Source organism: Weissella koreensis KACC 15510 (genome assembly GCF_000219805.1).
Taxonomy (GTDB): Bacteria; Bacillota; Bacilli; order Lactobacillales; family Lactobacillaceae; genus Weissella; species Weissella koreensis.
Window position 1 is genome coordinate 288,358 of record NC_015759.1, and the last position, 57,671, is coordinate 346,028.

Below are 57,671 nucleotides of genomic sequence, written 5' to 3' on the forward strand. Positions count from 1 at the left end.
AACGAGCACGCTTAATTGAACCTTCAATAATTGGCATGTCTATTCTCCTTTGATGATTTATGTCCTACTATATTTACGCGCTAAAAATTAACGACGCAAACCAAGCTTAGCGATTAAGTCACGGTAACGAGATACGTCATTGTTACGTAAGTAACGTAACAAATTACGACGGCGACCGATCTTCTTCATCAATCCACGTTGTGAATGGAAATCATGCTTGTGTTCAGACATATGCCCGTTCAATGAGTTGATGTCAGCAGTTAAAACTGCAACTTGTACTTCAACTGAACCAGTATCACCTTCGTGACGTGCGAACTCCTTCATGATTTCTGTCTTTTTTTCTGCAGAAATTGCCATTGGAATTTTCCACCTTTCATAAATAAAATGTCACCCTATTCTACGTAATCCGACGGTGATCCGGGAAAACGGAGAATAAGGTCGTGTGCTAAATTGCACTTAATTATTGTATCTTATCGTGTCATAAATAGCAAACTTTTCATTAGAAAGAATTAATTATTACTATGTCCAACTTTTAACATAAATAGTTCAAATAACAATTCTGGATCTCGCTGTGTGGTCTTAATTTGTTGCTCCATATGAACTAATTGTAAATATGTTTTCGCCAGTTGTTGATATTGAAATTTTTGAACCGTTTTTCGAGCTAATTTAATTCGATAAGGATGGATCCCCAAAGCCTTAGCTGTCCCTTGTTCACTCATAGTAGAAGCTTTAACTTGTAAAAGTAGTCGGAAGTGACTTGTCATCGCCCCTTGCAATCGCAATGGCTCTTCTCCATTTAAAATTAGTTGATGATATAACAAAACTGCCTGATTAACTTTAAAATTGATGATTAGATCAATCAAATCAAAAACACTATCATTTAATGTTTTAGTTGCCGTTGCCTGAATCATTTTTTCACTAATTTCTTTTTCAGGTATCGCATACAAAGTTACTTTTTGTAGCTCTTGCATAATTTGCGATAAATTTAAATTAGTTATTTGAAATAACCGTTGTAACGCCCCTGCTGTAATCGTAAATCCTTGTCCCTTTAATCTAATATCAACAATTTTTTTAACATCATTTTCAGACAAATTACCAAAAGATAAATGAACGCTTTGTTCTTGTAATAATTTAGTGATCTTTTTTCTGCGATCCAACTTTTCATACGGAGCCATCAAAACCAAAGTGGTTTGTGGCTCAGGATGTTGTAAATAATCTAATAATTCCTCAGGATTATGATCCAGCTTATTTTTAACTTGTTCTCCAGTTAAGATATACGTATTATCAATTATCACGACCCGACGTTCACCAAAAAACGGCATTGATCGGGCATCATCCAACGCATTTGACAAATTTTGTTCTCTAAGATCATAAGTTGCGAAATTCATTGATCGCTCGTCTTCAGGGATCATATTAACAAATATTTGATGTGCTTGATCCATTAAATACTGATCAGTACCTTGCACCAAATACACAGGTGCAATTTTACCTGCGGCAACATCATCTTCAATTGTTTTTAAATTAACTGCCATCTAACTGCGTCCTCCACCAAAACCATTTTCTAAACCATGTATATGATACCATACCATTTTTTTGCGTATTAAACACAATAGTTGGCCCCTGATCTAACTTTTTCATGGTTTCTTCATGCGGATGATGGTAACGATTATTAACACCAGCCGAAATCAACGCATATCTTGGTTTTAATTGACAAATCCAATTTGAATGTGTACTTGTATTGGAACCATGATGTCCCAATTTTAATATCCCATTTAAAGGCAGTTGGTATCGTTCTAATATTTTTAACTCACCCATTTGATCTAAATCACCTGTTAAAATCAGCCCTAGGCTTCCACACTGTTTAAACAACGCTATAGAATCCTCGTTTTTACCGCTACCAGATTTCATAGGATGTAAAACATAAAAAGAATTTAGCAATGTTGCAGGCGCTTTGATCGTTTCAACTGATATATTTGAAGGTGCCACAAATTTTTTAAACGCTTTCGTTTTTTCCATTCCCTGTGGAATAATAATGCGTCTAATTTTAATATCACGTGCTAATTCTAATAAATTACCAATATGATCATAATCTTGATGTGTCAAAACTACTTGATCAACTTGAGTAATTCCATGAGCCCACAAATTAGCTTCTAATTCCTTAGCCTGATAATTTTGCTTTGAATTTTTCCAATTAAACTTACCTCCCACGTCTACTAATGTAGTAGATTTTAAAAATGGTTCTATAATTAAAGTCGCATCCCCCTGACCAACATCAAAAAATATTACTCGGCCACATGGGTTGACGAAAACATAGCCCCAACTAATAAAATAGATTACCAATAAAATTAGAATCCATTTCACTTTATATTCTACTAAAGCGATTATTGTGATCGTTAAAATAATTATCAACCAAATATCATGAATAGCTGGAAAATTTAACATACCTGGTAAGGTATCTCCTAATTTGATCCCTATTTTAAAAATATAAATGATATAGTCACAAAAATTAGCTAACTCCATCTGCTGAAAACAAAAAGCACCAACCCCGATTAAAATTAATGGAATAATAACCCATGTAAATAAAGGCACAGCTAATATATTTACTAATAACGCAACGGGGTGCCATTGATGTGTATAAGTTATAATTATTGGAATAATAAGTACTCCCAAACAAATGCTTTGTTTCCATGCTGGTTTATCCTGGAAAATAATTAACCCCAAAGCTAATAAATAAGACAATTGTCCCCCCATCGTCTGTAATATTCCAGGTTCAAACAGTAAGCCCAAAATAGCTGTGATGCCCCAAGCATCAATTGGAGCTAACTTAATTAGATGTACCTCTGACCACAAATGCAAACTAGCTAATAAGATGGGCCGAATTAAAGAAAGTACACCTCCCGCAAATATCCATACGAAAATAAGACCAAATTGTAGCCCCAGTAAATTAAATTCAAGTGGAACTCTTAAATGACGCCCAACCTTTCGCCATAACTGGTAAAAAAGCATCACTTGAAAACCCGAAATACTAAATAAATGAACTAACCCCAATTTCTGAATCCCAGGGTTATCATCAAAAAAGTTTTTCCGAGTATATCCTAACAGTAATGTTTCGCTGTAATCTCTAAGCGATGATGGTAGTTTTTCAAACCAGCATACTAAATATAAATGTAATTTTTCGATTTGATTAACCAGCCATGATATCCCTGTTAATTTTGTTCTTTGAATCAGTTTTATTTTTGTAAAATTAAAAACATAATTAATATTTCTCTGTTTTAAGTACTGTGCATAATCAAAATCAAATTGATTTCTTTTAGTTTGTGCCTTAAGCAATTTTCCAGAACCTGTTATTGAAATTTTATCCTGATTTTGTGGGGTTAACTTCGAATAATCCAAATCTTTTTGTTGCCAAGCAACGATAATGCTTCGACCATTTAATTCACCGAAACCACGCCAACCATATTTCGTCTGTTGAATTTTATTTGGATGAATTTGAATTTTTACTTGTTTTCCATTCAATTCAAAACTATTTTCCAATTTATACTTTTGCCATCCGCCAATAAAACATATTATAATGCAGATCAAAATTGCTAAAAGCCAATCAAAACAATTTCGATGTTGCCGAATTAAAATAAAAATACACCAAATTTCAGGAATTAATAATGACCAATGCTGCCAAAAAAGCATTCCATGCAAACAAATAATAATTAAGCTCAAATTAAACCAATACCCGGTCTGCTTCAAATGTAAAGTCGTTCTGATAATTTCATGTATGTTTTTTCACCAATTCCTGAAATTTCTTGCAGTTCCTTTAAATTTTTAAATCCTTGTTTTTTATCCCGATAGGCTATAATTTCAGCTGCGCGTTTTGGACCTATGCCCGGTATTTGTTCTAAGTCTGATATACCTGCATGATTCAAATCAATTTTATCCGGCGTTGATGTTGAAGTTTCATTATTATCATTTGCCTTCATCTGATCCATTCCCGGTAAAGGATATTCTGATGGTATAGCTTCTTGACCTTCAGGGACATAAATAACTTGACCATCTTGCACTTTTGCAGCTAGATTAATGCGCCTCTGATCAACCTTTTCATTACATCCCCCTGCACGATCTAAAACTGTTTGAACCAGTGGAGGCTGTTTAAAATAATAAACCCCCGGATGATATACTGCACCTTTAACATCAACAACCCATTGTTTTTCATGATGCGCCCCATTTGAAGGGTTCATCGTTTTTAATTTTACTGAACTATTATCCTCTTTTATCTGAAACAGAGCATTTTTAGAAATATCACGCTGATCATAGAAATAAAGCATTCCTAAAAGGGATATAAGAATAATTACACCAAGTCCAAAATACATTCGATAGCGTTGTATGAAATATCTAATCATAAACTCTCAGCCCCCTATATCCAAAAAGAATCCAACATTTTAAAAATGTGTCATTTACGCTTAAATTTAAAATAAATTATTTAACCCTATAAGACTAACCTTATCCAAATAAAAAGAATTAATATAATTATTTACGTTGATATCAATATCTTTAAATTTTTATCACACAAAAAAAGGCTGGGTAAAATCATCCCAGCCTTTTTGAATAATTGAAAAGTTCAATCATATTAATAATTATCCGAATATTCTCGAACTTCATCCTTAGCCACGCGAATTGATCCGTAAACATTATGAACCGTTAATTTATTATTTTCATCATTACCAATTGTGCTCTTCTCAAGAACATCATCTCCATGATGTTCTTTTTGAGTAATAGCATTATCGTAATCAATGGTTAAATCCCCATTTTCGACTTCCAATTGAGTTTGTAAATTATCATTTAAATTAGAAAGGACGATTGATGAATCGCGAACCCAAATTTTATTTTCTCCCGTAAATTTCGTATTAACGGTCCGAAGCGCTCCTTCATCATTACGCAAATCAATATTATTAAATTCGCCATCTATTAACCGGATTCCACCATCACTATTCGTCACTGTGCTTTGATTAAAGTTAACGTTGTTCAAAATAATTCCAGCATTTTCATTTTGAATTTGAACTTTTTCATCAACCTTTAAGTGATTGATTGTTAAAGCGCCATCACTCATCATAACCTTTAATTCACTTAATGGATAATCTTTTGGCACAGTTAAAGTAATATAAGAATTTTCGTGGTTAAATCCTATCCCCGCAAACTCAAAACGGCCTGAAATAATTGACATTTTATCATTATTTTGATCAACCGTTAATTTTTGTTGATCAGGTAATTTTGTCTCTAATTTAAATTTATTCCCACGTTTAATTTCAACATCTGCGCCTTGAACTTGTAAATTAAGCTTTTTAAAATCATTAATTTGATAATCACTTCTTTTTTGATATTTTACAATTTTAAAACCATGATTATAGTTCACATTATCTAACTTTTGATGATTACCATACCATCCGATAAATCCTACGATAACTCCAATAACCGTAGCAATAAGACCAACAATAAGGACTGTTCGTAATTTTTTATGCATTTTTACGCTCCTTTCCGATTTAATTCAGGACGGCGCTTCAAAGTCATACCTGCAATCCATTTAATAATACGATAACCGATCCAACCGATTCCATAAACAATCCAAATAACTACTGGAATACTGATCACAACTAATCCCAATGCGGCAATTCCTGCTCCAATTAAAATCAAAGCCATCATTAAACCTTGTGACATTACACCAAAACCAGCGGCAATCATAAAGCCACCCGCAATAGCAGCTCCAATTAACAATCCAGCTAAGGCAAATATAATACCAATCACAGTAATGATTACAGCTACAAAAGCAAAAATGAGCACTAATGCCACTGGAATCAAAATTGGTGAAGCCAATACCCCCAACAAGATTAACCAAGCTGCATTCCAAGGGTTTTTCTGTTCTTTTTGATTACGTCGATTTCTGGGACGAGATTCTTCAGTATCTTCGTCATTTTCCATCCACCCCATCGCATAATTTGCATTAATTTGACGCGCTAAATTTTTTGGACTACTAAATTCTTTATAAATTTCATCAATTGTCATACCAGAATCTAGAAATAATTCTTCATAATATCGATACGTATCACTACGTTCTCCATCTGGCATTGGTGCTAGATAACGATCAAAAGTTGCTAAATATTCTTCAATTTCACTATGCATCCGTTCCACCTCCGTTTTCTGTTGATAGTAATAATGTGTCAACAGCGCTACTAAAATCACGCCAAGTTTCTTTAATATTTTGTAAACTTTCTTTACCAGTCTTTGTGATTTGGTAATAACGTCGATTTCGTCCTTCAAAAGGTTCATCATAAGTCGTTAACATTTGATCTTTTTGTAAGCGACGCAAAACTGGATACATTGTTGATTCACTAACATTTAGATATTGCTGTACTTGCTTGGTAATTGCATAGCCATATAGATCTTGTTCATCTAATAAAGCCAAAACTGTTCCATCAAGGATCACAGTAGGTACTTTAATATTCATATCGACTTCCTTTCTTTATTATACTTCATATAGTATGACCTTGATTTAATAGTATACGACATATAGTATATAGTCAACTTATTTTTTAGATATTTTATAGAAATATTTTGATTTATATTGTTACAAAAAAAGCCCAATATTGAAGGTAACAGAGAGATAATTAAATCTTTCCACGTTCAGCATTGAGCTTTTATATTAATTATTAATTTGTGGATCTTCAAAGAAGGTATTGATCATTTCAGTAACCATATCCCACTCTTCTTCAGACTCAATTGGTAACAAAGCATCCTCATTAGCGGTTTGATCTTTATCAGGTGCATAAACATATGCTTGAATTTCAGCTTCACCATCTAAGTTATTCACATCACCATAATATAAAACGATATATGTTTTATTAAAATTAGTACTTTCCGTAAAACGAAAAAGTTCGTGAAACTCAAATTCACCAGAGGCATCTTCAAAAATGAAAACTTGGTTGTCGTCGTTCATTTTTATTCCTCATCCTCATTCTCTTCAAGCCATTGATTCAAACGATCTTCAACCATAGCCCACTCTTCTTCATCTTCAATTTGATCTAAAGTTCCTTCAGCAGTCACTTCTGTATCAGCAATATCAGAACTAAATGCTTGGATATCAACTTCATCCTCATCTTCAGTTCCAGCTGAAATCACATAAATATAACGCTTATTGTACTTTTCAGTTTCATCAAAGGCAAAAAGAATATCAAATAATTCTTCATTACCGTTTTCATCAATTAAAGTAATCACATCTTGTTCTTCGTTCATTATCTTTCCTCCATTTATATAGAAGCTTAAGCTGCTAATCAAAAGTCATTTTAGTCCCACTCACATTTACAAGCGGTCCTTTTCGGTCAAGGTAATTTTGCAAAATTAAAGATGCAGCAAGTTTATCAATAACTTGTTTTCGCTTAACTCGTGATGTATCGGCTTCTTCAATTAACATCCGTTCTGCCTCGACAGTTGTTAAACGTTCATCTTGAAAATCAATTGGTAAATGAAAAGTATCTTCCAATAACTTTCCATATGCTTGAGCTGCTTCTGCCCGTGGCCCTATACTGTTATTCATATTTTTAGGCAATCCCAATAAAAATCCAGTTGGCTTATGCTTTAAAACTAATTCCTTCATCCGCTCAATTCCGAATTCTTCTTCATCTTCATTAATTCGAATAATTTCAAGTCCTTGCGCCGTCCAACCCATTGGATCGGAAACTGCAACTCCAACTGTTTTAGAACCAACATCTAATCCAAATATACTCATTTATTTAAATATTCCTTCACCAAAACTTCAATAATTTCATCCCGTTCATAGCGACGAATTAAATTACGAGCGTCATGATTACGGGGAATATAAGCCGGATCACCCGAAGTGATATATCCCACGATCTGATTAATTGGATTATAACCCTTTTCTTCCAACGCTGAATATACAATCTCCAACGTTTGTTGAATATCTAATTTCTTAGGTTCATTAAATTCAAATACTGTTGTTTTATCATTTACAACCATCGAGGGCCTCCCTTCTAAAAACAATCACTAACCATTAATATCATTTAATGTAATTGTACACTAAATTATTTATTTGTCAGCCAGTTTTCTGCTTCAGTAAACGCATCAGGAATTCCAGCTGGATTCTTACCACCAGCCTGAGCCATGTCAGGACGTCCGCCACCGCCACCACCAATAGATGGGGCAATTGCCTTAATCAAATCACCGGCTTTAATTCCTTGCTTAACTGCATCAGGTGCGACTGCAACTAACAAATTAACTTTCTCTCCAAGATTAGCTGCCAAAATCAAGACATCAGACGGTGTGCTTTGTTTCCAACTATCCGCCGTCTCACGCAACACATCCATAGATTCAACTTCCATTTCAGTTGTAATAATTGTCCATTTACCAATGTTTTTAACTGCACTAAAAGCATTTTCAGCCGCTTGATTAGCTAAACGTTTCTCCAATGAATTAACTTGACGTTGTGCTTCCTTCAAACCATTTTGTAAGGCCGAAATCTTATCATTTAGCTCATTGAAAGTTGGTGCCTTAACTTGAGCTGCAGCTTGTTGCAAAATAGCATCATGTTCTTTCACATAATTCATTACACCTTGACCAGTTACAGCTACAATCCGTCGAATTCCAGCACCTGTTCCAGATTCACTGATAATCTTAAACATACCTAACTCTGCCGTTGAATTTGCATGAGTTCCTCCATCAAATTCAGCATTAAAATCACCAATTGAAACAACTCGGACCAAATCACCATACTTTTCAGTAAATACAGCTACAGCACCTAACTTTTTAGCTGACTCTATATCAGTTTCAACCCAAGAAATAGGCAAATTTTCCAAAATCTTTTGGTTAATTAGATCTTCAATTTCCTGTAACTTTTCATTTGAAACAGCCCCATTATAAGTGAAATCATAACGTAATTCATCAGCCGTTACCAATGATCCAGCCTGAGTTGCATGTTCACCTAGCAAATTACGTAATGCTTGGTCCAACATATGTGTAGCAGTATGATTCTTTGAAACGGCTACATGATAAGCATGATCTACTTGTAACTGATATTTAGCACCAGTTTGCAATGGTCCAGTAACTTCTAAAGTATGCAGATGTTGTCCATTTGGAGCAGTTTGTACGTCTGAAACAGTCGCTACAACTTCACCAGCCATATTAGTGATAGTTCCACGATCAGCAACTTGACCTCCCATTTCAGCATAGAAAGGGGTTAAATCAAAGATTGCTTGAACTTGACCTTGATCAATTGCTTCAACTAAGTGATCGTCTTGAATCAAGTCTTCCAAGACTGCTTGGTCAACTTGTTCTTCTGACCAACCAACATATTTTGAAGTAGTTTTTAAATTAGTCAAAAGTTCATTTTGAACACCCATTGAAGCTTGATTGCTTCGCGCAGCACGTGCTCGATCTTTTTGAGCTTGCATCGCTTGATCAAATCCGTCTCGATCAACTTTCAAACCAGCATCTAGCGCTGATTCTTCTGTTAGTTCGAATGGGAATCCATAAGTATCATACAACTTAAAGGCTACAGCACCGCTTATAATCCCATTATCTGCTTTAGATGATTCAATGACTTCATCCAACAAAGATAATCCATCGGCTAAAGTCTTACCAAAACGTACCTCTTCTGCATCAACAATAGAAGCAATATATTCTGAGTTAGATAATACTTCTGGGTAGTAAGACTTCATAATCTCACCCACAACTGGTACTAATTGACTTAAGAAATTAGTGTTAATCCCTAACTTACGTCCATGTAAAACAGCACGTCTCAACAAACGACGAATAATGTAGCCACGACCCTCATTAGATGGCAAAGCGCCATCTCCAATCGCAAAGGTTACGGCTCTAGCATGGTCAGCAATCACCTTAAACGAAATGTCTTTTTCTGCATCATTTCCATATTTATATTGTGGTGCTAATTTTTCAGTCATTTGAATCAATGGTAAGAACAAATCAGTTTCAAAATTAGTCTCTGCATGTTGGAAAATTGAAACAACTCGTTCAAGTCCCATACCAGTATCAATATTTTTATGTGGCAACTCTGGATAATCGGCATTATTAGTTAAGCCTGGCAAATGATTATATTGCGAAAAGACGATATTCCAAATTTCTAAATAACGTTCATTTTCACCACCAGGATAATTTTCAGCAGGCTCTGCTGCATCAAATTCTGCACCACGGTCATAGAAAATCTCAGTATCCGGACCAGAAGGTCCTTCACCAATGTCCCAGAAATTATCTGGTTCTTCATAAAGATGATCTGATGCAATACCAACTTTTTCAAGCCAAATATTTTTAGCTTCGGTATCATTAGGATAAACTGTTACATATAATTTTTCAGCATCAAAATCAAACCATTCCGGACTAGTTAACAACTCCCATGCCCAAGGAATCACTTCTGGTTTAAAATAATCACCAATAGAAAAATTACCCATCATTTCAAACAATGTATGGTGACGGGCTGTATGTCCAACATTTTCAATATCATTTGTTCGAATAGACTTTTGAGCATTCGTAATTCGGTGGTTATCTGGAATAACTGATCCATCAAAATATTTTTTAAGTGTTGCAACCCCTGAATTAATCCATAGAAGCGTAGGATCATCCTTTGGGATTAACGGTTGTGATGGTTCAATACTGTGTCCTTTACTTTCAAAAAAACGTAAGAACATTGATCGAACTTCTGCTGATGATAATTCTTTCATGTTTACTCTTTCCTCACCTATAATTTAATAATTAATGTCATGTAAACCTAACTAGATTTTAAAAGGCAGACCGCCTCACTACAAACTAAGGACGACTAACACGCGGTACCACCTTAGTTGCAATGAGACAATCTGCCTACATTACCACTCTAATCCTTTTAACGAAGGGATCCGGTTTATTTTCATAAACATTAATTAGGTAGCAACTTCTATCAGACTGTGTTATTTTCACCAAACATAACATCTCTACTTGCTCAAATCTACATAGAATTATTCCTGATTAAATTATATCATATTGTTTCTAGATTGCTCATTGCAAAGTGATTACATTTTTAACCGAGGGACCCGTAAATATAAAATAAACGCCCCCCACTGAACTAAGCAAATCAAAATAGCTAACGCCACATATGAGTCTGTTCCGAAAACCCCGACTAGAGGTGACATTAATCCCCCAATAGCATAGCGAGCCATCCCCAAGAGCGCAGAGGCACTACCTGCTTGAGCTTGTTTGCCACGCATAGCCAAAGCCGTTGCCATTCCTTGCACCCCGCCAATTGCCGATGTGATGATAAAGAAAGCAATTAAAATTAACCATAAATCATTAGCAAAAAATAAACTACCAGCTAATAATAAACCACCAAAAATACCATAAATAATGAATCCACCAAGAATTAAATGTTCCCCATATTTTCGTGCAAAAAAACCTGCAAAGGAAGTGGCAATGGTAATTCCTATCCCATTAATTGCATAAACTACTCCAAACATCGGAATGCTTAGCTGAAAAATATTTTCTAACACAAATGATGAACCCGCAATATATGCAAACAAAGACGCCATCATTAAAGCTTGTATCAATAAGTACAGTGTAAAATTTTTATCATGTATTAATTCTTTATAGTTAACTGTATTACCACCTACTTGACTAATATTTTCTTTTGGTTTTCTAGTTTCAGGCAATCCCCATTTAACCCCAATCCATAAACAAAAGCCCATAACTGCCATAATTACAAAGGTCATCTGCCAATCAGCAGCCATTACAACTAATCCACCTATAATCGGTGCTAAAACTGGAAAAACCCCATTAATCGCTTGATTAATGGCAATATTTTTGGTTAATTCTTTTCCATCAAAACAATCTGTAATAATGGCTAAAGATAAGACAATTCCTACCGATCCAGATAATCCTTGAAAAAATCGTAGAACAATCATAAACCAAATATTATTAATATCGATCATTAATAGTGAAGTAATCCCAAATACTAAAGTTCCTACGAGTAATGGTACTCGACGTCCAATTCGATCAGACCAAGGCCCAATAAATAATTGACCCACTCCTAACCCCACTAACGAGGTAGTAATCGTCATTTGTGCTAATGATGCGGTCGTATGTAAATCTTTTTGCAAAGCTGGTAATCCTGGCAGATAAAAATCCATTGAAAACACAGCAAACGCACTTAAAACTCCCAAAAGGATAATTTGAAATTTATTTAATCTATCTAAACCATGCATGCTCTCTTTTGACCTCTCTTCATCCTTTTTTATCGATCAGTTATTTTCAAACCCAAACATTCAAAATCCAACTTGCAATATTAAAATAAATAATAACTGAGGTTAGGTCACTCAAAGTAGAAATAAATGGTCCTGAAGCTACCGCAGGGTCAATTTTTAAACTTTCCATCAACAAAGGTACAAAAGCTCCAGCTAAATTTGCCACCGTAATCGCCCCAGCCATAGCCAAACCAACGGCTAGACCTAATAAAAAATTAGCCTTCCAAATCCAAACCACTAATAAAATCGTACCGCCGGTAATCAGACCGATCGATAATCCAATTAATAATTCAGTTAAAAACATGATCAAAGTACCCTTTTTTTCTTTTAGGGTAATTCGACGAATTGAAACAGCCAAGGCTTGTGTTCCTGCATTTCCTGCAGTTCCAGTAATTAAACTAATAAAAACGGCTAAGACTGACATTTGTTGCACTAATTGGTCATAGTGATTAATAATAGAGGCTGTCCCAAGTCCCAAAAACACCAAAACAATTAACCATGGTAATCGTTTAAAAATGGATTGAAAAGGTGATTCCTCTAGATCTAAATTATGAACTCCCGCAAAGCGCTCATAATCCTCTGCACTTTCAGCTTCAATAACATCCAAAATATCATCGATCATAATGATCCCCAACATCTTGTTTTGTTCATTAACTACGGGAATCGCCACTAAGTCATAATCTGCCATTAAACGAGCCACAATTTCTTGATCATCACCTGGTTGAACTGTCACCAATGATTGAGTCATAACATCTTGGACTTTTTCGTGATCTGGATGAACAATCAGACTTCGTAAAGAAATTACTCCGATCAATTTTTCTTGCTCAACAACATAAATATAAGAAATTTGTTCTGATTCTTCAGCAAATTGCTTCACTAAGCTTAACGCTTCACCAATCGATGCTTGAGAACTGATGCCAACGTATTCAGGAGTCATCAAAGACCCTGCCGTTTGGTCCGCATATCCTAACAAATTTCGAATTTCTTTTGCATCTGTATCAGATAGCTGCTTCAAATAATGCTCCTGTTGTGCTTCAGGCATTTCATCCAAAACATCCACCGCATTATCGACATACATTTCGTTCAAGACATCCGCAGCATACCGTGGCGTCATTTCTGACAATAATTGATCCTCTTCGACCACTTCTGGTTCGATCAGGTCAAAAACATCTGCCAATTCCATTGGATCAATCCATTCGATTAATTGATGCCGCAATTGAGGTGGTAAAGCTTGATAGATTTGAGCTTGATCATAATTATGCAAATCAAAAAAACACAATTTAAAATCATCTTGTGCTCCATGTTTAAGATCCCTTACAATCCGTTTATAAATTGGGATAATTTCACTTCGTAATTCATCATTAACCATTGATTAATCCCCTCACATTAATTAATCATCAATGAGTTCTGGTAAAAAACCATCCATGACTTTTTTCATATCTTCTGGTACTGGGGCCGTAAAATGGCGATCAATTTGGGCAAAAGGATCAAACCATTGAATCCAATAAGCATGTAACATTTGACGAGTTGCCCCTCGATCTAATGGGCCTCCGTAAATTTCATCTCCTACAAGAGGATGACCAATCGATTTAAAATGAACACGAATTTGATGGGTTCTTCCAGTATGTAATTGAACACGGACTAAGGTTTGATTACCAAATCGCTTTAAGACCCAATATTCTGTTTGAGATGCTCTACCATCTGATCGAACCTCACGTCGTATAAAATCATCATCCATTCGACCAATTGGTGCATCAATCATACCGTAGTCCTGATCCAAGTCACCATCCACCAATGCTAAGTAACGTTTATCAACCGAATGACTTTTTAAATCCTTATCTAATAATCCATGTGCGAAACGATGTTTTGCCAATAAGGCCACACCAGACGTGAATCGATCTAATCTAGTAACCACATGTGGTACTAAGTCGGCCGCATTTTCACGTTGTAAATGTCCTTTAACACGATTAACCATCGTATTCTCACGATCAGCCTTGCCTGGTACAGATGTAACGCCCGCTTCTTTATTTACAACTAAATAATTATCATCTTCAAATAATATTTCAATTGATTGATTTGAAAAAGGCAATAAATCATTACTAACTTCCGGCGGCATAATAACCGTCACCCTTTGATCCATTTTAACTAAGTCCACCGTTTTAACTGGTCGACCATTTAAAAGAATGCGACCGCCACCACGTTTAATAATACTAAACATTCGATGAGAAACTCCGCGTTCAGCCAAAAAATTCTTAATTTTGATACTGCCTTCATCTAATTTAACCCAGCTAAACGTTGCCATTAATCTACTACCTCATCCCCAATAAAACTATTTCTTACTCTACGCCAAAAAGGTGTATGTCTATAACTAGCAAATGAAACTTGTTCATGGGCAACTCTAAATTCAACCCATGCAATTTGGTCAGTTGTTTCGTTTAAATGATCATGACTTAAAATTATTTCATTATCAGCTTTCAACGGTACAACTCGAATTACTTCTTTTGGCCCCACGACCAAAGGAGAACCAAGTGTCCTAAATACCTGATTATTAATTGAAGCAATTTCGGATAATTGAATACTAGCTAAACTAGGATTCATAACAGCTCCACCAATTGCTTTATTATAAGCTGTTGATCCCGTTGGTGTGGCAGCCGTTAAACCATCACCACGAAAACGTTCAAACAATTCACCATCAATTAAAACATCGGCCGCTAAAGTACCCGAAATCTGTTTTAAGGCCGCTTCATTCATTGAAAGAACTCGTTTTTGCGAACCATCTGAATATTGAACAATCGATTCTAATAATGGATATTTAATGGTTTGCGGTTGTAATTGCAGTAAAGAATCAACTAATTCGTCCAATTCAAATTCTTGCCAATCTGCATAAAATCCAAGATGACCCGTATGAACACCCACAAAACGAACTTGATCAATTTGATCTAAATATTTTTGAAATGCTGATAATAAAGTTCCATCGCCCCCGATACTAATCACTACTTCAGGATTAATCTCATCAAATGTAAAACGATGCTTATGTTCTGACAATAAGATTTTAAGATTATCACTTACCTTTTGCGAGCGAGCACTTTTATTCTGATAGATCGAAATTCTCATCGCTTAATGTTTCTCTTTTCGTATGATTTCTTAATGCCTGTTGTGAATCACTAATTTCTTGGTGCATCTCTTGGAACAATTCATCAACCTTGAAAGTTAATTCTGCGACTTCACGTAACTTACCCTCCATATCTTCAGGGTATTCACCTTCATATTTATAATTAATTGCATGTTCAATTGTTGCCCAAACATTCATTTGCATCGTTCGAATCTGAATTTCAACTAAAATTTTACGTTCACCATCAATGGTTTCTAGTGGATACTCCACCACAATATGATATGAGCGATAACCTGAAGGCTTAGAATTAGTGACATAGTCACGTTCTTCCAATACCACCATATCATTTCTATCACGAATTAAATCAACCACCGTATAAATATCATTGGTAAATTGAGTCATGATTCGAATTCCGGCTAGGTCCTGCATATCTTGTTCAAGACGTTCCTCGTCGACATGCCGACGAACTAGTTTTTCTTGGATTGCATCAACACTTTTTACCCGACCTGTCACAAATTCAATCGGTGTTTCTGCGCCCTTAATAATATATTCTTCCCGTAATGCTTTAAATTTAACTTTAAGTTCCGCTACGGCTTGTTCATATGGCCGTAAAAACTTTTCCCAATTATTAATCATCTTCTAACCTTTCTTCGACCATCATGGACACTAAGCCTGACCCTTGCCAGCACTGCATTGCCTACACGTTTTTTCATGGACGCTGGTTTCATTATACTAAAAATTAACGATTTATCCCATCAATTACGACAAAATAACCTCTCATTTACTTTCTTTTTCAAAATCACAATTAATTTAACCTTTATATAAATTAATCCCTAATTCAAATGATCAATCAAATTTCTTTTATAAAATTAAAAATAAAAGTCCTGAATTAATTTTAAAATTCAGGACTTTAAAAAATGAAACAAAACTCATAATTTTAGGTTTAAATAGTTTCAGTTCATTTATATTTAATTGTTATTTAGTCTCATCATGAGCAAAATTAAACTCAGCTTCAAGCTTAAATTCACGACGCAAATCATTGAAAGCTGCATTAATAACTTGATCCATATCGAAATAACGATATTGACCTAAACGACCACCAAAGAGAACTTTAGCTTCGTGTTCACGTGCTTCTTTCGCATATTGTTTATACATGTTAGTATTTTTTTCATCATTAACGGGATAATAGGCTTCTTTACTACGATCCCATGCTTGAGGATATTCGCGTGTAATAACCGTCTTACCTTCATCAGCCAAGCCATCAAAATGACGCCACTCCATAACTCGCGTGTATGGAGTTTCAGCATCTGTATAATTAATAACAGCATTTCCTTGATAGTTATCACTATCAAGTGTTTCACTTTCAAAACGTAGGGACCTATATTCCAATTCTCCATACTTATAATCGAAGAATTGATCAATCATTCCAGTGTAGACGATGCGAGGAAATTCAGCTATATATTCATCACGATGTGCAAAGAAATCAGTATCAACCTGTACATCGATTAAATCATTATCCATAATTAATCGGTCAAAGATTTGAGTGTAACCACCAACTGGGATTCCTTGGTAACGATGATTAAAGTAATTATTATCGTAAATGAAGCGAACTGGCAAGCGCTTAATAATGAAAGCAGGCAATTCCGTCGCTTTGCGGCCCCATTGCTTTTCCGTATAACCCTTGATCAACTTCTCATAAATTTCAGTTCCAATTAATGAAATAGCTTGTTCTTCTAAGTTGCGAGGCGCTTTTCCGTTCATAGCTGCAACAGCTTCTGCCTTTTGTGCATCAATTTTAGCTTTGGCTTCAGCAGGAGTTTTGGTTCCCCACATTTCATAAAATGTATTCATATTAAAAGGAAGGTTGTATAGTGATCCATTATAATTAGCTACAACTTGATTTTGAAAACCATTAAATTCTGCAAATTGACGAATATAATCCCAAACTTCTTTATTATCTGTATGGAAAATATGTGCTCCAAAGTCGTGAACCGTAATTCCGTGCTCACTGTGAGTATACATATTTCCACCAATATGCGAACGCTTTTCAATAATGAGCGAACGCTTACCGCGCTTAGCTGCTTCATGAGCAAAGATTGAACCATAAGGCCCTGCTCCAACAATTAAATAATCATAATTTTTATCGTTAAAAGTCATTCTTCTAATTCCTCTCAATTACACAATCTTCATATAAAGTTAATTAAGTTTACCATAATTAATCTTTTGGTTCAGCAAATTCAATTTCAGGTTTAAATTTATGTCCTGCTACAATCCCACTCCAAACCACTTGAAGGCGTTCTTTTCGATGATCAACTCCGGGTTTAAAAAGCACTCTTAAAAATTCTAGCGTAATTCTAAGATTGGATCTAATATGGCCCATTAACGAACGTTTAGCCCCATAATAAATTTTATTTCGATACGAATAAAAATATCGTGGTAACCGATCAAGCGAATCAGTCAAGACATCAGATCCAACATTACTCTTCATTTTATGGATAACGCGTGCTTGAGGGACAAAATATCCTGCTGCTAAACGTCCTGCCCGTTCCGTATATTCAATATCATCACCCCAAATAAAGAATTCCGTAATTGGTAACCCCATTTGAGCAATAATTTCACGTGGCATTAATAAACTCACAAAAGTAGCGTTTTTTAACTTTTCAGGTGTAGTACTATCCTCTGGAATTTTACGTGCTCGATTCACGGGCGAAGGGTTATTCATCTTGGCTCGATGTCCATCTACCCAGCGTACATCCGAAGCCAAGAATCCAAACTGATCTTTTTCATCAGCAAATTTCAACAAATTCGTCAGCGTATCCGCCAGCGGAACAGTATCGTCATCCATTAACCAAACAAATTCGTCATTAGTTTTTTCCATGAAATAACGAACTCCACGGTTAAATCCTCCTGCGCCACCTAAATTTTCGCCTAATCGTACATACTCAATTTGTGATCCTAGGCTCGTTAAGTAAGCTACAGTATCATCTCTTGAATTATTATCAATCACAATAATATGATCCACTTTTGTTGTGGAATTTTGCAATGCTGCAATAACTTCCTTCAACATCGGCAACCGATTAAAGGTCACAACTACTGCACTCGTTGTCATGCTAGATCTCCTTTAAAAATGTGTTTTAGCCTGGTGCTTTAATCCAAAATGGCGTAATAAGAAATGCCAACCTTTAGTAATCCAATTTATTTTTTCAATTGATACCATTGGAAACTCTTGATATGTCGAATTGGTTTTTATTAACCAAACGTCTAGCATGCGTTCTCCTAAGAAGCCCAATGTACGTTGATCTTGGTCATGTAATTTAGTAAAATCAAGCTCTTTTTCAACGGCTGATAATACATCAAATAAAAAATCAGTATAAGCTTGAAATTCAGTTTGTTTCATTATGCTCATATTAAATAAATGCGCTTTTTTAGAAGCACTGACTTGCTTAAAAGCTTGTTGATAATCAGAAAATTGCTCAGCAATTACTTTTTGTAAAATTTGCCAAGGCTCATGGGAATGCGCGTTCAAATAATGTTGTTCTTGATTTTCAATCCAATAATTTCTAGCCTTGGGTACTAATACATCAAAATTTTCTAAAGCTTGATTAACTTCATATTCAGTTAATATATCTTGATATTGATGACTTGCTTTATGCCCCAGAAAACGCCGATAATGAGCTAACCCAATAATCTTTTGATCCTGTAAATTGTACTTTGCCCAATAAAGCGCCGTTAATTCATTATAATAAGGATTTTTAATCGAAATATTATCTCCAGTTGCATCACTTAAAAAATTATTAATCTTTTTTTTATGTAGAGCTGATCCAACATAAATCGGTTGATAAAATTTATCACTAGGCATCGCATAATCTTTATGGGTTGCTACTAAAATAGGCATGATTTTAGTCATCCTTTCAAAAAACATTTATTAAATAAAAAAGATGAGATTAAAACCCCATCCCCTGTTAAATTTATTAAGCTTTAACTAGCTTAATTAAAGATTAATCGAAGTGCTTCTCGTCTGGATCAACAATAATATTTCCAGCTTCAATTTCTTCCAAAGCTTGTCCTACTGGTTTAACAGAATCAAAGTGTGAAAGTGTTGGTAAACTACCTTGTTCTAATTCATGTGCCCGCTTTGAGCTCAATGCAATCAACTTATAACGTGAATTAACTTTTTCTAACAATTTATCTACTGATGGATATAAGATCATTTTTCTAACTCCTCAATCATGGCTATATATTCTGGTAAAATACGATTAACTCTTAAACGTTCGACCTTAACAATATCTTTAATTCGTTGTACTGCTAACTGAACTTCATCATTGACCACAGCGTAGTCATATTTTGACATCATCCGAATTTCAGATGATGCCGCCGCCACTCGTCGGTCAATAATTTCTGGATCATCAGTTCCACGACCAACTAAACGTTCTTTTAAGGCCTGTAAATCTGGTGGGGTCAAAAAGATGTATGCCCCTTCAGGCATTTTTTCTTTAACTTGCAAAGCCCCTTGAACATCAATTTCCAAGAAAACATCATGTCCCGACGCAAGAGTATTGTCAATAAAACTTTTTGGCGTTCCATAATAATTGCCAACATACTCGGCATACTCTAGCATATTCCCAGCAGTAATATTTTCTTCAAATTCATTACGGTTCACAAAGAAGTAATCTTCCCCGTCTACTTCACCATTGCGTGGTTGACGAGTAGTCATTGAAATAGAATATGTAAAATCAATATCTGGTTCTTCAAATAAGGCTTTACGAACTGTTCCCTTACCTACTCCTGATGGTCCTGATAATACAATTAAAACCCCACGTTTCATGGTCAATGCTCCCCTTTAATCCTTCTAATTAATAACCTTAATCTTACCTTTTTTATTAAATTTATTCAAGCAAAATAAATATCGTCCTATCTACTTATAGAAATAAGGACTCATGAATTTGCTTGAGTCAACAGATCCCGTGCATTGGCACGTGCCGCATCTGTCAATTGATCACCTGATAACATACGAGCTAATTCATCAATCCGCTCATTTTCATTCAAATGTTTAACCGTTGTAACAGTACGCTGCTTAATGATATTTTTCTCAATATAAAGATGATGATCTGCTACCGCAGCCACTTGTGGCAAATGCGTAATAGTAAGCACTTGTGAATAACTAGCAATTTTAGCAATTTTATTTGCAATTGACTGTGCTACCCGTCCTGATACACCAGTATCAACTTCATCAAAAATAATTGATGTTACCCCTTGATCTCGTGCAAAAATAGTTTTCATCGCTAACATCATTCGACTCAATTCACCACCTGAAGCAATTTTAGCTAATGGTTTAGCAGATTCCCCTGGATTAGTTTGAATATAAAATTCAATTTGGTCTTGCCCTCTGACCTGCAAATTTTTCGTAGCCGTCAGATGCACAGAAAATACCGCCTTTTCCATGTACAAATCGGCCAATTGTTGATGAATAGCTGTGGCTAATTTAACCGATGCCGCCTGACGCAAATTGGTTAATTGATCGGCTAACTTCTGAGCATTTTTTTTAGCAGCTATAGCCTGTTCCTTTAAATCACTTAACTGTAATCCATTACCAGTCATTTCTGCTAATTCCGCTTCAATCGTTGCTTGATACTTCAAAATTTCCGAAATATCAGTACCGTATTTATTTTCCAAGGTATTAATTAAATTCAAACGATCCGTAACTTCAGTTAATCGTTCAGCATCAAATTCAAGATTATCCCGAATTGATAGCGCCTCAGATGTTGCTTCTTGCAGCTCAAAATATGCTCCTCTAACGGTCTCTGTTAACTTTTGATACCGAGGACTTAATTCCTCGATTCTTTCTAAAGTATCAACGGACCGACTAACAACATCTAATCCATTACCTTCCCAATCACCTGCCAATACTTCATAAGCGGTCGAAAGCGCCTCTAGAACATCCTGAAAATTAGATAGTTCTTGATATTCATGATTTAATTGTTCTTCTTCACCCACGATTAAATGTGCTTCCTGCAGCTCATTTACTTGAAAGTTTAACATGTCTAATCTCTGAGCAAAGGCTTGTTCATCTGCTCGACGTTGTTGATACAATTTGAAATATTTTCTGTATTCAGAATAAGCGGATTGATACTTTTTCAATACAGGACCAACTTCCTTTTGCGCAAATTGATCTAATAAATATTCATGCCGATCAACCTTCATAAGTTCCTGATGCTCATTTTGGCCATGAATATCTACTAGGTACTGTCCTATTTTACGCAGACCAGCACCATTGACCATTACCCCATTAATTCGAATAACGTTCCGACCGCTTCTATGAATTTCTCGACTAATCAGTACCTGATTATCATCTAATTCAATCCCGTATTCTTCCAAAGCCGGCAAAACGTTTGCATTAGTTTCAACAGAAAAAAGGCCCTGTAAGGTCGCTTTTTTAGTTCCTTCTCTAATATACTCTACAGAACTACGACCACCCGCTAACAGACCAACGGCATCAATAATAATTGACTTCCCTGCTCCCGTCTCACCCGTTAAAACCGTCATTCCATTTTCAAAACTCAAATCCAGAGTTGGGATAATTGCAAAATCTTTAATTGAAAGTTCTTGTAACAAAATTTTGCCTCCTATCGCTAAGATAATTGTAATAATTGATATAACAACTGTTTACCTGTATACCCTTCTTTGACAATCACCAATACAGTGGAATCATCCCCTAATACCCCAAAAACTTCTGGTAAATCCATGGTTTCTAACGAAATTTTCAACACAGGACCCGTTCCAGGACGAACTTGAATTAAAACCATATTATTTTGCGCTTTTATCTTTGTCTGATCTTCATTTAAAATTGCCCGTACTTGCACTAGATAGTCCGCTCCATGCATGATGTCATATGCAAAGCCACCACGTGCTAACGGAACTTTGACCAGCTGCATACTAGCTATATCTCGTGAAACCGTTGCTTGTGTAACGTTCCAACCACGTTCATTCAAAATTTGCACCAATTCATCTTGCTTTTGTACTTTTTGTTGCGTAATAATTTTTTTTATTTCAGCCTGTCGTTCTTTTTTATTACTAACCATCTCTGTTACTCCCGGTGAGCATTTAATTGTTCATGCGCCGCTGTGACTACGGATTGGCGTTGCGTTTCATCTAATGTTTCAGCCCCACCATCTAACTTCAAATGTGCAATAAATTCAATATTACCAGACCCACCTTTAATAGGGGAAAAATCAAGATTAACAATACTAAATCCAGCTAATTTAGCATATTCGCTAACTTTATTAATAACAGACAAGTGTGTCCTAGCATCCTTGACAATTCCATGCTTTCCAACTGCTTCACGTCCTGCTTCAAACTGCGGCTTAATCAAAGTTGCTACTGACCCACCTTCAACTAAAATTTTAGATAAGGGTCCTAAAATTAAATTTAATGATATAAATGAGACATCAATGGTCGCCATTTGAGGTTGACCTGCATCAAAATCAGCTAGTTCACTGTACCTAAAATTAGTATTTTCCATAACGATGACTCGTTCATCTGAACGTAATTTCCAGGCAAGTTGATTAGTTCCAACATCCAACGCATAAACTTGTTTCGCCCCACTTTGCAATGAAACATCCGTAAACCCACCCGTCGATGAACCAATATCTAAAACAATTTTATCCTTAAAATCTAAATTAAAAACATCTCGCATTTTTTCTAGTTTAAATCCGCCACGAGAAACATATGGCATTGGTGTCCCTTTTAAATGCAATTCAGTGGTAACCGGAATTTTTTCGCCTGCTTTATCCATTCGTTGCTCATTAATACCTAAAATTTCACCAGCCATAATGGCACGTTTTGCTTGCTCCCTTGACGTAAATAGTCCTTGTTGGACCGCCAATACGTCCACTCGTTCTTTTATTATTCCTGTCATTTAATTTTCCACCATATCATCAAAATAATGCAAACAATCATTTAAAAGTTCTGTTTCATGATTAGTTGCTACTTGTATTTTTTTTAAACTATCTTGGGCTTGTTTTAATTGTTTAATTAATTTATTTTTTGCACCATCAATTCCTAACAAATAAGGATATGACTGTTTATTTTCTGTATCATCCTGTTTTAAATCTAATAAATCGTCTTTAATCTGAAAAGCTAATCCAAATGCAAGACCAAATTCAGCCAACTCCGTCTGTACTTCAGACGATAAATCAGTAATAATTCCTCCAGCTACAAATGAATAAGCTAATAATGCCCCTGTTTTACCACGATGAACTTTTGCTAATTCATTGACTGAAATATCTGGTTTATTAGTCGCTTCCATATCAGCAAATTGACCGCCAACCATACCATAAGCTCCAGCAGCCTGCGCTAAATTATGTACCAATTTAACTTGTTGCAAACTGGTTAACACTGGATTAATCAACCATTCAAAGGCAGTTGCTTGAAGGGCATCACCTGCTAAAATGGCAACATCCTCTCCATATTGACGATGTACTGTTGGCTGTCCCCGCCTCAAATCATCATCATCCATAGCTGGTAAATCATCATGAATTAGACTATATGTATGAATTAATTCAACAGCATTGGCTACCTTCAAATATTGTTTAGGATCTTTTCCAAAGGTTTCAATGACTGCTAAAGTTAGAAGGGGTCTTAAACGCTTTCCGCCATTTAAAGCTGCATAGCGCATAGATTGTATTAACGTATTATTATCCGTTGAAGTTCCCAAATTATGCTCTATATTTTGTTCAACTAATGCCTGATATTGCTTTATAAATTCATTAAAAGACATTACTTACCCTCAACATCAAAAGGTACTTCTGACCCATCATCTTGAACCATCTTAGTTAAGTTTTGCTCAGCTGACTGTAATTCAGCCTGTAATTCTTTTACTAATTTCGTTCCATCTGTAAAAGATTCCATGGCTGTCCCCAAAGGAACCTCACCTTGTTCTAATTGGGCCACAATCTTTTCTAAAGTATTCAATTTTTCTTCAAATGTTGTTTCACTCATCTTACTTCTCCACTCCTTGTACTTCTGTCAAAATCGTTCCATCACTAACCTTAATCTTTAATTTAGCACCTTGTTCAACTTGATCAATCCGCTTAATAACTGTTTCTTCTTGCGTCGTTACACTGTACCCTCGAGCTAACACTGCTAACGGGCTCACCAAATTCAAACCATTAACAAGTTGCTGGTAACGATTTTGCTTTTGTTGAAATTGTCGTTGCATTGCTGGGGTTAAGCGTTGTTCTAGCAAATTAAATTGATGTTGTTTTTGTTGAAGCAAATTTTCAAAATTATTCTGTAAATTTTGAGTTGCATGGTCTAAGCGCTGATTGACACCCTCATATAAACGTGTGGGTTCGTTTAGAACTCGACTTTGCCGTACCCGATCAAACCGTTCTCTTAAATATTGAAGTTTTTGTTCTAAAGCATGATTCATTTGAACCTGAATATTTAGAAGGCCATTTAACACATCCGTTAATAAAATTGGTGTTGCAATTTCCGCAGCAGCAGTCGGTGTGGCTGCTCGTTGATCTGCAACGTAATCTGCAATAGTTGTATCTGTTTCATGTCCGACAGAACTAATGACTGGGATAGAGCTTTGTACTAACTGTAATGCCAAACGTTCATCATTAAAGGCCCATAGATCTTCCATGGATCCTCCACCACGACCAATAATCAAAACATCAAAATCATTTTTATTATCAACAGCTTGCAACTGTTTTAATAAACTGGGCACTGCATTTTCACCTTGGACAACAGCCGGATAAAGCGTAATTTGCGCAATAGGATAACGTCGTTGCACTGTCGTCATAATATCTCTGATGACTGCCCCACTAGGCGAAGTTATCACTGCAATTTTTTTAGGAAACCTGGGGATCATTCTTTTATTTCTATCAAAGAGGCCTGCTTGTTGTAACTTCTTTTTTAATTGTTCAAATTGAACCGCCAGCGCACCAATTCCATCCGGTTCAATTTTCTCCACAATAATAGAATAGCTTCCGCTTGGTGCATATAAATCTAAGTGTCCAACTATATTAACTTTCATCCCACTTTCTAGTTCAAAAGGTAATTTATTATAAACTCCTTGAAACATAGTGGCATTAATCACCGACTTTTCATCTTTAATCGAAAAATATTGATGTTTCGGCCGAGGTCGAAAATTAGAAATTTCGCCCGTTAAATATACTTTTTGCAAGTAAGGATCAGCCGTAAATTTCCGCTTTAAATACTGCGTTAAAGCACTAACGGTTAAGTAATCATCCATTTTTATAACTCCATTTGATGGTGCTGTACTGCTAATTCAACAGTAGTTTGTAGCAAAGTAGCGATCGTCATAGGCCCGACTCCCCCTGGGACCGGTGTAATTGCTGATGCTACCTCCTGAGCTGTTGTAAAATCAACATCCCCCGTTAAATGTCCATCGGGCAAACGTGTTATTCCAACATCAATCACAACAGCACCAGCTTTTAAATCTACTCCCTGAACTAAACCTGGTACTCCTGTTGCTGCAATTACAACATCAGCTTGTTGTAAAAGGTTATGTCGTAATTCATCTGGCGTATAACGATGTAATAGTGCTACCGTCGCATTCTGCGCTTCCAATAAAGCAAACAATGGACGACCCACTAAAATAGAGCGTCCTAAAATTACGATGAATTTACCGGACAATTCAACTTGTGTTTCTGCTAGTAGCCTCATTATTCCCTTCGGTGTATTAGCAATAGGATAATATCCAGCTCGGTTAGCAAATAATTTTCCAATATTTAATGGATTAAAACCATCCACATCCTTACTAGGATCAATGGCCGACTGCATTTTTTGTTCATCAATTTGTTTTGGTACTGGGCTTTGTAATAAAATTGCGTCAATTGTATCATCTTGATTTAATTCTTGAATTTTATTCAACACATCTTCTTCAACTACATCAGCAGGAAATGAAATCGTTTGGCCGTTAATGCCAGCCTTAGCCGCTGCCTTTTCTTTATTTCGAACATAAATTTGACTTGCTGGATCATCACCCACAATAATCACTGCAAGTCCTGGAATAATTCCTTGATCGGCTAATTGTTGAACTTGATTCGTTACTTCGTTACGAACTTGTTGTGCAATTTCTTTTCCATTAATAATATTTGCCATTGATGCCTCGCCTTCCTTCACTACGTCCCATGAATTTATGCATTCTTTTGCATATTTTACCACAAATCACACAATTTAACTGATGATTCAACTTGTAAATTTTTACAAAAAAAGCTAATGATCGTTTTTTAATCGATCATTAGCTTTGAAATTTTAATTAGTTTCTTTTATCTTTTGCTTATGTTTCGGCTTACCCTTATCTTTTTGGTTACGCCGTTTAGACTTCTTTGCTTTTTCAAAACGTTCCGTTCGACTCACAACTTCTGTTTCAGCAGAACGTGTTGATTCCACAAATTCTGACTTTTTAGTAGAATTAACATCCGTTATTATTTTATCAGCCTTGACTTTAGGTTTTGCGACTTTAACCGTTTTTTTCTTTTTTAAATCATGCCGCTTTTTATTAGCATCTTTAGATGCAGCTGGTTTCGTCACTTTCGCACTACCTGATTTAACCCCTAAGTGACTAACAAAACTTGTCCAAGGTAAAATTTCAAATTCAACTTGAACTAATCGTTTCAAATCACGTGCATCATGATCATTACCTAAAGTAATTACAAGGCCTGATTTACCCATTCGACCAGTTCGACCAGCTCGATGTGTATAGGTTTCCCCATCCCGTGGTAAATCAAAATTAATGATAGCTGGTAAATCAATGATATCCAAACCACGAGCTGCCACATCTGTTGTTAACAAAAATTTAGCTTTACCTTTTCGGAAATTTTCCAACGCAGTAGCCCGAGTATTACTAGAATCGCCTCGAACTAAAGTAGACATTGCTACATGTTCATGGGATAAAAAGCTGGCCGTTGTTTTCAATGCCTTGGTTGTGTTGAAAAAAATCATTGCTTGAAAATGATTTTGACTAGCAAATTGGCGAATCCGTTTTTGCTTTTGATCATTCGCCGTTGGAATCATTATATGTTGCAAGCTTGTGGGCATTGGAACATCACGTTGATCAATCCGTTGAAATGAACGTTCAAAGAGTTTAGCTGGAATAGTTGGATCAACCGCAGTAGCTCCAAATAAGGCAACTTGAATTGTTTCGTCTCCATAAACATCCCAAATATTTTTCAATTGTTCAGCCGTTTCTTCTTGAAGCAAAATATCAGCTTCATCTAAAATTAAAGTCCGCAACCGTTGAAGTTTTAATTTTTTATTGTTAACTAATTCGGCCACTCGACCTGGCGTTCCAACTAAAATTTCAGGATGTTTCTTCAAACGATCTAATTGATGTTTCACATTCGCTCCACCAGTCAATGCAAGTGTTTTTAATCCAAAAATATTAGCCCACTCTCGCATCACCCGTGTTGTTTGCATTGCTAATTCTTGCGAAGGAGCCATCACCAATAATTGTTCTCCATCACCCACTTGAATCTTTGGTAATAGGGGCCAAGTAAAGGCTAACGTCTTACCTGTTCCCGTTGGTGCTAATCCATCAATCGACTCACCAGCTGCCAAAGATGTTTCTACTGCTTCTTGAATTGGTGTCATAGCTAAGAATCCAGCCTGTTGTAACTGCTCTTTAATTTTTACGTCCATACTTTCCCCGTTCTAGTATTCCTGATCACTTGGGAATTTAATTCCCGCTGATTGTCGCAACTTAGTCAAAACTAAATTAACTTTTTGACTTAATATAGCTGCCTCTTCGTATTCATTAGTTGTTAAATTATCTTGTAATCCATTGGCAAAGAACATTGCCTCTTGTACCATTGGATTTTTCGGTGCTGGTTGACTAATGACCGTTAGATTTCCTTGACCATCATCATATTTAACCTCACCTAACTCTGCAATATTATCAATCACAATCGTATCTCGACGACCATGGACTTCAGATAATTCATAAGAATTAGTACTCTTCCCAAAGATTAATGTTACATCAAAGTTTGGATAGCGTAAGATAGCGGTCCCCCGACCATCTGCCCCATTATCTAATAATGTTGCAAAATAGTATTGATTTTCAGGTAATCCAAACAATTTAATCGCCGCATAAAGTGGATAAACGCCCAAATCAGCTAGTGCTCCAGCTGAAAATTCACGTGACAATACATTGGGATTTTTACCTGCTAAATAATCGTCAAATCGTGATGAATATTTTTCATAAACAAAAGTAGCACCTGAAATATGGTCCATTTGCTTAATTTTTTCTTCAATCACTTTAAAATTATCCTGATAAATGTGACGGGCTGCTTCAAATAATTTAACAGATGGGTTTTCTTGCAATAATGAATGTATCTTTTCATATTGCTCCGGATTATCAAATGCAGATTTTTCAACAATTACATTGACTCCGGATTTAATCGCTGATGCCGCTTGCTCAAAATGAAGACTATTTGGTGAGGCAATATAAACAACATCAATACCACTTTGTAAGAAGGCGTCCAAATCCGTCCATACGGCTTGATCCCCCGCAAAATTAGTGGCAAATTCTTGCCCTTTTTCCTCAGTTCGTGAATAAATCGCAACCAACTCATATTGATCAGTAGCTATCGCGGCCTCAATGAACATTTTTGTAATCCAATTCGTTCCAATAATTCCCAATTTAAGTGTCATCAACTCACCCTCCCTTGTATCAATTTCTATAACCCAATTATATCATTGATTACGTAAGATTAGTTTTATTCCGATGAATGATTAGTTACCAATTTAACATTGATTTTTAAATAAAAAACATCAGAGCATGTCGACTACGCCGATTGGTGCTTCTGATGTCATCATAGTTTTAAATTTAACCTCAAATATCTACGGACTTAGGCCTTAATAAAGACCGTTACCGTTTCAATATGTGTTGTTTGTGGGAACTGGTCAATTGGTTGTACTGATCCATCAATTTGATAACCATTTGCTAACAAATGCTCAGCATCTCGAGCTAATGTTGCAGGATTACATGAAATGTAAACAATCTTAGTTGGTTGCATTCCTGTTGCTGCATCAATTAATTCTGGAGTTAATCCCTTACGTGGAGGATCAACAAAGATCACATCCGGTTGAAGTTCAGCAGCTTGCCATTCAACCATCTTATCTTCAGCCTTACCCAATTCAAATTCAACGTTTTCAATTCCGTTAATTTTGGCATTACGTTTGGCATCTTCAACCGCACCTTGTACGATTTCAACCCCAACTACTCGACGAGCTTTAGCGGCAACTGATAATGAAATTGTTCCAATTCCAGAATAAGCATCAATTACTAGTTCTTCTCCTGTCAAGCCAGCTTTTTCAACGGCCATACTATATAACTTTTCCGTTGTTTGTGGGTTAACTTGGTAAAATGACATTGGTCCGATTTCAAAGGTCTTACCCCAGAGAGTGTCGGTAATATAATCAGCTCCCCAAAGAGTTTTATTCTTTGATCCCATGATCAAATTAGTCTTTTCAGAGTTAACATTTTGAATAATTGAAGTAACTTCTGGCAAAGCCTTTTTAATTCCTTCAACCAACATTTCAGCAACAGGTAACTTATTACGACGAGTCACAATGACAACCATCATTTCATGACTATAATACCCACGACGAACCATAATTGTTCGAATATCACCAGTATGCGTTTCCTCATCATATGCATCAAGTTGATAATGGCGCATTAAATCACGGACTACAATAATAGCTGCATCAATTGCTGGATCTTGAATATAATAATCTTCAATTGGTACCAATTGATGTGAATTACGTCGGTAGAAACCAGTTGTTAATTGACCACGGACCTTACGAACTGGCACTTGTGCCTTATTTCGATAACCAATTGGGTTTTCCATTCCAATTGTAGGCTCGATTGTTGCTGTTATATGCATCTTTTTAAATAATTCTTGAATTTGATTTTGCTTAAACTTTAATTGAGCATCATATGTTAAGTTTGCTAATGGTGCGATTCCAGTTGTTAAGGCTGCTTGGTTAACTTCGTGATTTCGTTCGTCAGACTCACGAATTCGCTTAATTACTCGGCCAAAGGCAAAGTTCTTTTGAACTTTAGTAACCCCTAATTTAACAACTTCACCCGGTACAGCATCGACTACGAAAATCGGATAATCTTCGACTTTTACCACACCCATTCCTTGGTATGTTAAGTCAATAACTTCACCTTCCAGTTCTTGATTTTTATAAACTGGTGCATTAATTTTTGCCATTAATTTTTTCTCCTCAAATGGTATTTGCGACAACTCATTTGTAAAACTGTCTCAAAAGACGGGACCGACCTTGCTCCTATCTAGAAACAAGGTAATAACAACTATAACATATTTCAAGTGTCAAATGTAAGCAACTTTTAATAACTAATTTACATTTATCCAATTAAATCAAAGCTTCCATTAACTTTCAGATACATCTAAAAGTTTAATTTTATCTGATTTAAATAATATGTTTTTGCGACCAAATTTGACGAACTTCTGCAACAAAATAAAGCGACCCACTAATGATAATTTTAGCTACCGGATCTTGTAACAATTCTTTATTTAATGCTATTTCCCAATCATCTTCAGCTTTGATATTTGCAATTGACAATTCATCTACTACAGTTTGTGGGTCAATTGCTGCCCTTTGATTGGGAGCAGTAAAGCTAACTACTATAACTCTAATTTGAGGTTCCTTAGCTAATTCATTCAACATTTTTAGATAATTTTTATCTGATAATACTCCAATAATAACTACCACCGGCTGTTCAAAATATCTTTGTTGAATTGTTTGAATTAAAGCTTGAATCCCCGCTAAATTATGGGCACCATCCAAGACTATTTCCGGATTTTGATTGATTTTTTCAAACCGAGCTGGCCATTCAACTTTCATCAATGCCTTTTGGATTAGTTCAAGTTGCATTGTGACATTTAGTGCTTGTAACGCTAAAGCTGCGGTTTCTAGAGCTACAGATACATTATCCAATTGATAATTACCTAACAACGCTAATTTTAAATTTTCGAACCGTCGCCCTTGTTGATCATACCAATCAAAAATCCAATCTCCGTCATCATTTTGCGTAATTTTTTTTAATTTAAATTGCATCTCCAGCTGGTATAAATGCTCAGTTTGCTTCGAAATCACCGGTATAGTTAATTCAGGTAATCGTCCAACCACTGTAATTTGATTTTGGTTCTTGATGATTCCAGCTTTTTGTTTTGCAATTTCAGTAACTGTATTCCCTAGAACCTTTTGGTGATCCAAGCCAATCGTGGTAATAACTGCTACTAATTTATTTTTTATTACATTGGTTGTGTCCCAAGTACCACCAATTCCAACTTCCAACACAACCACATCCAAATTTTGTTGGGCGAAATATACAAACATTAAAGCTGTTAAAGTTTCAAATTCCGTGGGTCCTCCATCTGGTAATGTTTGATCCAATTTAATCAAAATTGGCTCCATTCTTTGCATAATACGCGTCAAATCTTGATCACTGATCGGCTTATTATTTATCTGAATTCGTTCATTAAAACGCATAATAAATGGCGAAGTAAATAAACCAACTTTTAATCCATGCTCTAATAGCAGCTGCTCCGTCATACGTGCAACTGAACCTTTACCGTTGGTTCCCGTAATATGAACATACTTTAACTGATCTTGTGGATTACCCAGAGCCTCAAGTAAATCATCAATTCGTGCAAAAGTATTTTTCTTTGCCCATTTATTACGCCCATGAATATAATTTATTGAATCATCGTAATTTTGAATCATTTTAGTATTCCTTAATTTTCTTAATCGTCTTGAACAATTCGATTAATTTTTAATGTAGCGACTAAAAAAGGTTGAGACAAAATTGTCCCAACCTCTATTATAAACATCTTCTAAAATTTATCCGTAATCAGTTTTAATAAAAACTATTTAGCAGCCTTCAATTCCATTAAACGTTCATTTGTAGTTGCAAATTTACTTTCCCAATCAGCTAGCTTTTCGCGTTCTGCCAAAACTACTTTTTCGGGTGCGGAATTTACAAATTTTTCATTTTTTAACTTACCTTGAGCTCTTTTAACTTCACCTTGGAACTTTTTAGCTTCATTTTCTAGGCGTATAATTTCGTCATCCAAATTGATTAATTCAGCCAATGGCACAATAACTTCAGCCCCAGTGATAACCTTCGTCATTGCTAACTGCGGAGCCTTTACTTCAGCAGAAACTACCAATTGCTTAGGCTTAACAAAGCGGTTAATATAATCAGAATTCGTTTTAATAATTTGCATCAATTCTTCATCAGAAGTTTGAACCATCACGTCAATCAAAGTTGACATTGGAGCATTGGCCTCTGTTCTAATATTACGAACTGCTGTAATTAAATCAACTAAGCGCTTAAAATCAGCTTCTGCTTTTTGATCATCTAATTGGTCATTAGCAGTTGGGAATTCAGCACTAGTCAATGAGTCCCCCACGTGCGGCATCGTTAACCAAATTTCTTCGGTTACAAATGGCATAATTGGGTGCAATAAACGTAAGGTTTGGTCCAAAACATACGCCAAAACTTGTTGAACATTTTGTTTGGCTTGATCATCATCCCCATTCAACGTTTCTTTCGTCATTTCAATATACCAATCGGCAAAATCATTCCAAATGAAGTTATAAAGGGTACGACCAGCTTCGCCAAATTCAAATTTATCAAAATTCTGATTAACTGTGGCAATTGTTTGGTTCAAGCGTGACAAAATCCACTTATCTGCTAAAGTTAAATCCGTTTTAGAAGGTATTTTCACTTCTGTATCATCATCCAAATTCATGATGACATAACGTGACGCATTCCAGATCTTATTAATGAAGTTCCAAGCCGCGTCCATCTTAGTATATGAAAAGCGAACATCTAATCCAGGAGTAGATCCGTTAGCCAAGAACCAACGTAATGCATCAGCCCCATACTTTTCAATAACATCCATTGGGTCAATTCCATTTCCCAATGACTTTGACATTTTACGACCTTGTTCATCACGAATCAAACCATGAATTAAGACATTTTGGAATGGACGTCGACCTGTGAATTCCTTTGATTGGAACATCATCCGCGCAACCCAGAAGAAGATAATATCATATCCTGTAACTAAAGTATTAGTTGGGAAGTAGCGCTTGAAATCAGGTGCTTCTGTATCCGGCCAACCCATCGTTGAAAATGGCCATAAAGCAGATGAGAACCAAGTATCTAAGACGTCTGTCTCTTGTTCCCAATTTTCCAGATCACTTGGTGCATCTTCACCAATATAAATTTCACCGGTTTCTTTATGATACCAAGCTGGAATTTGATGTCCCCACCATAATTGACGCGAGATCACCCAATCATGAATATTTTCCATCCAATTAGTAAAGGTATTTTCAAACCGTGGTGGATAAAAGTCGACTCGATCTTCAGTCTTTTGCATAGCCAATGCTTGTTCAGCCAATGGCTTCATTTTAACAAACCATTGAGTTGAAAGACGAGCTTCAACTGGCACACCAGTTCGTTCTGAATGTCCAACTGAATGGGTATACGGTTCTACTTTCAACATCCAACCAGCATCCGTCAAATCATTGACGATCGCCTTACGTGCATCATCACGATCCATTCCGGCATACTTGCCAGCTCGATTATTCATTGATCCATCTTCGTTCATGGTATTGATTCGTTCCAAATCATGTCGATTTCCGACTTCAAAATCATTAGGATCATGGGCTGGTGTAATTTTAACCATTCCCGTTCCAAAATCCATTTCAACATATTCATCCGCAATAACGGGAATTTCTCGATCAACTAATGGCACTTTAATCGTCTTACCAATAATATCTTGATAACGTTCATCCTTAGGATTAACCGCTACCGCAACGTCTCCAAACATAGTTTCCGGACGGGTTGTGGCAATTTCAATATAATCTTTACCATCTAAAGTTGTTCCATCCGTAAATGGATATTTAACATGATAAAAAGCCCCTTCAATATCTTTATAAATAACTTCGATATCTGATAATGCGGTCCGTGCCTTTGGATCCCAGTTAATAATATACTCACCACGATAAATTAAATCTTTTTCATACAATGTAACAAATACTTTTTTAACGGCCGCTGAAAGTCCATCATCTAAAGTAAAACGTTCACGATCATAGTCTAGGGAAAGACCAAGCTTACTCCATTGTGACTTAATGGTATCAGCATATTCATTCTTCCAGTCCCAAACTTGGTCCACAAACTTCTCCCGTCCCAAATCATATCGTGAAATATTCTGTTCGGCTAAACGTTGTTCTACTTTTGCTTGTGTAGCAATTCCGGCATGATCCATCCCAGGAATCCAAACTGTATCAAATCCTTGCATCCGCTTTTGACGAATAATAATATCTTGTAAAGTAGTATCCCATGCATGGCCTAGATGCAACTTTCCAGTTACGTTAGGAGGTGGAATAACAATCGAATAAGGTCGAGCCTTTTTATTTTCTGATGGTGCAAACCGCTTGTCTTGCAACCACTTATCATATCGCCCCGTCTCAACAGCAGTTGGATCGTACTTACCTGGCATTTCAATTTCTCGCATTGTATACTCCTTATTCTTTTTGATCGATTTAAAAAGCTTTTTAAATAAAAAAAGCCCCAATGAATCAATACTGATTCATCAGGGCGAAATTAATCACGGTACCACCTGATTTAGAATAAAAGTTTTATCCTATCTCATCTGTCCTTAACGCGGAAAACGGAATTAACTACTTAAAAAGTTTCACTAATCCAGCGCCCTGACTACCTTCGTTTAAACAATATGATGGTTTCCCAGCAAATTACCACTCTCTAAGCATATCGTTTTAAACTAATCCTTCAGAACTTAACTATTCCATAATTGTACTTTGCCTTGCCAATTTTTACAAGGCTAATCTACAATTTAAACAATGCTTTCTTGAAGTAATCATATAACAATTATTTACAAAACTACGATAATAATAGTGCTTACTTCAAATCATGATTGATATGATTAAAACCTACAGCTCCATGCTTTTTCAAAAGGAAACAAATTAATTAATAAATGCTTGATATGAGATTTTAAGATTAGTTTTTGATACAATTGTATATAAATAAAATTTATGGAGGAATTTATGCGTAAACACGGGAAAAGAATTGTTATTTCAATAAGTGCCTTAGTATTGGTCATCGCAATCCTAGCCTTTACTTCATTAGCAATTAAACATCAAAATGATGTTAAACACCAGAATCAAATCACTGCCGAAGCCAAGAAAAAATCATCGATTAAAGTTAAAAAGGAGAAACAAGAAAAGCAAAAAAAGCAAGAAGATCGCGCTATCTCTGAAGTCGTAAAAGACCCTGATGCTAGCTCCATTGCTACTTCAACGTCGAAACAAACGATTCAAAAGAATAATTTTAGTAATATTTTCATCAAGCAATTAACTTCAGAAAAGTTGCCGGTTAAGGTACAAACAATCCTAATAAAGGATCAAACGGCCACTATTATTTTACAAGACAATATAAAGCAAAAAGACATCAAAACTTATCTAGATAACTATGCTAAAACTGTAGCAATCGCGCTCCAGGTAGCTGATCAAAATTCAGATAATGAAATTACAACCATTAAAATTGCTCGTCAAATCAGTCTTAAAAATGGTTCACAATTCGGAATTGCCACCCTTTGGGACGGCGACCAATTAAAAAATAACAGCAATCTAAAAGTTGAAGACACCACAGCTGACAACTTGATTCCAAATGCGTCTCGCTATGAATTCAGTGGCTCAATTTGGTCAAACTTTGACCAGAAGCAAAAAAACGTCTATACCAACCACATAACTAGTGGTAAAGCTGAAGACAATAATGAATTCAATACTTGGTTCGATAATTCAACTCACAAGCAAGATTAATGGAATTTATAAATATAAATCAAAAGACAAGCTTAAAAATTATGATTTACCAACTTTTGATATTCAATAAATTTAAAAGGTTAGAGTATTTTGCTCTGACCTTTTTTATTAATTGCAATCGTATAATTTTTAAAGACACAAAAAATAAGCAACTTTGAATCAATATCTAAGCGATTCATAGCTACTTATCATTTTTTATTTTGAATTACTTTTGTCGAAAGAAAAGCCGTTTTAGGAATGCAATTAAGCCACCCTTTTTTTGCTTTTCCTGACTTCGTTTTGTTCGAGAATAATTAAGTTCATCACCATCAGTCTCTTGATTATTAGGAACTATAGTCTCTTTTGGCCGCGGTTCTGGAATCTTAAGATCACGTTGATAATCACCATCTCGCATAACTTCAGCGACCCCTGTAGCTGTAGCAATTTGTTCATCACCATCTACGACATTCGGATCACCGATATTTGAATTTCTATCTTCAAAATCTTCAAAATCCTCAAACTCGATATCACTTTCTGATTCAACTATTGTATCTTCATCTTCAAACTCGATATCTTCTTCTGAGTCAACTACCAATTCTTCGTCTTCAAACTTAGCATCTTGTTCTGGTTCAGGTACCAATTCTTCATCTTCGAATTTAGCATCTTTTTCTGGTTCAGGTACCGATTCTTCGTCTTCGAACTTAGCATCTTGTTCTGGTTCAGGTACCAATTCTTCATCTTCGAATTTAGCATCTTTTTCTGGTTCTACTGTCGTATCTTTAACTGAGTCGATAAAATGAGGTTGTAATACTTCAACCTGTATAGTTTGAATGGTAGTAATTAATTTATCATCAAACATTGTTGAATCTTCCATTTTAGATGACTCAAAATCAGTAGCTAGAATTGGTTCTGATTGAATCTCTTGATTCATATCCGGTTCCACTGGACTATTTATTTCTGTGGCTTGAATTTCTTCCAACTCTGCTCGAGATTGTGTATTTTCATCCGGAGAAATTGATTCTACGATTGAATTTACAAAAGATTCTGATGCAGCAGCTTTTTCCATCAAACTGTGATCATAAGCCGCTGAAGCAGCCCGACGGCCTTCAGCGGCATCAGCATAACTGTTAATCATATCATCCGTTAAAATTGGAATCGTCATTGTCTTGGTAGTAACCCCAATTTCAACGGGCACTTCCATTTGTTCACCTGTTACTGGGTTTAAAGCTGTTACCCGCAAATCTTCTGGACGAAGTGCGATTGGAATTTGTAATTCAAATTCTAATTTATCATCAATCAACACTTCAATTGGATGGGTATTTTCAGGAGTATGAACTTCAATGAATAACCCAGGCTGATTAACTGATCCCGTTAATTTTCGCGTAATCCCTTGTGTAGACAAAACTGCCGTCACAATTGGTTCAGGAGCCTGAACATGAAGAACTGTTTCATTAGTAACTTCTGGATGCTCTGGTAGCATTGCTTTAACCAAAATATCACCATGAGCTTTTTTCCAGTCAATATCGATTAAAAATGAACCATTTTCATCGACTTCTGGTCGAACGATTGATTGATCAGCCAAAGTTAATTCAATTTGAGCACGATAATCTCCGACTGATCCAATAATAGTAATACTACTGCGTTTATTTAAAACTGTTGCTGTTAATGGTAATTTCATAGTTTTCCCTCGTAGCTTGCTCAGCCTTTTCATCAAACTTTATATAAGTATATCATATGATAAATTTGGAATTTTTGCACATATATTAATGATAAATTGATACTTATTTAAACATTTCCTGCTTCATTTAATCAATACCACTAAAAAACACAGTGACAAAGCCATTTAAAGCGCTAACTTATTTCTAAATATGTTTAAATTTTCATCTTATTAAATAAGTATTAATGTAAAAAAAAGGTTGAGACAAAATCATCTCAACCTCTATAAGAATGTTTCAAAATCTGCTTTTCAGCACTAATTTATATTAACAATCTTTCAGTAATATTTATTCAAACCAAGCATCAACTTCTTTTTGGTGGGCTTTAATCCACTTTTTAGCAGCTGATTGCGGTGTTGACCCACCACTAATATCCAACATTACACTTTCCATATCATCAGGTTGCCATTTGAATTTTTTCATTACTTTATAAACATCTGGCTTGCTTTCCTTCAAATCTTTACGAGTCATGGTATTCAAGCTCTCACTCTTACCCATTACACCCTTTGGATCAGCTAAATACTTAAGATCATATTTTTGCCACATCCAATGTGGTGACCAACCAGTAATTACGATTGGTTGATGTTGCTTGATAGCTTTATCTAAAGTAACTGCCATTGATCCAGTTGAAGAAGTTTGGACTTGCCAACCACTCAAATTTGGATACTCTTTTACAGCCTTTTGAGCAGCTGCAACAACACCAGCACCAGGTTCAATTCCAGTAATCGTTTGATCAGCCTCTTGTTGCAAATCATCAATACTGTCTACATCCATATAAGAAGGAACAACTAATCCTACTCGAGCGCCCTTCAAATTTGGGCCTAAAATATCTAATTGATCATGATATTTTTGATATTGAGCTTTTTGAGTATTGGGTAACCAAGCAGATACAGATGCATCAGCTTGACCATTAGCTAAAGTTTGCCACATAACTGCGTTATCAAGCGGTGTTAAATTAACTTGATAACCATGTTGACGCATTGCTTCAGCTAAAACATTATTTGAAGCTACTTCAGAATCCCATTGTACATAAACTAGATCAACTGACTTCTTTGATTGCTGTTGTGTATGGAATAATCCTACTACCATGCTACCCAACAAAACAACGGCTGTAATTGCCCCAATCCATTTTTTCATAGGGCTCTTAGGTTCTTGCTTGGCAGGCTCAACATTTGTGAATTGAACAAATCGATCAATCACAATAGCTAAGATAACCAAAGCAAATCCGCTAACGAATCCACTACCAACATCCGCTTTTTGAACGGCTGCTAAAACTCCTTGACCAAGGCCAGGCGCCCCAACCATTGAGGCCATAACAACCATTGAAAGAGCTAACATAATCGATTGGTTAACTCCCGCTAAAATAGTTGATTTAGCTAATGGCAATTCAACCTTAAATAATTTTTGCCAAGCAGTTGATCCAAATGAATCAGCTGCTTCTTCCATTTCTGTTGGCACTTGTCGAATTCCCAAACTAGTAAAGCGTACTGTTGGGGGCAAAGCGAAGATCAATGAGGCGAAAATTCCTGGTACTGCCCCAATTCCAAAGAAAGCAACTGCTGGAATCAAATAAACGAAACCAGGCATAGTTTGCATCAAATCAAGTAGCGGTTGAACAATTTTATCAACAGTGTTAGATTTTGACATCCAAATTCCTAGAGGAACTCCAATAATAATAGCCAAGATACTTGATAATAATACCAAAGTCGTTGTTTGAATTAAGTCTGACCATAATCCTTGGTTCCAAACTAGAAGTAGTCCTAAAGCTGTAAAGAGTGGGAAAGTCCATTTTTTACCACTAATTAAGAGTGCAAAAATCGTTAATGCAATAATCAAAATAATTGGTTGAATCGCACCTAAGGCTGCATTAGACCAGTCCATCAAGGCTTGCCCACCGGTTTGGATAGCTCCAAAGAAACCAGTCCAGTTATCAGTCAACCAATTTACAATCTTCTCAACATATTCAGCTAATGGAATTTTAGAGGTTAGTAATAATAAATTAAGCATTTTGTCCCTCCTTATCCGCATTATTCGTTGCCGGTGCTAAAGCTTCAAGCACTCGTCCACGAATGATTACCCCTAGTAACTTACCATCTTCAACAACAGCTAAGGGGGTTGGAGCGTCATAAATAATAGGCACAATATCTGAAACTAACATGTCTTTTGATACAGTTGGCATTTCAGTCAAAACATCTGTTACTGGCAAATGATCATGTCGTGCTCGTAGAGCATTCTCTGTTGATAGGAAACCACGGAATTGACGTTTACGATCTACCGCCACCAAACCACTGACTTCTTCGGTTACCATCTTCTTAAGCGCCACATTCGGTCCATCGACATCAACATTTGTTGTGAATGGTTTAGCCATAATCTTTTCAGCAGTCAAAACCTTTGAACGATCTAAGTCTTCCGTAAACTGACGGACATAGTCATTAGCAGGATTAGTTAGAATTTCTTCTCCCGTTCCAATTTGAACAACTTCTCCATCTTTCATAATCGCAATTCGATCCCCAATTCTAAGGGCCTCATTCAAATCATGGGAAATAAAAATAATCGTTTTCTTGAAACGTTCTTGTAAATCAAGCAACTCGTCTTGCATATCCCGACGGATTAATGGGTCTAACGCTGAAAAAGCCTCATCCATTAGAAGAATTTCTGGGTCATTAGTCAATGCTCGAGCTAACCCCACTCGTTGTTGCATTCCCCCAGATAATTGACTAGGATATTGATCTTTAAATGGCATAAGATTAACATCTTCCAAGGCTTTTTCAGCTCTTTTAATTTGCTCATCTTTTTTAATGCCTTGTACTTCAAGACCATACATTGTATTTTCTAAAACTGTACGTTGTGGGAAAAGTCCAAAACTTTGAAAGACCATACTCATCTTGGTACGTCTAACCTCTAACAGTTCTTTCTTATCCATTTTTGAAACATCTCTACCATCTAAATAAATTGAACCAGACGTAGGTTCAATCAGACGATTCAACAATCGAATTAATGTTGACTTTCCTGAACCAGAAAGTCCCATAATAACGAAAATCTCACCTTCTTCAATGGTTAAGTTGGCATCGTAAACACCAACTGTAGATCCAGTTTTTGCTAAAATGTCATTCTTATCCGCATGTTTTTCAACTAACTCTAATGCGGGTTTTATTCGTTTTCCAAATATTTTCGTAAGGTGTTCAATTTTTACCTTAGGCATGCATTACCTCCTGCATTTTTTTCAATTTACGGATTAATAATTTAATCGCTTGTCTTAAATTCTAACTTAATAAAAAGAGCTATGTCAAAAGTACGCATTACAAAGTAACCGCTTTCACTCTAATTTTTTTGTTATTAAACTTTAACAAAAAACTCTTAGATGCTTTTTCTAATGAAATTCATCCTTGTCGTTTTCGACCATTAATCCGTTGTAATTCTAATGTAATATTCATTCAGTATCTTTGTAATAATTTATAATAAATTATTTAATCTAAAATATCATATGATTTTTTCATAAAAAAAAACTGAGACATAAAACGTAAGGTTTCTTACTTTAACGTCATTTTCATCTTAATCCTTGGTTGGATAAGTATGGAAAAACTTTAAATCGTAACCCTTCAACGAATGTGTCTCACTTTCTTTAAAAATCTATTATTAATTAGCTCGTACAATCAAAGTGTCGACCTTGGCTGATCGAGTTACATACTCGGTAACAGATCCAATTAAGAAACGTTCAATTGTATTTAAACCAGTTGCACCCATAATCACTAAATCAATGCCATATTTTTCAACAGCTTGATGTCCAATGATATTTTTTGGAGAACCATACTCAATCGTATATTCAACCTGTTCAACTCCAGCATCCTGAGCTTGCTTCAAATAAACATCCATTGTCTTCTTTGCTGTATCAGCAATTTCTTCGACCATCGCTGTCTTAAAGTCAGCAACATTTTGAAAAGCTCGGGTATCAATAACATGCAAAATATGCAAGTCAGCATGGTTACGCTTAGCAATTTCGATCGCTTGATCTAACGCAGCCTCTGCCTCTTTTGATCCATCAACCGGTACCAAAATATTTGTATAGTTCATCTCAAGTGCCATAATTCAACCCCCTTTTGATTAAATCGCAAATTAATTTATATTCTTATTATACCATGATTGTAACCCTTTTCATTAAATTATAATAACATTTAATGAAACATTTTTTGACTGATAATAATCCCTAATAGCATCGTAGAAAACATTGCTACAATTAAGATTCCTGTGACAGGCCAAGGTGCACTACCCCAAACAAGAATACTAATTAACACAGCTACTGCTAAAATGATCAACCAGACCCCGAATCCAACTGCCGTTTTTTTAATTGATTTCCCTTTAATACCTAATAAGGCATCCTTATTTTTCAATAAAAGGAATCCAATTCCACCAATTAATAAGGAAAATAAAATTTCAACAAAAATTACCATTATTTCTCTCCATTATTATAAAATAAAAGCCTGCCAGGCATGAGCCGTAGCAGGCGGTAAACACTTGATTGGCGCCGTTAGTTGATCCGTCATTGTTGGCTCCTAAGATAAGAAAGTGGGTACTAAGACAGCATTTGGAGCTACCTCGTGTTAAGGTATGCTCCGCCGGCTTTCCGCCATTCCCGTTTAGAAAAAGGTTGTAAAGCAACATAATGAATATAGGATCACGCGTACGTCCAAGAAATTTACTATAAATTAATTATACACCATTATTTATATTTTTTTGAGTTAAAACACATTTTTTAAAATTAAAGTCATTTAATATTTATATCACTACACTGTCAAAACATTATATGTGTATCCATAAGACTTAATAAACTTCATTAAATCTTCCGCTTCTAAGAAAATTGTATGTGTATTTTCATTGGGGTGAAAAGTTAATAAAGTTTCTTGATCTAGCATATCTTTATCAAAATAAATATCAACATCATGGCCTTCGCTATACATGACGCCAAACGGAGAAATAATACCAGGTTCTAAATTAAGAAGTTCTTCAACCTCATTTTCTTTAGCCAGAGAGAGACGTTTTTTACCAGATACTTCTTGAAAATGTTTAAAGTCCAAACGTTTTGAATCATCCATGATAACTAAATAAAAATTATTTTTCTTATCCCGTAAAAGCATAGATTTTGTTCGAACGCCTTTTAAATTTGCTATAAATTGATCCGCCTGTTGAATAGTTTCAGCAGGTGCGTGATGGACTATCTTATAATCTATATTTAGGCTTGTCAATTTGGCAATTAAATCCTCGTACTTCTGATGATTATCCTTAGTAACTTGATTTGAATTTTCCATAATATCTAGACCCTTTCAATTTATAATATTTAAAAAATTTCAGATACATTAAACCCACAATATTTCACTTTCATGACTTTCAAATCCTTTTAAAAACACCTTTAAATAGGATAATTAATTCATTCTTTTAGCTTCTTTCTTTCGTTCGATCTGACCACCATCGAGTCGGATAAAAAATGATTTGTAATGGTCGATATCTCAAACTAATCCAGGCGACCCACCGAGAAAGCTCCCAAGTAAAAATTAAGATCAAAAAGGTCAATAAATAAAAATTATTAATTCCTAATTTTAATAACAAAATTCTCAAAATAGAAGCTAACGGTGCATGAACTAAATAAATAATTAGTGAATTTTTACCAGCATTTAACCAATACATTTTAGTTCTTTTCAAATGTAAAACTTGAAAAAATTTAAATGCAACTATCACACTAGCTAACTTTCCTAACATGATTAATGGTGTTGGCCCATTTGTGTCATACCATTCTGTAGGAATTTGACTTTGAGCATACAAAGTCATTAATAATACTATTAAAGAACAAATTACAACACCTGATTGTAGCATTATTTTAGAATTATTTTTAATTAAATACCCCAGAAAAAAGAAGATACTCCAAACACATACATCTTGTAAAATTAACGGTCCTTGAACATGCCAACCGACAAACACTAATCCTACATATATCAATGCCTGGAACCAAATATTTATTTTAAGTGAAAATAATACACTCATTAGCAACCAAGTTAAAAATAAGGTTTCTAAAAACCACAAATACCCGATTGGAGTAATCCCCATAGTTAATAATGATGACCATTGATGTCCTTCATGCACATCCCCGCCCGCACATTGTTGTAATCCAACATAAATAACAGAGAAGATGATAGAAGGCCAAAGTAAATTCCACGCTTTTTTCTTAAATTGATCTATAAAATATTTTCGATTTTGTGGAACTTTATAAAGGTAACCTGATAATGCCAAAAAAATTGGCATAATGATCAAAAAAATTCCACTCATGGAGCATTCTAAGCCTAATTTAGCTTCAGGAAATAAGTTAGTTTTATAAATTCCTTCTAAAACATGGACCAAAACTACCAAAAAAATGGTTTGCCCTTTTGCAATGTCAATCCATTCAATTCTTTTCATCACATACTACCCTTATTTTATTTTAAGCCATTTTTTTGTGCTTGTCGTAATTGCTGATACTGTTGCTGATATGCAACTTCAACCTTGGAATTACCTTTTGGTTCCCAATACTGCTTACCTTTCAAACGATTTGGCAAATATTGTTGTGCAATCCAATCTCCTGAATAATTATGAGGATACAGGTAGTCTACCCCGTGACCTAGTTTCTCGGCTCCTGCATAATGTGAATCCTTTAAATGAGGTGGAATTTCACCAGCATTACCACTCGTTACATCCGACAAGGCCGCATCAATTGCCATCATGGCAGAGTTAGATTTTGGTGACAATGCTAGCTCAATAATAGCATTCGCCAATGGAATTCGGGCTTCAGGAAAACCTAATTTTTCCGCCGTTTCAATAGCCATAATGGCTCGTTCAACCCCTGCTGGATTAGCTATTCCAACATCCTCATAGGCAATCACTCTCAGGCGACGGGCCAAAATAACTAAATCACCAGCTTCAATTAACCGCGCAGCATAGTGCAAAGCAGCATCAGCATCACTACCACGGATTGACTTTTGTAAGGCTGAAATCACATTATAGTGAGCATCTCCATCTTTATCTGCCGTTAATGCCTTCTTTTGAACACTTTCTTCCACAACTGCTAGATTAATTTCAATCACTCCGTCAGAATTTGGATCGGTTGATTTAACCGCCAACTCCAGTCCATTTAAAGCCGATCTTAAATCACCATTAGTCGCTTGTACTAAATGTTCCTTGGCCGCTTGATCAATTTTAATCTGGTACTGTCCTAGTCCCCGACTATCATCATGAATCGCCCGTTCAATTGCAACCATCATATCAGACTGGGTTAAAGGCTTAACTTCAAAAATTTGTGTCCGAGAACGAATAGCTGGATTAATAGACAGGTATGGATTCTCCGTTGTGGCTCCAATTAAAACAATTCGTCCACTTTCAAGGTGTGGTAATAAAAAGTCTTGCTTGGTCTTATCTAGACGATGAATTTCATCTAGCAACAAAATCACAGTCCCTGACATTTTAGCCTCTTCAGCCACAATTTGAAGATCTTTTTTACTGTCAGTTGCAGCATTCAACATTCGAAAAGCATATTGTGTTGACCCCGCAATAGCGCTGGCAATACTAGTCTTTCCTGTTCCAGGTGGTCCGTATAAAATCATCGATGATAGCATTTTTGCCTTAACCATTCGCTCAATGATTTTACCAGGACCAATTAAATGTTGTTGACCGACAACTTCTGCAATTGTTTTTGGTCGCATCCGAAATGCTAATGGTTCCTGTGCCATTCCAAGCTCCTTTATGATCATTTTTAATTAAGATAAATGACCCCCTGATTAATTTTCAAACCTATTTATTTAATAATATACCATTTTCCTGCTAAGTTGTTGATTAATCGTTTCTTTAAAAAGGTCCATTCAATTTAAATAAAAAGGTTAATTATCAATGAATTTCTGATAACTAACCTCTTAAATATAATTTTTATTTTATAACTTTTGCTCCAACTTAACGTCAGGATACTTATCAGTAAACCAACGTTCAGCAAACATGTTTTCAAACAAGAAGACCGGATTTTCTGATCGATCACGTACCAACAAATTACGTGATGATGCCATCTTAGGATCCAATTCATCTTCGTTAACCCATCGAGCAATTTTAGAACCCATCGGCTCCAAAATAACTTCACTATTATATTCATTGGCCATTCGGAATTGGAAAACTTCAAACTGCAATTGACCCACAGCCCCTAAAATATAATCACCTGAATCCCATGCCGTATACATTTGAATCGTTCCTTCTTGAACCAATTGTGTCACTCCTTTATGGAATGATTTCTGCTTCAAAACATTTTTAGCTCGTACATGCATAAACAATTCTGGTGTGAAAGTTGGCAATTCTTTAAATTCAATTGCCTTCTTTCCCTTATAAATTGTATCGCCAATTTGGAAATTACCAGTATCGTAAACCCCAATGATATCTCCAGGAACCGCATTTTCTACGTTTTCTCGTGAATCCGCCATAAATTGAGTAACATTTGATAATCGGATTTTCTTACCGGTTCTTTGAAGAACGACATCCATTCCACGTTCAAATTCACCTGATACGATCCGAACAAAGGCGATTCGATCACGATGATTTGGATTCATATTAGCTTGAATTTTAAACACGAAGCCTGAGAATTCATCTTGATCCGGTTCAACTAGTTGATCATTACTTGTTCTTTTCGCTGCTGGTGCTGGTGCGAATTTAAGATAAGTTTGCAAGAAGGTTTCCAACCCAAATCCGGCTAAAGCTGATCCAAAGAAAACTGGTGTTAATTCTCCATCCAAAACAGCATTTTCATCAAATTTATTTCCTGCATCCTTCAATAATTCAACTTCTTCTCGTGCTTCATCCCAAACAGGTGTCTGTTGGATTGGATTATCAGTAGCTAAATCTGTTCCGGCTTCATTCAATGGTAAGAAACGTTCAGCTTCATTACCTGGTCGATAAACTTCAACTTGTTGATGATAAATATCGAATAAGCCCGACAAAACTTGTCCTGAACCAATTGGCCAGTTCATTGGATAAGTTGCAACACCTAAAGTATCCTCTAATTCATCCAACAAATCCATCGCCGGCCGACCATCACGATCTAACTTGTTAAAGAACGTAAAAATGGGGATATGTCTTTCTTTAACAATTTCAAACAACTTCCGAGTTTGAGGCTCAATTCCCTTTGCTGAATCCACAACCATAATAACCGAGTCAACGGCCATCAAGGTCCGATAAGTATCTTCTGAAAAGTCCTCGTGGCCTGGTGTATCCAAAATATTGATTCGTTTACCATCATAATCAAATTGTAATACTGATGAAGTTACTGAAATTCCACGCTTTTGTTCAATTTCCATCCAATCGGACTTAGCGAAATTACCCTTGCGTCCTTTAACGGTTCCTGCTGAACGAACTACTCCACCCAATAATAACATTTGTTCGGTAATAGTTGTTTTACCCGCATCCGGATGGGAAATGATCGCAAAAGTTCGACGTGTATCGATCTGCTCTTTTAAATTAGCCATAAAGTTATATTTTCTCTTTTTCTATATATATTTGTCTTAATTTTAGGTGCGAAACGTTTATCTTTTACTTCAAATAATTATTCATACCTAGATATCGAAAATTCTATTTAAGCATTCAAGATTAATTTTACCAAAAATAGCTTAACTTTGGATCACAAAATGATAACAAAGATTAATTATTCCAGCCTCCTGTTTGATAAGCAACCTCTAATGAAGTTTTATTTAACAAACTCACTGCCATAACCTTTTTAATATTAGTATCATCATATACATCAACATTATTGAATTTTTGTTTTAATTGATTACGAGCCGCTTTAACATCACTATCAGAAAAATCGTAGGTATTTGCTAAATCAGTATGACTTGTTCCATTAGAGCTGGCATTTTGCCAATCTGTATCAATGGAAGATTTGGAACTAGAATTTGAATTAGTTTTTCTTTTTGAACTACTTGAACCACTAATTTGATCGTTTGACTCATCTTCAGAATTTGATTCAGATGCTAGGACAGCTTTAATTTGTTTATTAATCCTAGGCATACTTCCATCAACATGCAAAGCATCTTGATAATTTTGCTTCATTTTGTCCTTATGTCCAGCAGTTAAATCCGTATCACCTAGCACTAAATATTCCAACTGCTGTAAAGATGTTCGACTTTCTACGGAGGGCTTGGTATCTTGAATTTTTTGATAATGTTTCTGAGCTTTGACCCACTCCCGATTATCAACGGCCGATCGCGCATCTTTTAAATTACTGGATACAATAATTCCTTTATAAATTGATTTTCCGCCGAAAATAATGATAATTATTCCTAAAATAATTCCTAAAATTTTTATTTTTTGTTTCATAATTTTATAACTCCTAAATATTTTTTAAATCGGCTTTAATCTGTACTAACCAGGCTGGTAAAGTCTCTTTTAATTCTCGATATGTGACATCAAAACGTCTGGTATACCAAGGATCTTGAATTTCCTTATCGGCTTGCGATGGCAAAATTGAATAGGCTAATTTAATTTTAGCTGACGCATCAGCACTAGGAGCTAATCGTTTCAAATTGCGCATATTCTGTTGATCCATTGTGATAATATAATCTGCCCATTCAAAATCTTCAGGTCGAATTTGACGAGCACGAATCCAATCAAACGGAATTTGATGTTCTTTCAAAATCTTTTGTGTTCCAGGATGTGGTGGATTACCCATTTCCTCATTGGAAGTTCCAGCTGAATCAATTTTAATTTGGTCAGTCAAACCTTCTTCAGCTACCATTTGTGTGAACAGCGCTTCAGCCATTGTTGAACGCGCAATATTACCTAAACAGACAAATAAAACATTTTTCATCACCTGAACTCCTCTCAATCCATTCCAGCTTATTATATCATTCATCAGATTTTTATTAATCTTATTACACTTAATCTTTCCATCAAAAAAGCCCGCTTATACTCAGTAGTATCTACTGCTAAACATAGGCGGACATTATAAGCCTGTCCAATAATCATTAATTTTTACTAAATCTAAGCTTTGCTCCACCATAATTTGATCAAGGCCTGACTTCCTTCATCCCCTAGTTGCTTTTCGTCCACTAACTTTTCATAAAGTGTTTCCGCCAAAGCAGTCATTGGTAAGGCCAATTTTAACTTTTCTGCTTCATCTAGAGCAATTCTTAAATCCTTTAGGAGATGCTTAGCATAAAATCCAGGCTTAAAGTCTCCAGACAAAATTCGTGGTCCATAATTTTCAAGAGACCAATTTTGAGCACTTCCGCCATTTAATGTCGTTAAGATATCTGACAAATTCAAGCCCACTCGTTTAGCATAAACTAAGGTCTCTGACATTCCAAGCATCGTACCCGCAATCATAATTTGATTAGCCATCTTAGCATGTTGACCTAATCCAGCATTACCAAAAAGATTTAATCGTCCCGCAATTGCTTCAAAGACGGGTGCTAAAGTATTAAAGGCTTGTTCGTCGCCACCTACCATTACTGTCAATGTTCCTTCTCGAGCACCAACATCCCCGCCTGAGACAGGTGCATCAAGGACAGCCACACCATGTTTAACTCCATCTTCTGCCAAAGTTTCTGCCAAAGTTGGAGTTGAAGTAGTCATATCCATGAAAATTTTACCTTCACTAGCACCAGCAAAAAGTCCATTTTCTCCGTAATATTGAGCTTTTACATCATCAGGATACCCAACCATCGTAATTACTAGATCATTTTGCATCGCCAAAGCTTTTGGCGTTTCAACCCATTGAGCACCTGAATCCAAAACTTTTTTGGCATGAGCTTTCGTTCGATTGAAAACTTCCACCTCAAAACCGGCTTTTAATAAGTTCTCAATTACTCCTGTTCCCATCACTCCCGTTCCAATAAATCCAATTTTCATTTTCCACACCCTTTCCACCATATAATATGGTCAGTCATATTACGATAAAACACTAATTTTAAACCAAAATTTAATTATGCGGATATTGGGCTCCACGTTCATATACTAATTCTGGTTCCTGGCTAATTCGTTTAAATTTATTCAAATAATCCAAGGTTTGCATATCCTCATTAGTAATTTCAAAATCAAAAACATTTATATTATCTTGTACTCGTTCTAAATGACTTGATTTTGGAATGAGCGCTGTCTGATTTTGCAAATGCCAACGAATAACAATTTGAGCTGGACTTTTATGATATTTTTCCGCTAAAGTCTGTACAACCGAATCGCTTAACTCTCCACCACGACCTAATGGAGCCCACGCTTGAGTTACAATTTGATGTTCTTTTGAAAAAATTTGTAGCGGTTTTTGCGTTAAATATGGATGTACTTCGACTTGATTCACAACTGGCATTTCCTTAGCCTTCGTGGCTAAATATTCCAAATGAATTTGACCATAATTTGAAGTCCCAATAGAACGTACAAGCCCTTCTTCCTTAGCTCGTTCAAAAGCACGCCAAGTTTCAAAAAAATGTTGGTGCAATGGCCAATGCACCAATAAAAGGTCAACATAATCTAATTGTAAAGCTTTCAATGAATTTTCTAATGAGCGCAAGGTTGCATCATATCCTTGATTCTCTTCCGCAATTTTAGTAGTAATAAATAATTCTTCGCGGCTTGCCTGACTATTTTTCAAGGCTCGCCCGATCATTTCTTCATTTTTATACATTTGTGCTGTATCAAAAAGACGATATCCAGATGCATATGCTCCATCTAATAATTGATCCATGATTTTTTCATCAGTAACTTTATATAATCCCAATCCCAATTTAGGCATCTGATTTCCATCTGCTAGTTGATAGCGATCCTGGCTTGTTAATTCCATCAAATTTCACCTCATTATTATCTCAATTTTATTAGATTCATTATAACATTATCTAGCTTAGGATAAAAAAACAACTACTTAGAATAAAATTCCAAATAGCTGTTTAACTATAGATATTAAATTGTAACTAATTTATTAACGATTTGATCCTTCAGATTCAATCTCTTCCAATGTTCGACCGAATGTCTCAGGCACACGGAATTTAACGAACAATACGGCGATAATTGAAATGATTCCGAAGACTGCGAAAACCATTTCTTGTGGCATTGTAGCAGTCATAATTGGGAAAAGTAGTCCAACTAAGAATGAACCAATCCAGTTAAATGATGATGCTAGACCTGAAGCTCGGCCACGGATAGCGAGCGGGAATAATTCCCCAACCAATACCCATGTCAACGGAGCCCAAGTAAATGAATAGAAAGCAACGAAGATTGATAAGAAAACAACGATCAACATTGGTGGGAAACTATCAGCACCAAAGATTAAGTTCAATACTGCAGGCATCAAAAATGATAGAGCCATCATCGATCCACCCAAGATAAGTAAGGTCTTTCGTTGGAACTTTTCAGCGATCACCATATACAAGATGGCACCCAGTACTAAGATCACACCTTGAACAATTGGCCAAAGCAATGCTTCTGAAGCTGCTTGTCCAGTCGCCTTTTCAACAATCAAAGGAATGTAGTAGAAGATCGCATTAGCGCCCATAAATTGTTGGAACGCAGCCACACCAATTCCGGCTGTTACTAAGTAACGATATTTTCCAGAGAACAAAGTACCCAAATTAACATTTTGTGCAGCAGATGCTTCTTTTGAAACCGTAGCTTGAATTTCGTTTAATTCGGGCTGAATTTCTGCATCACTTCGAATGTATGACAAAACTTGACGTGCTTCATCCGGCTTACCCAATTTAACCAAGAATCGAGGTGATTCAGGCAAGCGAAGGACACCTAAGAACAGGATAATTGCTGGAACGGCTGCTAAGCCAAGCATTAAGCGCCATGCTAATCCATGAGCTAATCCTTTCAAGATGAAGTCCATAATATATGACAACAACATTCCTGAAACAATCATCAGTTGATTCAACCCAGATAAACGTCCACGTGAACGAGCAGGGGCCATTTCTGACATATATGAAGGTACTAGTGCTGAAGCCGCTCCGACAGCTAACCCTAACAAAACTCGGGCAAACAACAGCCAAGCGACAGCATTATGAGGTGAAAGTCCCGCCATAATTGCCCCAAATGCAAAGACAAACGATGCCACCAAAATCATTTTACGTCGACCAAATTTATCAGAGAGTTGACCCGCTAAGGCCCCTCCAAAAATCGCACCTAACATCAATGATGATGTAATCCATCCAATCACGGATGCGTTCGTTAAATTCCAGTCATGTTGCAAAAATGGTAACGCTCCCGTCATCACCCCAATATCATAACCGAATAGAATCCCACCAAACGCTCCAAAGAAGTAAATGAATCCGCTTGGAATCTTTTTTGTTTCTTTACTCATATCTCCGTACTCACAACTTTCTATTTTTTAAATATTAATTACTTAATATTGACAAATGTTAAATCAAACATGTTTGCAAGATCTGTCAATTGTTCCGTATCAACATTGAAACTCAAAGTCGTGTGGTGTCCTCCACCAACTGTTAACCAACCTTCAGCTCCAGCCTTCAATCCAGCCTTTGGTGTCCACAATTGCTTAGCAACTGGTAAGAATGGTGTTTCTGCTTCAGGCTTGTTTCCTGCTACTTCATAGCTGATTAACTTAAATTCATCACCGAAGTCGGCCATCGTAACATCAACTGCATCGCCAGCTTTTCCAGTAAAGACCAAACGTGCTGGATCATCTTTACCACCAATATCCAATGGATGTACTTCAACACGTGGCTTATCAGAAGCAATTGTTGGGTCAACTTCAAGCATATGTGATCCCAAGATAGCTTCATGACCTTTACGAAGATCCAATGTGTAATCTTCCATGAAGGCTGTTCCTTCGTTGTGAGCAACAATCTTAAGCAAACGAGTCAAGGCAGAAGTCTTCCAATCACCTTCACCGGCGAATCCATAACCATCAGCCATCAACATTTGAGCAGCCAATCCAGGCAATTGTTCCAAACCTTCAAGGTCTTCAAAGTTGGTTGTAAATCCAGAGTAACCCTTGTCATCCATGAATTGCTTAATAGCTAAGTATTCACGCAATTGATACTTAACGTTGTGTTCGTACTTTTCAGCAGAATTATCACCTTGAACAAATTCATACTTATTTTGAAGTTCTTTGTAAAGAGCATCAACATCAGCTTCGTCAATTGCGTTGACGTATGCTACCAAGTCAGCAACTCCCCAGTAATCAACGGTCCAACCCAATTTGATTTGAGCTTCAATCTTATCACCATCGGTAACGGCAACATTACGCATCTTGTCACCAAAGGTCACAATCTTAATTTTGTATGATTCGTTGTAAGCAACAGCTACATCCATCCACTTACCAATTTGAGTTTGAACTTCTTCATCTTCGTAGTGTCCAAAGACAATCTTATTCTTAATTCCCAAACGAGCATTGATGAAGGCATATTCACGGTCACCATGGGCTGATTGGTTCAAATTCATATAATCAAAGTCAATTGAATCATATGGAATCTTGTTCAACATTTGCGTTGCCAAGTGCATCAATGGCTTATTGAGCAATTGTGTCCCACGGATCCAGTTCTTTGCAGGTGAGAAAGTGTGAGCCCAAGTAATAACTCCAGCTACTTCATCATCAGCATTAGCTTCCTTCATTGTTTGAGTAATATTTTCAGCGGTTACTCCAACTGCCTTAAATTCAACAGGGTAAGCTAACTTACCTGATGCATTCAAAGATGCAACTAATTTCTTAGAATCTTCTTCAACTTGCTTCAAAACTTCAGGTCCATAAAGGAATTGTGAACCTGTAACGAACCAGAATTTGTAATTTGCAGTTTCTAACATGATATTTTCTCCTATAAAGTAATACTTAGTTTAATTAAACAACGGTAAGCAATTATTTATTTTGCCCATAATATGCATTAGCACCATGCTTGCGGTAATAATGCTTGTCGAGCAAGTATTGAGGAATACTCAAATCCGCATGTGGGTTAAGTTGCATTGCATGGTAGTCCATTTCGGCAACCACTTCTAGCACCTTAGCGTTATGAACGGCATCGTGAGCATCTTTTCCCCAAGTAAATGGTCCATGCTGACGAACCAAAACGGCAGGAACAGCCATCGGATCTAAGTTGCGCTTCTTAAACTCACGTTCAATCACAACTCCAGTATTCAATTCATATGCTGACTCTACTTCTTCTTGAGTTAAAGCTGAAGCTGCTGGTACATCACCATAGAAAGTATCAGCATGTGTTGTTCCCATTGCTGGCACATCCATTCCTGCTTGCGCATATGAAACAGCCCAAGGTGAATGTGTATGTACAACTCCACCAATTTCAGGGAAAGCATTGTACAAGTGCATATGAGTCGCAGTATCACTACTTGGATTCAACTCACCCTCGACAACGTTTCCTTTCAAGTCAACTACGACCATGTCTTCAGGACTTAATTCTTCATACTCAACTCCTGAAGGCTTAATCACGAATAATCCCTTTTCACGATCAATTTCACTAACATTTCCCCAAGTAAATGTAACTAAATCATATTTAGGTAATAACATATTAGCGTCATAAACGCGTTTCTTCATATCTTCTAACATTTTTTACCCCTCGTTTTGGTCCTTTAATGTAGCAACGGCGTGGGCTTCAATTGGCAAACCAGCCTTATAACGTTCCATAAAGCGATTAAATCCATTGACATCCTTAGCGTCCGGCTCAATCGTTGAACGTTCTTGGTCAAAGAAAACTTCTTCTTCAAGATAGCTAGCTAAGTCTTTATTAGTATCAGCGGCAGCATAAGCAGCCAAAATTGCCATACCCCATGGACCACCTTCGCCTGCTGTTTTCATTACCGTGACTGGAGCTTCCATTGCTGCAGCTAACATTTTTTGTCCAACAATCGGTGTCTTAAAGATTCCACCTTGTGCCACGATTGAATCAGTTTCAACTTCTTCATCATGCAAAATGTCCATTCCAATCTTCATCGCCCCAAAGGCTGAATACAAATTGGTACGCATCAAGTTTCCAATATTAAATTTACTATTTGGCATACGAGCTAAGACCGGACGTCCTTCACTCATTCCAGTGATATTTTCACCAGAGTAATATCCATATGACAAAATTCCAGATGTATCAGGGTCGGCATTCAAAATACTATTGAAGAGGTGACCATATAATTCGTCTGGTGCCAAATCAACACCAATCATTTGTGCGAATTCATTAAACAAACCTGCCCAAGCATTAATATCTGAACTGGAATTATTCGCGTGCACCATGGCGACCGCTGAACCATCAGGTGTGGTCACCATATCAATACTTGTATGCAACTTCTTCAATGACTTTTCTAACACGATCATGGCAAAAGCAGATGTTCCAGCAGAAACATTTCCAGTTCGTTGTTTAACAGAATTTGTTGAAACCATTCCAGTTCCAGCATCTCCTTCCGGCGGTGCCATCACAGTTCCTGGTTGTAACTTTCCAGAAACATCTAATAGTTTTGCCCCTTCGGCTGTCAAAGTTCCAGCTTGTTCTCCTGCCACCTTCACAGCTGGAAGAATTTCTGGTAATGACCAATGATATTGCTTAATAGCTTTCAAACCATTAAATTTATCCATCATGTCTTGGTTATAATCATGGCTTAATTCATCAATTGGGAAGACCCCTGAAGCATCTCCAACACCTAAGACCTTTTCACCAGAAAGCTTCCAATGAACATATCCTGCAAGAGTTGTAATAAAATCAACATCTTTAACATGTGTTTCTTGATTCAAAACAGCTTGATAAAGGTGTGCAATACTCCAACGTTCTGGAATATTAAAGTTAAACAAATGTGTTAATTGCAAAGCTGCATCTTCAGTCATCGCATTTCGCCAAGTTCTAAATGGCACTAGCAAATCACCTTGTGCATTAAACGACATGTATCCATGCATCATGGCTGCGATTCCCATTGAACGGAGTTTAGTCAACTCTACTCCATACTCGTTTTTAATTTGTCCAGACAATTTGCTATATGCATCTTGAAGACCTGACCAAATATCTTCCAAAGAGTAAGTCCAAACTCCATTTTCTAATTTATTCTCCCAACCATGCGATCCTGTTGCGACAACACTGTAATCGCTAGCAATTAAAACCGCTTTAATATTTGTTGAGCCAAATTCTATTCCTAATGAAGTATTACCTGCTTGAATTTCTTCAATAATTTGTCCCTTTTCCATTTAACAGACTTCCTTTGTTTTTTATGTTTTTTATTTTATGAAATCGTTTACATGTATTATTGTAAAATATTGTTACGTATAAATCAATAACAAATTTAAATATTTATTTGCATATGTTATTGATATCGCATGACAGCAACAAAAAAACGCCTAATTTTTTTAATTAGGCGTTAAATATTTGTCTGTAATTCTGAATATAATTACATTCGTGGAATAGTTGTTGGGTCTTTATGTTCTTTGTCCAAAAAGATAGTTGCAATGATGGTAATAACCAAAACTACAGAACCCATAATCAAATATGTGTGTTGGAATCCAATATTATCATACATTGTTCCAGCCAATGCTGAGAAAATAAAGACCGAGACTTGTTTCATAAAATTAGCCGCCAAAGCATAAACTGTCGCATATAAGCGATTATCAAATGTCAGTCCAATATATTTCATAATTGAAACTAGGACTAATGGCATTTCAAATCCAGCTAACAAACGCAAAACCACGATAAAAATCCAGTTTGGAGCTAAGGCAGTTCCGATAATACGTAGTGCCGTAATAAATCCATAAATCAACAAACCATTTCGTGCACCAATCTTATTAATGATATATGGCATTGGAATCATCAAAATCATTTCAATAAACATTTGTACAGTTACCGTGTTTGAATAAACTGTCGTTGCTTGTGATACATGGTGGAAGAAAGTTTGAAAGAAAATAACAAATTGTTGATCAAAAACGTCATATAAGGCTGAAGCTCCCATATAGAAAATTCCAAGTATCCAGAAATTACGAACCTTAAAGAGGGCCATAACGTCTTTCATGTTGGCTTTTTCGTTGTCAGCAGTAGTTACATCTACATTATTATCTGCAACTTTATCAAAGAATAAAAACATAATAAATGCTAACAATGCAGAAACGCTAGCTGCCCAGAAAATCGCACTTGGTTGCCACAAGAACAAGCGTCCTCCTAGGAATGAAGCAACAGCTCCAGCAATTGATCCACCTATTCGTGAATGTCCAAATTCAAATTTATTAATAACTGATGCTCGTTGGATATATTGTTCAATAACAGAAACTCCACCATTCAAGACAAATGATAAATAAATTCCAGTTACAATTGCAACGACCATTGCGTTAGTTGATGCTAGCAATGGCAAGAAAACCCATTGGAAGAATGGTCCAATTAACGCTCCAGCCAATAAGATAATAAAGACTAATGTCTTTTTCATCACTAACCTGTCTGAAAAATATCCAAACATCGGTTGAAAAATCAATGACATAACCGCCATCATTGAGAAAATAATTCCAGCCTGGCTACCATTTAAATGAGCAACTTGTTCAAGCCAAAGAGTTAAATAACCGTTAACGATGGCCCAAATGAAAAAATAAGAAAAATGTGAGACCGGAAATGACCAAAACATTCCTTTCTCTTCTGTCTTCGTGTTCATAATACTTTCCATCCTTTAATTTTATAATTCTGTAAATTTAACGGGATTTCCAAAAACAGGGAATCCATT

Annotated in this window: 55 protein-coding genes and 1 other annotated feature (2 of these 56 only partly in view); of the genes, 1 reads left to right on the forward strand and 54 read right to left on the reverse strand. The window is 36.0% G+C overall.

Annotation, left to right across the window (positions count from 1 at the left end):
- The 35 genes from rpsT to WKK_RS01580 all read right to left on the reverse strand — a co-directional run.
- Positions 1-37, reverse strand: partial view of a 30S ribosomal protein S20 gene (gene rpsT, locus WKK_RS01410; RefSeq protein ID WP_006845733.1) — the 5' portion only. It extends 215 nt beyond the left edge of the window; 37 of the gene's 252 nt are visible here — the first part of the coding sequence; its start codon is at positions 35-37; its stop codon lies off the left edge, out of view.
- A 50-nt stretch (positions 38-87) separates the two neighbouring features.
- Positions 88-357 carry a 30S ribosomal protein S15 gene (rpsO, locus tag WKK_RS01415; RefSeq protein WP_006845734.1) on the reverse strand — a complete coding sequence of 90 codons (270 nt, stop codon included), beginning with the start codon at positions 355-357 and terminating at the stop codon, positions 88-90.
- A 152-nt stretch (positions 358-509) separates the two neighbouring features.
- Positions 510-1,532, reverse strand: coding sequence for a DNA polymerase III subunit delta (gene holA, locus WKK_RS01420; protein WP_013989221.1), 1,023 nt, complete (start codon positions 1,530-1,532; stop codon positions 510-512).
- Positions 1,522-3,714 (reverse strand): ComEC/Rec2 family competence protein, encoded by a 2,193-nt coding sequence (locus WKK_RS01425; RefSeq protein WP_242821448.1) that lies wholly within the window; start codon positions 3,712-3,714, stop codon positions 1,522-1,524. Before WKK_RS01425 ends, holA begins: the two co-directional genes overlap by 11 nt.
- 23 nt (positions 3,715-3,737) lie before the next feature.
- Complete coding sequence (locus WKK_RS01430) at positions 3,738-4,391, reverse strand: helix-hairpin-helix domain-containing protein (protein WP_013989223.1); 654 nt, start codon at positions 4,389-4,391, stop codon at positions 3,738-3,740.
- Between the two features lie 227 nt (positions 4,392-4,618).
- Positions 4,619-5,509: a DUF4097 family beta strand repeat-containing protein gene (locus WKK_RS01435; RefSeq protein WP_013989224.1), complete on the reverse strand. Its 891-nt coding sequence runs from the start codon at positions 5,507-5,509 to the stop codon at positions 4,619-4,621.
- Between the two features lie 2 nt (positions 5,510-5,511).
- A complete protein-coding gene (locus WKK_RS01440; RefSeq protein WP_013989225.1) occupies positions 5,512-6,165 on the reverse strand; it encodes a DUF1700 domain-containing protein in 654 nt (217 codons plus the stop codon).
- The gene (locus WKK_RS01445; RefSeq protein WP_006845740.1) at positions 6,158-6,490 is read right to left on the reverse strand and encodes a PadR family transcriptional regulator; all 333 of its coding nucleotides are present in this window, start codon (positions 6,488-6,490) and stop codon (positions 6,158-6,160) included. Before WKK_RS01445 ends, WKK_RS01440 begins: the two co-directional genes overlap by 8 nt.
- 195 nt (positions 6,491-6,685) lie before the next feature.
- The gene (locus WKK_RS01450; protein ID WP_006845741.1) at positions 6,686-6,979 is read right to left on the reverse strand and encodes a DUF1292 domain-containing protein; all 294 of its coding nucleotides are present in this window, start codon (positions 6,977-6,979) and stop codon (positions 6,686-6,688) included.
- 2 nt (positions 6,980-6,981) lie between these two features.
- Positions 6,982-7,275, reverse strand: coding sequence for a DUF1292 domain-containing protein (locus tag WKK_RS01455; protein WP_006845742.1), 294 nt, complete (start codon positions 7,273-7,275; stop codon positions 6,982-6,984).
- 34 nt (positions 7,276-7,309) lie between these two features.
- Positions 7,310-7,768, reverse strand: a complete 459-nt coding sequence (gene ruvX / locus WKK_RS01460; protein WP_006845743.1) for a Holliday junction resolvase RuvX — start codon at positions 7,766-7,768, stop codon at positions 7,310-7,312.
- Entirely contained in the window at positions 7,765-8,016 is a 252-nt protein-coding gene (locus WKK_RS01465) for an IreB family regulatory phosphoprotein (RefSeq protein WP_006845744.1), read from the reverse strand. The genes ruvX and WKK_RS01465 overlap by 4 nt, the downstream gene beginning before the upstream one ends.
- A 65-nt stretch (positions 8,017-8,081) precedes the next feature.
- Positions 8,082-10,730 carry an alanine--tRNA ligase gene (gene alaS / locus WKK_RS01470; RefSeq protein WP_006845745.1) on the reverse strand — a complete coding sequence of 883 codons (2,649 nt, stop codon included), beginning with the start codon at positions 10,728-10,730 and terminating at the stop codon, positions 8,082-8,084.
- A 324-nt stretch (positions 10,731-11,054) separates the two neighbouring features.
- A complete protein-coding gene (locus WKK_RS01475; protein ID WP_006845746.1) occupies positions 11,055-12,239 on the reverse strand; it encodes a multidrug effflux MFS transporter in 1,185 nt (394 codons plus the stop codon).
- A 46-nt stretch (positions 12,240-12,285) separates the two neighbouring features.
- Positions 12,286-13,647: a magnesium transporter gene (gene mgtE / locus WKK_RS01480; protein WP_006845747.1), complete on the reverse strand. Its 1,362-nt coding sequence runs from the start codon at positions 13,645-13,647 to the stop codon at positions 12,286-12,288.
- 21 nt (positions 13,648-13,668) lie between these two features.
- On the reverse strand, positions 13,669-14,580 hold the full coding sequence (locus WKK_RS01485) for an RluA family pseudouridine synthase (RefSeq protein ID WP_006845748.1): 912 nt from the start codon (positions 14,578-14,580) through the stop codon (positions 13,669-13,671).
- A complete protein-coding gene (locus tag WKK_RS01490; RefSeq protein WP_006845749.1) occupies positions 14,580-15,392 on the reverse strand; it encodes an NAD kinase in 813 nt (270 codons plus the stop codon). Before WKK_RS01490 ends, WKK_RS01485 begins: the two co-directional genes overlap by 1 nt.
- Positions 15,367-16,026 carry a GTP pyrophosphokinase gene (locus WKK_RS01495; RefSeq protein ID WP_006845750.1) on the reverse strand — a complete coding sequence of 220 codons (660 nt, stop codon included), beginning with the start codon at positions 16,024-16,026 and terminating at the stop codon, positions 15,367-15,369. Before WKK_RS01495 ends, WKK_RS01490 begins: the two co-directional genes overlap by 26 nt.
- Before the next feature lie 339 nt (positions 16,027-16,365).
- Positions 16,366-17,547, reverse strand: coding sequence for a UDP-galactopyranose mutase (gene glf / locus WKK_RS01500; protein ID WP_006845751.1), 1,182 nt, complete (start codon positions 17,545-17,547; stop codon positions 16,366-16,368).
- A 58-nt stretch (positions 17,548-17,605) separates the two neighbouring features.
- Positions 17,606-18,499 carry a glycosyltransferase family 2 protein gene (locus WKK_RS01505; protein WP_013989226.1) on the reverse strand — a complete coding sequence of 298 codons (894 nt, stop codon included), beginning with the start codon at positions 18,497-18,499 and terminating at the stop codon, positions 17,606-17,608.
- Between the two features lie 12 nt (positions 18,500-18,511).
- Positions 18,512-19,285, reverse strand: coding sequence for a DUF4422 domain-containing protein (locus WKK_RS01510; RefSeq protein WP_013989227.1), 774 nt, complete (start codon positions 19,283-19,285; stop codon positions 18,512-18,514).
- 103 nt (positions 19,286-19,388) lie between these two features.
- On the reverse strand, positions 19,389-19,601 hold the full coding sequence (rpoZ, locus tag WKK_RS01515; RefSeq protein WP_006845754.1) for a DNA-directed RNA polymerase subunit omega: 213 nt from the start codon (positions 19,599-19,601) through the stop codon (positions 19,389-19,391).
- Positions 19,598-20,215, reverse strand: coding sequence for a guanylate kinase (gmk, locus tag WKK_RS01520; RefSeq protein ID WP_006845755.1), 618 nt, complete (start codon positions 20,213-20,215; stop codon positions 19,598-19,600). The genes rpoZ and gmk overlap by 4 nt, the downstream gene beginning before the upstream one ends.
- A gap of 110 nt (positions 20,216-20,325) precedes the next feature.
- On the reverse strand, positions 20,326-22,002 hold the full coding sequence (recN, locus tag WKK_RS01525; RefSeq protein ID WP_013989228.1) for a DNA repair protein RecN: 1,677 nt from the start codon (positions 22,000-22,002) through the stop codon (positions 20,326-20,328).
- A gap of 17 nt (positions 22,003-22,019) precedes the next feature.
- Entirely contained in the window at positions 22,020-22,469 is a 450-nt protein-coding gene (locus tag WKK_RS01530; RefSeq protein ID WP_006845757.1) for an arginine repressor, read from the reverse strand.
- A gap of 5 nt (positions 22,470-22,474) precedes the next feature.
- Positions 22,475-23,305, reverse strand: coding sequence for a TlyA family RNA methyltransferase (locus WKK_RS01535; protein ID WP_013989229.1), 831 nt, complete (start codon positions 23,303-23,305; stop codon positions 22,475-22,477).
- Complete coding sequence (locus tag WKK_RS01540; protein WP_013989230.1) at positions 23,306-24,166, reverse strand: polyprenyl synthetase family protein; 861 nt, start codon at positions 24,164-24,166, stop codon at positions 23,306-23,308.
- The gene (locus tag WKK_RS01545; RefSeq protein ID WP_006845760.1) at positions 24,166-24,387 is read right to left on the reverse strand and encodes an exodeoxyribonuclease VII small subunit; all 222 of its coding nucleotides are present in this window, start codon (positions 24,385-24,387) and stop codon (positions 24,166-24,168) included. Before WKK_RS01545 ends, WKK_RS01540 begins: the two co-directional genes overlap by 1 nt.
- A gap of 1 nt (position 24,388) precedes the next feature.
- Positions 24,389-25,648 (reverse strand): exodeoxyribonuclease VII large subunit, encoded by a 1,260-nt coding sequence (gene xseA / locus WKK_RS01550; protein WP_013989231.1) that lies wholly within the window; start codon positions 25,646-25,648, stop codon positions 24,389-24,391.
- A 2-nt stretch (positions 25,649-25,650) separates the two neighbouring features.
- The gene (locus WKK_RS01555) at positions 25,651-26,520 is read right to left on the reverse strand and encodes a bifunctional 5,10-methylenetetrahydrofolate dehydrogenase/5,10-methenyltetrahydrofolate cyclohydrolase (protein ID WP_006845762.1); all 870 of its coding nucleotides are present in this window, start codon (positions 26,518-26,520) and stop codon (positions 25,651-25,653) included.
- 153 nt (positions 26,521-26,673) lie between these two features.
- The gene (locus tag WKK_RS01560) at positions 26,674-28,059 is read right to left on the reverse strand and encodes a DEAD/DEAH box helicase (protein ID WP_013989232.1); all 1,386 of its coding nucleotides are present in this window, start codon (positions 28,057-28,059) and stop codon (positions 26,674-26,676) included.
- Positions 28,060-28,071: 12 nt separating this feature from the next.
- The gene (locus tag WKK_RS01565) at positions 28,072-29,070 is read right to left on the reverse strand and encodes a Gfo/Idh/MocA family protein (RefSeq protein WP_006845764.1); all 999 of its coding nucleotides are present in this window, start codon (positions 29,068-29,070) and stop codon (positions 28,072-28,074) included.
- Between the two features lie 197 nt (positions 29,071-29,267).
- Positions 29,268-30,638, reverse strand: coding sequence for a 23S rRNA (uracil(1939)-C(5))-methyltransferase RlmD (gene rlmD, locus WKK_RS01570; protein WP_013989233.1), 1,371 nt, complete (start codon positions 30,636-30,638; stop codon positions 29,268-29,270).
- A 220-nt stretch (positions 30,639-30,858) separates the two neighbouring features.
- Positions 30,859-32,175, reverse strand: a complete 1,317-nt coding sequence (locus WKK_RS01575; protein ID WP_013989234.1) for a bifunctional folylpolyglutamate synthase/dihydrofolate synthase — start codon at positions 32,173-32,175, stop codon at positions 30,859-30,861.
- Between the two features lie 143 nt (positions 32,176-32,318).
- The gene (locus WKK_RS01580) at positions 32,319-34,976 is read right to left on the reverse strand and encodes a valine--tRNA ligase (RefSeq protein WP_013989235.1); all 2,658 of its coding nucleotides are present in this window, start codon (positions 34,974-34,976) and stop codon (positions 32,319-32,321) included.
- 76 nt (positions 34,977-35,052) lie between these two features.
- Positions 35,053-35,269 (reverse strand) — a binding site (T-box leader).
- Between the two features lie 257 nt (positions 35,270-35,526).
- Here WKK_RS01580 and WKK_RS01585 point away from each other — a divergent pair.
- On the forward strand, positions 35,527-36,300 hold the full coding sequence (locus tag WKK_RS01585) for a hypothetical protein (RefSeq protein ID WP_013989236.1): 774 nt from the start codon (positions 35,527-35,529) through the stop codon (positions 36,298-36,300).
- A gap of 205 nt (positions 36,301-36,505) precedes the next feature.
- Here the strand turns inward: WKK_RS01585 and WKK_RS01590 are convergent, their stop codons facing one another.
- The 19 genes from WKK_RS01590 to WKK_RS01680 form a co-directional block, all read right to left on the reverse strand.
- A complete protein-coding gene (locus WKK_RS01590) occupies positions 36,506-37,957 on the reverse strand; it encodes a hypothetical protein (RefSeq protein WP_006845770.1) in 1,452 nt (483 codons plus the stop codon).
- 325 nt (positions 37,958-38,282) lie between these two features.
- Entirely contained in the window at positions 38,283-40,001 is a 1,719-nt protein-coding gene (locus WKK_RS01595; protein WP_013989237.1) for an ABC transporter permease/substrate binding protein, read from the reverse strand.
- Positions 39,994-41,196, reverse strand: a complete 1,203-nt coding sequence (locus tag WKK_RS01600; RefSeq protein WP_006845772.1) for a quaternary amine ABC transporter ATP-binding protein — start codon at positions 41,194-41,196, stop codon at positions 39,994-39,996. Before WKK_RS01600 ends, WKK_RS01595 begins: the two co-directional genes overlap by 8 nt.
- A 434-nt stretch (positions 41,197-41,630) precedes the next feature.
- The gene (locus tag WKK_RS01605; protein ID WP_006845773.1) at positions 41,631-42,077 is read right to left on the reverse strand and encodes a universal stress protein; all 447 of its coding nucleotides are present in this window, start codon (positions 42,075-42,077) and stop codon (positions 41,631-41,633) included.
- A gap of 89 nt (positions 42,078-42,166) precedes the next feature.
- Positions 42,167-42,442 carry a hypothetical protein gene (locus WKK_RS01610; RefSeq protein WP_013989238.1) on the reverse strand — a complete coding sequence of 92 codons (276 nt, stop codon included), beginning with the start codon at positions 42,440-42,442 and terminating at the stop codon, positions 42,167-42,169.
- Positions 42,443-42,775: 333 nt separating this feature from the next.
- Complete coding sequence (locus WKK_RS01615) at positions 42,776-43,297, reverse strand: prolyl-tRNA synthetase associated domain-containing protein (RefSeq protein WP_013989239.1); 522 nt, start codon at positions 43,295-43,297, stop codon at positions 42,776-42,778.
- A 127-nt stretch (positions 43,298-43,424) separates the two neighbouring features.
- The gene (locus tag WKK_RS01620; RefSeq protein ID WP_013989240.1) at positions 43,425-44,438 is read right to left on the reverse strand and encodes an acyltransferase family protein; all 1,014 of its coding nucleotides are present in this window, start codon (positions 44,436-44,438) and stop codon (positions 43,425-43,427) included.
- Between the two features lie 17 nt (positions 44,439-44,455).
- Positions 44,456-45,742, reverse strand: a complete 1,287-nt coding sequence (locus tag WKK_RS01625) for a replication-associated recombination protein A (protein WP_006845777.1) — start codon at positions 45,740-45,742, stop codon at positions 44,456-44,458.
- A 198-nt stretch (positions 45,743-45,940) separates the two neighbouring features.
- Positions 45,941-47,512, reverse strand: a complete 1,572-nt coding sequence (locus WKK_RS01630) for a peptide chain release factor 3 (protein WP_006845778.1) — start codon at positions 47,510-47,512, stop codon at positions 45,941-45,943.
- Between the two features lie 172 nt (positions 47,513-47,684).
- Positions 47,685-48,359 carry a hypothetical protein gene (locus tag WKK_RS01635; RefSeq protein ID WP_013989242.1) on the reverse strand — a complete coding sequence of 225 codons (675 nt, stop codon included), beginning with the start codon at positions 48,357-48,359 and terminating at the stop codon, positions 47,685-47,687.
- 13 nt (positions 48,360-48,372) lie between these two features.
- The gene (locus tag WKK_RS01640; protein ID WP_013989243.1) at positions 48,373-48,849 is read right to left on the reverse strand and encodes a low molecular weight protein-tyrosine-phosphatase; all 477 of its coding nucleotides are present in this window, start codon (positions 48,847-48,849) and stop codon (positions 48,373-48,375) included.
- A gap of 173 nt (positions 48,850-49,022) precedes the next feature.
- Positions 49,023-49,892, reverse strand: coding sequence for an NAD(P)-dependent oxidoreductase (locus tag WKK_RS01645; RefSeq protein WP_013989244.1), 870 nt, complete (start codon positions 49,890-49,892; stop codon positions 49,023-49,025).
- Between the two features lie 70 nt (positions 49,893-49,962).
- Positions 49,963-50,817 carry an aldo/keto reductase gene (locus tag WKK_RS01650; RefSeq protein WP_013989245.1) on the reverse strand — a complete coding sequence of 285 codons (855 nt, stop codon included), beginning with the start codon at positions 50,815-50,817 and terminating at the stop codon, positions 49,963-49,965.
- A gap of 135 nt (positions 50,818-50,952) precedes the next feature.
- Positions 50,953-52,329, reverse strand: coding sequence for a sugar porter family MFS transporter (locus tag WKK_RS01655; RefSeq protein WP_006845783.1), 1,377 nt, complete (start codon positions 52,327-52,329; stop codon positions 50,953-50,955).
- A gap of 38 nt (positions 52,330-52,367) precedes the next feature.
- On the reverse strand, positions 52,368-53,792 hold the full coding sequence (araA, locus tag WKK_RS01660; RefSeq protein ID WP_006845784.1) for an L-arabinose isomerase: 1,425 nt from the start codon (positions 53,790-53,792) through the stop codon (positions 52,368-52,370).
- Positions 53,793-53,844: 52 nt separating this feature from the next.
- Complete coding sequence (locus tag WKK_RS01665) at positions 53,845-54,546, reverse strand: L-ribulose-5-phosphate 4-epimerase (protein ID WP_006845785.1); 702 nt, start codon at positions 54,544-54,546, stop codon at positions 53,845-53,847.
- A gap of 3 nt (positions 54,547-54,549) precedes the next feature.
- Entirely contained in the window at positions 54,550-56,160 is a 1,611-nt protein-coding gene (locus WKK_RS01670) for a xylulokinase (protein WP_006845786.1), read from the reverse strand.
- A gap of 200 nt (positions 56,161-56,360) precedes the next feature.
- A complete protein-coding gene (locus tag WKK_RS01675; protein ID WP_013989246.1) occupies positions 56,361-57,602 on the reverse strand; it encodes an oligosaccharide MFS transporter in 1,242 nt (413 codons plus the stop codon).
- 21 nt (positions 57,603-57,623) lie between these two features.
- Positions 57,624-57,671, reverse strand: partial view of a glycoside hydrolase family 43 protein gene (locus WKK_RS01680; RefSeq protein ID WP_006845788.1) — the 3' portion only. It continues 921 nt past the right edge of the window; only the last 48 of its 969 coding nucleotides appear in the window; its start codon lies off the right edge, out of view — the gene reads right to left on this strand; it ends in the stop codon at positions 57,624-57,626.

Coding starts and splice junctions, on each gene's coding strand:
- WKK_RS01620 (WP_013989240.1), bottom strand. CDS start 44,438: ATGAAAAGAATTGAATGGATTGACATTGCAAAAGGGCAAACCATTTTT.
- WKK_RS01530 (WP_006845757.1), bottom strand. CDS start 22,469: ATGGTTAGTAATAAAAAAGAACGACAGGCTGAAATAAAAAAAATTATT.
- rlmD (WP_013989233.1), bottom strand. CDS start 30,638: ATGGCAAAAATTAATGCACCAGTTTATAAAAATCAAGAACTGGAAGGT.
- rpsO (WP_006845734.1), bottom strand. CDS start 357: ATGGCAATTTCTGCAGAAAAAAAGACAGAAATCATGAAGGAGTTCGCA.
- WKK_RS01430 (WP_013989223.1), bottom strand. CDS start 4,391: ATGATTAGATATTTCATACAACGCTATCGAATGTATTTTGGACTTGGT.
- WKK_RS01595 (WP_013989237.1), bottom strand. CDS start 40,001: ATGCTTAATTTATTATTACTAACCTCTAAAATTCCATTAGCTGAATAT.
- glf (WP_006845751.1), bottom strand. CDS start 17,547: ATGACTTTTAACGATAAAAATTATGATTATTTAATTGTTGGAGCAGGG.
- WKK_RS01465 (WP_006845744.1), bottom strand. CDS start 8,016: ATGGTTGTAAATGATAAAACAACAGTATTTGAATTTAATGAACCTAAG.
- xseA (WP_013989231.1), bottom strand. CDS start 25,648: ATGGATGATTACTTAACCGTTAGTGCTTTAACGCAGTATTTAAAGCGG.
- WKK_RS01475 (WP_006845746.1), bottom strand. CDS start 12,239: ATGCATGGTTTAGATAGATTAAATAAATTTCAAATTATCCTTTTGGGA.
- WKK_RS01560 (WP_013989232.1), bottom strand. CDS start 28,059: ATGGACGTAAAAATTAAAGAGCAGTTACAACAGGCTGGATTCTTAGCT.
- WKK_RS01575 (WP_013989234.1), bottom strand. CDS start 32,175: ATGATTCAAAATTACGATGATTCAATAAATTATATTCATGGGCGTAAT.
- WKK_RS01665 (WP_006845785.1), bottom strand. CDS start 54,546: ATGTTAGAAGATATGAAGAAACGCGTTTATGACGCTAATATGTTATTA.
- gmk (WP_006845755.1), bottom strand. CDS start 20,215: ATGAAACGTGGGGTTTTAATTGTATTATCAGGACCATCAGGAGTAGGT.
- holA (WP_013989221.1), bottom strand. CDS start 1,532: ATGGCAGTTAATTTAAAAACAATTGAAGATGATGTTGCCGCAGGTAAA.
- WKK_RS01670 (WP_006845786.1), bottom strand. CDS start 56,160: ATGGAAAAGGGACAAATTATTGAAGAAATTCAAGCAGGTAATACTTCA.
- WKK_RS01485 (WP_006845748.1), bottom strand. CDS start 14,580: ATGGCAACGTTTAGCTGGGTTAAATTAGATGAAGGCAGTATCAAAATT.
- mgtE (WP_006845747.1), bottom strand. CDS start 13,647: ATGGTTAATGATGAATTACGAAGTGAAATTATCCCAATTTATAAACGG.
- WKK_RS01510 (WP_013989227.1), bottom strand. CDS start 19,285: ATGCCTATTTTAGTAGCAACCCATAAAGATTATGCGATGCCTAGTGAT.
- WKK_RS01640 (WP_013989243.1), bottom strand. CDS start 48,849: ATGAAAAATGTTTTATTTGTCTGTTTAGGTAATATTGCGCGTTCAACA.
- WKK_RS01635 (WP_013989242.1), bottom strand. CDS start 48,359: ATGAAACAAAAAATAAAAATTTTAGGAATTATTTTAGGAATAATTATC.
- WKK_RS01675 (WP_013989246.1), bottom strand. CDS start 57,602: ATGAACACGAAGACAGAAGAGAAAGGAATGTTTTGGTCATTTCCGGTC.
- WKK_RS01590 (WP_006845770.1), bottom strand. CDS start 37,957: ATGAAATTACCATTAACAGCAACAGTTTTAAATAAACGCAGTAGTATT.
- WKK_RS01505 (WP_013989226.1), bottom strand. CDS start 18,499: ATGACAACGAGTGCAGTAGTTGTGACCTTTAATCGGTTGCCGATGTTG.
- WKK_RS01650 (WP_013989245.1), bottom strand. CDS start 50,817: ATGGAATTAACAAGCCAGGATCGCTATCAACTAGCAGATGGAAATCAG.
- WKK_RS01655 (WP_006845783.1), bottom strand. CDS start 52,329: ATGAGTAAAGAAACAAAAAAGATTCCAAGCGGATTCATTTACTTCTTT.
- WKK_RS01545 (WP_006845760.1), bottom strand. CDS start 24,387: ATGAGTGAAACAACATTTGAAGAAAAATTGAATACTTTAGAAAAGATT.
- WKK_RS01610 (WP_013989238.1), bottom strand. CDS start 42,442: ATGGTAATTTTTGTTGAAATTTTATTTTCCTTATTAATTGGTGGAATT.
- WKK_RS01645 (WP_013989244.1), bottom strand. CDS start 49,892: ATGAAAATTGGATTTATTGGAACGGGAGTGATGGGAACAGGAGTAATT.
- WKK_RS01455 (WP_006845742.1), bottom strand. CDS start 7,275: ATGAACGAAGAACAAGATGTGATTACTTTAATTGATGAAAACGGTAAT.
- WKK_RS01600 (WP_006845772.1), bottom strand. CDS start 41,196: ATGCCTAAGGTAAAAATTGAACACCTTACGAAAATATTTGGAAAACGA.
- WKK_RS01435 (WP_013989224.1), bottom strand. CDS start 5,509: ATGCATAAAAAATTACGAACAGTCCTTATTGTTGGTCTTATTGCTACG.
- WKK_RS01535 (WP_013989229.1), bottom strand. CDS start 23,305: ATGACAGGAATAATAAAAGAACGAGTGGACGTATTGGCGGTCCAACAA.
- WKK_RS01445 (WP_006845740.1), bottom strand. CDS start 6,490: ATGAATATTAAAGTACCTACTGTGATCCTTGATGGAACAGTTTTGGCT.
- WKK_RS01555 (WP_006845762.1), bottom strand. CDS start 26,520: ATGGCAAATATTATTAATGGAAAAGAAATTGCACAACAAGTTCGTAAC.
- WKK_RS01440 (WP_013989225.1), bottom strand. CDS start 6,165: ATGCATAGTGAAATTGAAGAATATTTAGCAACTTTTGATCGTTATCTA.
- WKK_RS01625 (WP_006845777.1), bottom strand. CDS start 45,742: ATGGCACAGGAACCATTAGCATTTCGGATGCGACCAAAAACAATTGCA.
- WKK_RS01630 (WP_006845778.1), bottom strand. CDS start 47,512: ATGGCTAATTTAAAAGAGCAGATCGATACACGTCGAACTTTTGCGATC.
- WKK_RS01490 (WP_006845749.1), bottom strand. CDS start 15,392: ATGAGAATTTCGATCTATCAGAATAAAAGTGCTCGCTCGCAAAAGGTA.
- WKK_RS01450 (WP_006845741.1), bottom strand. CDS start 6,979: ATGAACGACGACAACCAAGTTTTCATTTTTGAAGATGCCTCTGGTGAA.
- ruvX (WP_006845743.1), bottom strand. CDS start 7,768: ATGAGTATATTTGGATTAGATGTTGGTTCTAAAACAGTTGGAGTTGCA.
- WKK_RS01605 (WP_006845773.1), bottom strand. CDS start 42,077: ATGGCACTTGAGATGAACTATACAAATATTTTGGTACCGGTTGATGGA.
- rpoZ (WP_006845754.1), bottom strand. CDS start 19,601: ATGATCTTATATCCATCAGTAGATAAATTGTTAGAAAAAGTTAATTCA.
- WKK_RS01565 (WP_006845764.1), bottom strand. CDS start 29,070: ATGACACTTAAATTGGGAATTATTGGAACGAATTGGATTACAAAAATG.
- WKK_RS01580 (WP_013989235.1), bottom strand. CDS start 34,976: ATGCGAGAAATTGAAATGCCAGGTAAGTACGATCCAACTGCTGTTGAG.
- alaS (WP_006845745.1), bottom strand. CDS start 10,730: ATGAAAGAATTATCATCAGCAGAAGTTCGATCAATGTTCTTACGTTTT.
- araA (WP_006845784.1), bottom strand. CDS start 53,792: ATGTTAGAAACTGCAAATTACAAATTCTGGTTCGTTACAGGTTCACAA.
- WKK_RS01615 (WP_013989239.1), bottom strand. CDS start 43,297: ATGGAAAATTCAAATCAAGTTACTAAGGATAATCATCAGAAGTACGAG.
- WKK_RS01585 (WP_013989236.1), top strand. CDS start 35,527: ATGCGTAAACACGGGAAAAGAATTGTTATTTCAATAAGTGCCTTAGTA.
- WKK_RS01495 (WP_006845750.1), bottom strand. CDS start 16,026: ATGATTAATAATTGGGAAAAGTTTTTACGGCCATATGAACAAGCCGTA.
- WKK_RS01540 (WP_013989230.1), bottom strand. CDS start 24,166: ATGTCTTTTAATGAATTTATAAAGCAATATCAGGCATTAGTTGAACAA.